Below are 57,671 nucleotides of genomic sequence, written 5' to 3'. Positions count from 1 at the left end.
AGTCACGTTAGCATAGTCGTCATCGCCATTGGCCTGGCGTCTGTCGATAGGTGTACTGCAAGCCGTTACGGCGGCGACCAGTAAGATTGGGGTTACTTGCTTTAGCATTTAATTATTGAACCTCTATTCTGGCATTTTTCATCGCTTCTAGCAACAGACCATGATATTCATCAGAAAGTTCCGTTAACGGCAAGCGAATATGTCCTTGGCTAATCAACCCCATACGATGAGCGGCCCATTTAACCGGAATGGGATTGGCTTCGCAAAACAGTGCTTTGAACAGATCTTTCATCGGTGCTTCTGCCTGCAGAGCAGCGTCAACATCACCTTTTAGCGCAGCATCACACATTAACTTAAACTGCTTAGGCACTATGTTGTTAGCTACCGAAATAACCCCATTACCACCTAAGGTTAGAAATTCCCGCGCCGTAGCATCATCACCGCTGTAAAGCATAAAGTCGTCACCACACAGCTGACGCAGCTTAGCGACACGACTCAGATCGCCGGTGGCTTCCTTAACACCAATGATATTGGGCACTTCAACCAACTGAGCTACGGTTTCTGGCAGCATATCGACTGCCGTACGTCCGGGCACATTGTAAAGAATTTGCGGAATATCAGTAGACGCCGCTACCGCACGATAATGAGCGATAAGCCCCTTAGGCGTGGGTTTGTTGTAGTAAGGCGTTACACCTAACATGGCCGCAACCCCAAGGTTGGCTTGGGCCTTGGTCAGTTCGATCGCTTCTGCGGTTGCATTGGCACCGTTACCGCCGATAACGGGTACCCTTCCTGCGGCAAATTTAACCGTGTGGGCAACCACCTCTATATGTTCTGAAATAGGTAAAGTGGCAGACTCGCCAGTCGTACCAACGGCAACAATGGCGTCAGTACCTTGCTCAATATGGTATTCAACCAGCTTCTCGAGACTGGCGTAATCGACAGAGCCATCACTATTCATGGGAGTGATTAAGGCTACGATGCTTCCGTTTATCATGTGATTTCCCCAAGGATTCAGGACTGGCTATGGTACTGATGCTAACAGGTAAAAACAAGCATAAGTATCCCAAGATCATTGAGAATGATAACAGCAGACGCTGTAGGTCAATTGTTTGACTCTTTATCACGACAGGGATCTCAAAACTGATAACATGTGTTAGCATAACCCTCCTTAAAAACGACGAATTATTCAATCGGCGTTTATTTGTACAATGAGTTACCAATCAACGGGGGAGTTTCATGTCCAATCATCTGGTCGTTACCGCACTGGGTTCAGATCGTCCTGGTATCGTCAGTAAATTTGCCAGACTCGCAAGCGAATGTGACTGCGATATTGTCGATAGCCGAATGGCTCTCTTTGGTGGCGAGTTTACACTGATCATGATGATTTCGGGCGCCTGGGCATCGATCACTAAGATGGAAGCCAGCTTGCCAGCCCTGAGTGTAGAACTCGGCCTGCTGACTGTTATGAAGCGTTGTTCACAACACACGCCGCCTAACTATATCTCTCGTCTCGAAGTCACCTTCAACGGTAAAGACCAACGTGGCACCATGAATCGAATCACCCAGTTCCTAGCGGATCGTTCGCTCGATCTTGCCGCAGTTCGCTCCCACGCCGAAGAAACGCCAGATGGCGAGCCTGTGCAGAATGTGTTCCTCACTATCAATGTGCCAGAAAAGGTCGATATCGAAAAACTCGAACAAAATATCGCCTCTCTCGCCGAAGAGATGAACCTAAGCTGCCATATCGAACGTATGCAGGGTATCGAAACACAACCTAAGGATGATCTATGAAGACCTTAATGAAAGGCGATGTCGCGCCAAACTTTACCTTGCACAATCAAAATGATCAGGCCATCAGTTTAACAGATGCCCTTAAACAGGGACCTGTGCTTGTCTATTTTTATCCCAAGGCACTCACCCCTGGCTGCACCGTTCAGGCCTGTGGCCTGCGAGATACCAAGCCTGAGCTAGACAACCTTAAGGTCACCGTATTTGGGATTAGCCCAGATCCTGTTGCTAAACTTGGCCGTTTCGCTGACAAGCATGAACTTAACTTTAGCCTGCTCAGCGATGAGGATCACGCTGTCGCCGACGCCTTTGGCGTTTGGGGAGAAAAGAAGTTTATGGGTAAAATCTACGATGGAATTCACCGTCTTAGTTTCCTCATCGGACAAGATGGCAAGGTGGCCCATGTATTTGATAAGTTTAAGACCAAAGATCACCATGAAGTGGTGTTGAACTATATTCAACAAAACAGTTAAGCATTGACTTACGAAAATCAAAAAAGCCGGCAATGCCGGCTTTTTTTAGATTAAATTATTTGATGTATGGCCATAATAACGCCGCAGCTATGCCCCACATGGTGAGACAGATAAAACGATCCAAGTAACACCATGCCTTAGGTTGTTTAAATAGCGGACTTAAATATCTCGCCCCTAGGCTCAGACCGAAAAACCACACAAATGACGCCAGCACCGCACCAGCTCCAAACAGTTGCCTATCCTCTTGCTCAAACTGAGTACTGATACTACCCAGCAGCACCACGGTATCTAAATAGAGATGAGGATTAAGCAAGCTTATACCGAGCGTCGTTAAAATCGCCGCCCTCAGAGTATCCGCTCCTTGCGTTGCCTCCGTATCCAGTCCCTGGGCATGAAACGAAGATCGTAAAGCCCGGGCTCCATAAGCCAGTAAGAAAATGGCGCCGCCAATGCTAGCGATATCCTTAATTAACGGAAATGCCAGGATAAGGTGGCCCAGACCCGCAACCCCGGCGGTGATCATCACCGCATCAATAAAAGAACACAGGGCTGCAATAGGCAGCGAATGCGACTGTTTTAACCCTTGTTTCAACACAAAGGCATTTTGTGCCCCCACGGCGATAATTAAGCTGCCGCCAACGCCAATCCCCTGAATAAAGGCTTGCACTTTTTACACTCCATCAATCTGTCACTGTTCAATGGCGGCAAGCATAGCCAGTCTGGATAAATAAACACAGCTAATAATTTTAATGTATCATTAGCACCGCTTATTATACCTATTGAGATCATTTATGCTGGATTATGCTCATTTAAAAGCCCTGAGTGTGGTGATCACTGAAGGGGGATTCGAACGCGCCGCCAAGGTACTCTTCATTACCCAATCTGCGGTATCACAACGAATCAAGGCTCTGGAAGAGCGTGTGGGACAAACCTTGCTGATCCGCAGTAATCCGGTACAGGCAACTCCCATGGGTAAACGTCTGCTGCGCCACTATGCTCAGGTGAGTCTGCTTGAGAGTGAACTTAGCGCCGAGATAGATGCCGACGATCCTTCGCTGCCCACAGTGGTTAAGATAGCCGTAAATGCCGATAGCCTGGCCACCTGGTTTCTACCCGCCATTGCCGAACTGTTTAAGCGCCACCGTTAGTTGTTAGAGTTGATCGTCGACGACGAATCCTATACCCATCACTTGCTTAAAAGCGGTGAAGCCGTAGGCTGTGTCACCACTACAGAGGCACCGCTAGCGGGCTGCTCCAGCGAATACCTGGGACAAATGGAGTATCAATGTGTTGCCACCCAAGCGTTTATCCAGCGTTACTTTGCCGATGGCGTGACCCCACAGAGTCTGCGACAGGCACCGGCGGTGGTGTTTTCCACTAAAGACAAGTTACATGAGAAGTTTCTCGGCGAATTTTTCGCCATCGAGCCAGAGCAGTGGCGCGAACATCAAATTCCCTCATCTGAAAGTTTTCTTGAGGCCATCATACAAGGCATGGGTTATGGTTTGGTCGGCCACCTGCAGGCTGAGCCTTTGCTAAAAAGCGGGGCTCTGCAAGTCATAGCGCCAAATTGCGCCATGAGCGTGCCCCTTTTCTGGCAGCACTGGAACATCAAGGCCAAACAAACCACGCTCGTCTATCGCGCCTTAGCGGCTACCGCTAAACAAGCCTTAAAGTAAAAGGGAACCTAAGATACAAAAAGGGAGCCAACAGGCTCCCTCTTAGGTCTAGTCAATCGGCGATTAACTGGCTGTCTGCTCAGTATTCTGGTCACCTTTATCGACCTTAGGCCAGGCATTGACCACAGCCTTTACCAGGGAGGCGAGCGGAATCGCAAAGAAGACGCCCCATACCCCCCAAAGACCACCAAATATCAATACCGCAGCGATAATAAACACAGGGTGCAGATCCACCGCATCGGAGAAGAGGATAGGCACTAAGAGGTTGCCATCAAGCGCCTGAATGATGCCATACCCCAACATCAGGTAACCAAACTCAGGACTCAAGCCCCACTGAAAAAAGGCCACCAGCGCAATAGGCAAAGTCACCAAGGTCGCGCCCACATAAGGGATGAGTACAGAAAATCCCGTTAACACACCAAGTAGGGCTGCATAACGCAGGTCCATCACCGCAAAGAAGATATAACTGGCCGCGCCGATGATCACTATCTCAATCACTTTGCCGCGAATATAGTTAAAGATCTGCTGATTCATCTCTACCCATACCTTACGAGCCAATTGACGATTGGAAGGAATAAAGCGCTTACTGCCTTTTATCAGCTCATCTTTATCTTTTAAGAAGAAAAACACCAATAACGGCACTAGAATCGCGTACACCATGAGCACTAACAAAGACGCCGAGTAGCCGAGGAGTTGTTTGCCCAGATCAAAAATATGTTGGGTATCAAGCAGCTTTTTAATCTCACCAACCGAGGCATCGAGCTGTTCTACACTTAAAAACTGTGGGTAGCGCTCGACAAAACCTTTGAGTGTAATAAAACCTTTATCCAACATGGTGGGCAGGTCTGTCACCAAGGCGACCCCCTGCTTCCAGATACTAGGCACCAGCCCGAAGGTAACAAGCAACATCACTCCCACAAACAGCACCAATACCAAAGAGGCTCCCGTCGTGCGGTTTATTCCTATTCTCACCATTTGTGCCACGGGCCACTCAAGCAAAAACGCCAGCACTAATGCCACTAGCAGCGGCGCCAATAAGCCCCCCGCAAAATAGATGGTCAAGGCGATCCCTAGCAAAATAAGTACTAAGGTCACTGCCTGGGGATCGCTAAATCGCTCTTTATACCAATTGGTAATTATCGAAAACATCTACACTTCCTAATTAGAAACCACTGCAAACAGAGCTTTATCTAGCCTCTGTTGCTAAATGACGCCATAAAAAACGGTTTAACTTACATTCATGCCTATCATCCAAATGAGATTAGGCGCCTTTCTTGATAGATAACACTAAAGCTTGTGCATCATTTTGTATCTCGGCAAATTGCCACTGGGCCTTCACCAGATACCTGGGCACATCTTGCCGTGAGCCTGCATCAGCTAAGGAAACCTTGAGTTCACCTTCATCTGGCAACTGTTTCAACGCCATCTTTAGCTTAACTAAGGCTAAGGGACATCGGTAGTGGGTTAAGTCAATAAAAGTCATAATGATCTTGCTAAAGGCAAACTCGCGCTATTATCCTAAGTCTCCAGTGAAACCACAAGCTAACAATATCGACATGCTGTACTGACTCGCTAGTGTCAGATTTTGCCAGCAAGCTGAACTAATTAGTGGCTTTGGGCTCCAATAATCAAAGTAAGTTACATATTAACCGCTAAGGATAAGTTTGAGTAAAGTAAACAAAGCAAAATCCCTGGTTGCCGGTGCACTGTCAATGGCACTGTTTTTTAACCCGCCCTTAGGTTTTGCCAACAATGACCTCCCAGATCTTGGCACGGCAGCGGTTAATACCTTCAGTTTGGAAAAAGAGAGCAGTTATGGTGACGCTTATATGCGGGTGATCCGCTCCTCGGCGCCCATGCTAAACGATCCTGTATTAAATCAATATCTCACCGAACTGGGTAACAGACTGGTGGCTCACGCCACAGGGGTGAAGACCCCCTTCTATTTTTTCATGCTGCGTAATGATGAGATCAACGCCTTCGCCTTCTTCGGTGGACATGTTGGCGTACATACGGGACTATTTCTCAATGCAGACAACGAAAGCCAACTAGCGTCGGTGTTAGGACACGAAATCACCCACGTTACTCAAAGGCACTTAGCGCGATCGATAGAGGCGCAGCAGAAGAGTTCACCCGCCACCATTGCGGGTTTATTAGGGGCGATACTGCTCACTATCGCCGCACCTCAAGTCGGTATGGCCGCCATGGCCACCACTCAAGCCTTGGCAACACAAGCGCAAATTAACTATACCCGTCTGCATGAAAAAGAAGCCGACCGCATCGGCATGCAGATCTTGGTAGATGCCGGTTTCGATCCTAACGGTGCGTCAGATTTCTTTGCCAAACTCGCTACCCGATACCGCTTTACCACTAAACCGCCTCAAATGTTATTGACTCACCCTCTCCCCGAGTCTCGTATCGCCGAAGCCAGAAACCGTGCCGCACAGTATCCCCACAGATATATCGCCGATAATCTGGACTTCCAACTCGCCAAGGCCCGTATTCAGGTGCGCTTCTCCAGCTACAGTGAAGAGGCCGCACTTGCCTTGTTTAAGGGGCAATTGAGGAAGAACAGCTATCAGTTTAGAGAGGCGGCGCAATATGGCCTCGCCCTCGCCTTACTTCGATCCGATAAGGCCGAGGAGTCTGAGAAGATCATTGATGAGCTTCTGACGAACGACCCTCACAATCTTTTCTATATCGATACCAAGACAGATCTGCTACTTGAAAGGGAGCAGCACCAGCAAGCGATTGATCTATTAACTCAGGAACGCAAGTTAAAACCCACTTCGCAGGTGATTAATATCAACCTGGCCAATGCACTGATTGAAGCGAATCAAGCTCGCAAGGCTATCCCCTTGCTGGAGGATATGATCTTCCTCGACAAACAAAATCAGTTGCCACTGCTACTGCTCAGTGATGCTTATAAGCAAACGGGTAATCGCGCCATGGAACATTTTGTTAAAGCCGAGTCTATGGCCTTGGCCGCCGACTACGACGGCGCGATCGATCAACTCAACTTTGCCTATCGTTTATCTGAGCAAAAGCCGCTGCAACTGGCAAAAATTGAGGCGAGAATTCGCCAATTTAAACAGTCCAAGAAGGCACTTGATCTACTTTAGCCCAGGAGGGTGAGCCAACTCCCTGTGACTCGGCTCACCTTTTCAAGTAGAATATCGGCAAATTTCTCTAACGGACCGAACAGTCATGACGCAAGTAAGCATTATTCATAACCCTCGTTGTTCAAAAAGCCGTCAAACCCTGGCACTACTCGAAGAACAGGGCTGCGACATCCAAGTCATCGAATACCTAAAAACCCCACTGACTAAGGTTGAGATCCGCAGCATCTTGGATAAGTTAGCGATCTCCCCACGGGAATTGATGCGTACCAAGGAAGAGGAATACAAAGCTCAAAACCTGGCGACAGTCGAAGAGGACGAGGCGCTTATCCAAGCCATGGTCGATACCCCTAAGCTGATTGAACGTCCTATCGTACTGGCCAATGACAAAGCAGCCATCGGCAGACCGCCTGAAAGCGTGCTGGCGATCCTATAGGTGCCACCTGATATGAGTTCAAAGACACTGTTTCAGATCAGCCGCGCCGCTTATGTTGCACTGCTTTTACTTATGATCGCTTGGTTTGGCAACCAGGGCCTCACCGGACAATACTCCTTAATCTTTAGTCTACTGTGGATCTTGCCACTGTTGGCACCGCTTAAGGGGATCTTAACCGGCAAGCCATATACCTATGCCTGGGCCAGCTTTATCATCTGTCTCTACATGCTGCATGGCTTAACCTTGCTCTATGTCACTGAGACCGCCCGTTTGTTTGCTGTGGTAGAGGTGCTGCTCCTGAGCTTGCTGATGGTCACTCTGCCCTTCTACGCCCGTATTCGTGGCCGCGAGTTAGGCTTGGGCCTTAAGAAACGTCAAAAATAGCAGATAGCGAATAAGACAGTAATACAGACAGCAAAAAGGCACCTTAGGGTGCCTTTCTTATGCCTGATGAACAGCAGCTTTTTACTGCTGCAGTTATAACCTAAGCATCTCTTTAACAAAGGGGATGGTTAACTTACGCTGATGAACTAAAGAGGCTTTATCCAAGCGGTCGAGTACATCAAACAGGGTGCGTAGATCTCTGGCTAAGCGGTTCAGCAAAAAGCGCCCCACATCTTCTGGTAACTGCAGGCCTCTCATCGCGGCACGCCTTTGCAAGGCAGCCAATTTCTCTTCATCGGCCATAGGTTGCAGTTGATAGGTGAGCCCCCACTGCATGCGCGATACCAGATCTGGCAAGGCAAAACCGCTCTCACTAGCTGAGGCGCTGGCGCTGACCACTAGGGCGCAACTCTTCTGCTCTGCGACTCGGTTATACAAATCAAATAGGGCTTCTTCCCACAGCGGATGGCCGGCAATGGCATCGATATCGTCAATACAGACAAGATCCACCTGCTCCAAGCCTTCTAAAAGCTCAGTAGAGATACTGGCATGTATCCCCAACGGCAGATAGAAACTGTTGCGATTAAGCTCATTGGCTCTGGCACAGGTAGCATGCATTAAATGGGTGCGGCCCGACTTAACCGGTCCCCAGAGGTATACCGCATTATTGGCGCTCCCTTCGGCACACCCCCGCAGGCTCTGGATTAGCTCGTCATTACCTGCCGCCGGATAATAACTGTTAAAGGTTTCATCGTCGGGCAGATAAACAGGTAAAGATAGCTGTAACGGTGAATGGGGTGACACGTATTCTCAATCTCGATGTAATTAGTACTATGCATGGGCAAGCAAACAATGGCCGCCCAGCTTACATTAACGGCCTTGCCAGATATACTCCTGAGGCGGAGTCTGTGACGATGATAACGGATCTAACATTGGCTCAGCATTCAACTTATCCTGGCTATGGATCCTTGGCTCGAGGCTAATGAGACGATATAGATCTTCCTCACTACCAAAAAGTTGCAATGAAAACTCCGCGGTGATCCCTTGCAAACGAGTCAGGGAAACAGACTTCACAGCACTGAGCTGGCGCAGATAGCTTTCAATATCCAGCAACTGTTGGCGGTCAGTAATGTCGATAAAGGTCACCTGTGTAGTGTTAGCCTCACCGCTATCGGCAATGGCATAACGCTCAACATAATACTGGCTAATGGCCTCAAAGATAGCGCTTAACGCGGCATCGACATCCACCACTTGAGCCGTTTGAGTGACCAATGGATTGAACAGAGGCTGTTCGCTACTGGCCGGATATAAGGTTAAGTTATAACTGAACTGACCGTCTGGAGTGCTATCAAGAGAGACCATCGCAAAATAATCGCTGTGATAACGCTGACTGGCCTTAGCGACCTGATCGGCAAACATGCCTCTGACATCATTTACACTAATGGCCATTGAATCGTCCAGATCCATAATAGGCAGCATCATAGGTAAACCTCGAGCCTGAGAAAAATCAGCTATCGAGGCGCGGTTTTCTGACAGGGAGGAGTCATTTAACAGTTCACGCTGACCGTCATTTTCTTGTGCCAACCAAAGCAAGGTCAATGGACGCTGCTTACCCCATACTGGAAGCTGGGCTTGCCTTAACAGATTGATGATCTTGGTATGATCAAACGATGCCTGCAGATATTGCTGGCCTTCCCGTTCTTGATAACCAAATTGACGTATATAGGCGGTAGGCTCGGCAATAGCTTGTTGAACCAGGGGGGCGTCGAGGGCCTCTCTATTACCGGTATTCTTCAATACCACATCTTGCATCGCCTGTTTTAAGGCTTGATTTTTCTCTTGCTGGCTGCGATCGGCAACCTTAACCGCACTCTTGTCGAGCTCGGCCACTTCAACCGCAGACGCCTTCAGACTCGATGCACACACAAGGGCAAAGATCACGACAGAAATAAGACTCTTAAACATCCGTATCTATTCTATTGACGAACACAATGGCGGGAGTGTAACACATAAGCCTAAGCCATGCCTGTGTTCGATAAGGGTCAAAAAGGCTTTTTTTGTCTCTTTGGCAAAGGCTCGCCGCAGAATGTGATCAAGATATGTGCAAACATCTTAGCAAAACGATAACATTGAACGGTTTAGCCTAAAAAGAGAATAACAATGAAACGTTTAGCAATTCCCCTACAGGGCGCACAAATGCTATTTGTCGCCTTTGGCGCACTGGTATTGATGCCGCTTCTTACCGGACTCGACACCAATGTTGCCCTGTTTACCGCAGGTATAGGTACTCTGCTATTTCAACTGGTCACAAAGCGTCAAATCCCCATCTTCCTTGCCTCCTCGTTCGCCTTTATCGCTCCTATCCTCTACGGCGCACAAACCTGGGGGATTCCAGCCACTATGGGCGGATTAATGGCGGCAGGCTGTGTCTATTTGATATTAGCCAGTCTGGTGAAATTAAGAGGTGACAGCTTTATTAAGCGCCTGTTGCCCCCTGTAGTTGTAGGCCCGGTGATCATAGTTATCGGTCTGGGTCTGGCCCCCGTAGCCGTTAACATGGCCTTAGGAAAGAGTGGTGACGGCTCGCTGGTTTTGGTGGATCCAGAACATGCCCTAATCATCTCTTTAGCATCACTGCTGACCACCATCGCCGTGGCAATCTTTGCTAAAGGCATAGTCAAACTCATGCCAATTTTAGCTGGAATCATAGTCGGCTACGGCCTAAGCCTCTTCTTCGGAGTGGTGGACTTCTCTCCAGTTGCCCAGGCAAGTTGGTTGGCCATGCCTAACTTTGTTGCCCCCGAATTTAACTGGCACGCGATCGCCTTCATGATCCCGGTCGCTATTGCTCCAGCGGTAGAGCACATCGGCGATATTCTGGCCATATCTAACGTGACAGGCAAAGACTACATGAAAAAGCCCGGTCTGCACCGTACCCTAAGCGGTGACGGCATTGCGACTATCGCTGCATCAGCCTTAGGTGGACCGCCAAACACCACCTACTCTGAAGTGACTGGCGCCGTTACCCTAACGAAATCCTTTAATCCTGTGATCATGACCTGGACCGCCATTACCGCCATCTTACTGGCCTTTATTGGTAAGCTTGGTGCCCTGATGCAAACCATTCCTGTTCCTGTGATGGGTGGGATTATGTGTTTGCTGTTTGGTTCAATCGCCGCAGTTGGTCTGAACTCCTTGATCAAAAATCATGTTGATCTCAGCGAGCCAAGAAACCTTTGCATCGTTGGTGTCACTCTGGTCTTTGGCATTGGTGGCATGGCATTTGGTATTGGTTCATTCAGCCTCACAGGTATCAGCCTTTGCGGGATTGTGGCCATTACCATGAACCTCCTGCTTCCTCAGAGTAAGCCACAACAAGAAGTTGCCTAACCTTTTGCTTTAGACACAAAAAAGCCCTTCTTAGGAAGGGCTTTTATCTATCGCTTGGTTAGGCCTGAGGCTGATTAAGCTTCGCCTTCTTCGCTCGCGTATTTCGCGGCGGTATCGGCGATCAAGGTTTGTAACTCACCCTTTTGATACATTTCAGTCAGGATATCACAACCGCCAATCAGCTCGCCTTCCACCCACAGCTGTGGGAAAGTTGGCCAGTTAGCATACTTAGGCAGCTCTGCACGGATATCTGGATGCTGCAAAATATCAACATAGGCAAATTGTGCACCGCAGTTGATCATGATCTGCGCCACTTGTGAAGAAAATCCGCAGCTAGGTAGCTTAGGAGAACCTTTCATGTAGAGGATGATAGGATTTTCAGCGATTTGCTGTTTGATTTTTTCTACAGTTTCGTTTGTGTCCATCTTCTTTCCTAAATTTTGCAGCAAAGCTACGTCAACAAATTTAGCCTATTGTACGCTAGGTTCTATCATAACAAAAACCTACTTTTTTCAGGGATATTGGTTAAGTTAGATTACCGATTGAATTAATCTAAAAAATCAACCAAACAATGATTCACATCACAATTTTATCAGGTAGAATGTGCCCTTGTGAGCAAACCTAAAAAGACAATTGAATGTCAATGGAGAAAAAACATGGCTTTTGAATTACCAGCACTGCCTTATGCGAAGAACGCACTCGAGCCCCATATTTCCCAAGAAACCATCGAGTACCACTATGGTAAGCATCACAACACCTATGTAGTGAAACTAAATGGTCTTGTTGAAGGCACTGAACTTGCCGAGAAGAGCCTAGAAGAGATCATCAAGACTTCTACTGGCGGCATCTTCAACAATGCAGCTCAAATCTGGAACCACACTTTCTACTGGAACTGTCTGTCACCTAATGGCGGCGGCGCAGCCACTGGCGATATCGCTGCTGCAATCGATGCCGCTTTCGGTTCATTCGATGCATTCAAGGCTCAGTTCACTGACGCAGCTGTTAATAACTTCGGTAGCGCTTGGACTTGGTTAGTTAAGAAGGCTGACGGTAGCGTTGCAATCGTGAACACCAGTAATGCTGCAACGCCTCTGACAGAAGAAGGCGTTACACCTCTGCTGACTGTAGACGTATGGGAACATGCCTACTACATCGATTACCGTAACGTTCGTCCAGACTACATGGCAGCGTTCTGGAACCTGGTTAACTGGGATTTCGTAAACAGCAACTTCGCTAGTTAATCCTCATTAACTACCTTAATTAAGGAGCCTTAGGCTCCTTTTTTTATGGGATTTTATCTATCGGTCTAACCCGGTTTCACTAAAGCTCCCTCAAGCACTCTTCATGCCTTATGACTAAGCCTTGTTATCTAAAGCAATCCACTGTCACCTGCTCACTACAGTTGCAACAATTGCATTTGCAACGATTTGTCATTGTTTTTATTGTACTTTTTTGATACCCAGATCTCATATTGCGACTATTATAAGTAGTAGGTCACTGATTTTCAGTTGTCCCTAAAGACATATCGTTGGCTTTTCAGGGGGTGGAACATGGGCATTTTCGAGCATTACCAACAGCGCTATGAAAAAAAACTAGACGAAGAGTATTCACTGCAAGAGTTTCTGTCTATCTGTAAAGAAGACAGGATCGCTTACGCCTCGGCTGCCGAGCGCTTATTAACCGCGATCGGCGATCCTGAGGTAGTAGACACATCCAAAGATCCGGTATTAAGCCGCATCTTCTCTAATCGGCTAATCTCCCGCTACCCTGCCTTTAAAGATTTCTATGGCATGGAAGACTCTATCGAGCAGATAGTCGCCTACCTCAAGCATTCTGCTCAGGGGTTGGAAGAGTCCAAACAGATCCTCTACCTGCTTGGGCCAGTAGGTGGTGGTAAATCCTCTTTGGCTGAGAAGCTAAAGTTCCTGATGCAAAAGGTGCCCATCTATGTCCTCAGTGCCAACGGTCAACGTAGCCCAGTCAATGACCATCCATTTTGCCTGTTCAATCCCGAGGAAGATGGCGAGTTACTTAAGAGCGAATATAATATTCCTGAGCGTTACCTGAAGACCATCATGTCCCCTTGGGCAGTTAAACGTCTGCATGAGTTTGGCGGAGACATCTCCAAATTCAAGGTGGTTAAAGTCTTCCCTGCCATTCTGGATCAGATAGGTATCGCCAAGACAGAGCCTGGTGATGAAAACAATCAGGATATCTCCTCCTTGGTCGGTAAAGTCGATATTCGCCAACTAGAACACTTCGCCCAGCATGATGCTGACGCCTACTCCTATTCTGGCGCCCTGTGCCGCGCGAACCAAGGTTTGATGGAGTTTGTTGAGATGTTTAAGGCGCCCATTAAGGTGCTACACCCGCTACTTACGGCCACCCAAGAAGGTAACTATAACGGTACCGAAGGTTTATCCGCCCTCCCCTTTAACGGCATTATTTTGGCTCACTCCAACGAGTCGGAATGGACCACATTTAGAAACAACAAGACTAACGAAGCCTTCCTTGATCGTGTCTATATCGTCAAGGTGCCATACTGCCTCAGGGTCTCTGAAGAGATCCAGATCTATGAGAAACTGCTAACCAACTCTGAGTTATCCCAGGCGCCCTGTGCCCCTTACACCTTAGAAACACTGGCACAGTTCAGTGTGTTGTCGCGCATCAAGGCACCAGAAAACTCATCGATTTACTCTAAGATGCGCGTCTATGATGGCGAGAGCCTCAAAGATACCGATCCTAAGGCGAAATCCTATCAGGAGTATCGAGATTACGCCGGTGTCGACGAGGGAATGCAGGGGCTGTCCACCCGATTTGCCTTTAAGATCCTCTCTAAAGTGTTTAACTTCGATCACAGTGAAATCGCCGCTAACCCTGTGCATCTCTTCTATGTGTTGGAACGGCAGATTGAGCAAGAGCAGTTCCCGCCGGAAACTGCCGAGCGCTATTTGGAGTTTCTCAAAGGTTATCTAACACCTAAATATATTGAATTTATCGGTAAGGAGATCCAAACCGCCTACTTAGAATCTTACTCTGAATATGGTCAGAATATTTTCGACCGCTATGTCACCTATGCCGACTTCTGGATCCAAGATCAGGAGTACCGAGATCCTGAAACCGGCCAACTGTTCGACCGCGCGGCCCTAAATGCCGAGCTGGAAAAGATCGAGAAGCCTGCCGGGATCAGCAACCCTAAAGACTTCAGAAATGAGATAGTCAATTTCGTGCTGCGGGCGAGAGCTAACAATGAAGGGTCCAACCCACTTTGGACCAGCTATGAGAAGCTGCGCACCGTCATCGAGAAGAAGATGTTCTCTAATACCGAAGATCTTCTCCCTGTCATCTCCTTCAATACCAAGACATCTACAGATGATCAGCGTAAACACGATGACTTCGTTAACCGTATGATGGAGAAAGGCTACACCAAGAAACAGGTAAGACTCTTGTCTGAGTGGTATCTACGGGTTCGTAAATCATCTTGATCACCCGTAAACGGGGAGCTTGCTCCCCGCTAGTCTTGGGAGGTGCGCATGGCTAATTTTATAGACAGAAGATTGAATACTAAGGGAAAGAGTACAGTCAATCGTCAACGATTCATTAACCGATATAAGCAGCAGATCAAAAAGGCCGTCAGCGATGCCGTTACTCGCCGCAGTGTCACCGACATAGATAAAGGCGAGAAGATCAGCATTCCGACCAAGGACATTAGCGAACCTTCGTTCCATCAAGGCCAAGGGGGGATGCGTGAACGCGTGCATCCTGGAAACGATCAATTCTCCCGTGGTGATAAAGTGGAACGCCCTCCCCAAGGTGGTGGGCAAGGCAGCGGTCAGGGAGATGCTTCAGATTCTGGTGAAGGTCAGGACGATTTCGTATTTCAAATCTCGAAAGATGAATATTTGGAACTGCTTTTTGAAGATCTTGAACTGCCAAATCTGCAACGCAATCGACTCAATAAACTAGTGGAGTATCAAACCTATCGCGCGGGTTTTACCAATGATGGGGTTCCAGCAAACATCAATATAGTGCGCTCGCTACGCTCGTCATTGGCTCGACGTATCGCCATGTCCTCGTCGAAAAAAGCCCTGCTGGCTGAGTTGAAAGCCGAACTTGAATTACTGGAGCAAACACCGGGATCCCAGGCAGAGAAGATCATCGCGCTGAAAGAGCAAATAGCAGAACTTGAAGCCAAGATCGCCAAGGTGCCCTTTATCGATACCTTTGACCTACGTTACAACAATTTTGCCAAGCGCGAGGTTCCCTCAAGCCAGGCAGTCATGTTCTGCCTCATGGATGTTTCAGGCTCCATGGATCAAGCCACCAAAGATATGGCTAAACGCTTCTATATCTTGCTCTATCTGTTTCTTACCCGTACCTATAAAAATTTGGAGGTGGTCTATATCAGACATCATACCCAAGCCAAAGAAGTAGACGAGCACGAGTTTTTCTACTCTCAGGAAACCGGCGGCACCATAGTCTCCAGCGCGCTAAAACTCATGCATGAGATCCAGCAAGAGCGTTACCCTGAAAGCGAATGGAACATCTATGCGGCTCAGGCATCAGACGGCGACAATTGGGCGGACGACTCACCAACCTGCCGACAACTGCTAGACAAGAAGTTACTGCCCGTGGTGCGCTATTTTAGCTATATAGAGATCACTAATCGCGCCCATCAAACCTTATGGCGCGAATATGAAGGACTACAAAAGACTCACGATAATATTGCAGTTCAACACATCAAACAGGCAGAAGACATTTACCCTGTATTTAGAGAACTGTTTAAGAAACAAGCTGTTTAGGGGGCCTTATGAGTTCAAAAAAGCGCACAGTATTAGATGACGGTCCAGATTGGACGTTCGAATTGCTGGAATCTTACCTCACCGAAATTGAACGCGTGGCGGCCCACTATCGACTCGATACCTATAAAAATCAAATCGAGGTGATCACCGCAGAACAGATGATGGACGCCTATGCAGGCATAGGTATGCCTATCGGCTATACCCATTGGTCTTTCGGAAAGAAATTCATCGAAACTGAACAGGGGTACAAACGCGGCCAAATGGGGTTAGCCTACGAAATAGTCATTAATTCCGATCCCTGTATCGCCTACCTAATGGAAGAAAACACCATCACAATGCAGGCGCTGGTCATGGCTCACGCCAGTTTCGGTCACAACAGCTTTTTTAAGAACAACTACCTATTTAAAACCTGGACTGACGCCGGCTCCATCATAGATTATCTGGTCTTTGCCAAGAACTATGTCAGGGAGTGTGAAGAAAGATACGGCGCCGAACAGGTGGAAATCATTCTCGACTCCTGCCATGCCTTGATGAGTTATGGCGTCGACCGCTATAAGCGTCCGAGCGAGATATCCCTGAAGGAAGAGAAGGTTCGCCAAAAAGAGCGTGAAGCCTATCTTCAAAGTCAGGTCAACGATCTCTGGCGCACTATCCCGCTGTCACCTGATGTCAAAAAGCAGAAGGATGTGCCCAACTTTCCAGCCGAACCTCAGGAAAATATTCTTTATTTTATCGAGAAGAATGCACCGTTACTCGAACCCTGGCAACGGGAGATCGTCCGTATCGTACGTAAGATGGGACAATATTTCTATCCCCAGAAACAGACTCAGGTAATGAATGAGGGATGGGCGACCTTCTGGCACTACACCATACTCAATCACCTCTACGATGATGGCCTGGTCACCGACAGGTTTATGATAGAGTTTTTAAAAAACCACACTAACGTGATTGCACAACCCAGCTATAACAGTCCCTACTACTCAGGCATCAACCCCTACGCCTTGGGCTTCAATATGTTTGTCGACATACGTCGTATCTGTGAATCACCAACCGAAGAGGATAAGCGTTGGTTTCCGGAGATCGCCGGCAGCAACTGGCTAGACACGCTTCACTTTGCCATGGAAAACTTTAAAGATGAGAGCTTTATTAGCCAGTACCTGTCACCCAACATCATACGTCAGTTCAAGTTTTTCAGTATCTTAGACGATGACAAGAAAAACTACCTCAGTATCTCGGCGATACATGATGATATCGGCTATCAAGAGATACGTCAGGCACTGTCGCAACAGTATAATTTATCGAACATCGAACCTAATATACAGGTGCAAAGCGTAGCTATTTCCGGCGATCGCTCCTTAGTCTTAAGGTATATTCCAATCAATCGTATCCCGCTACATGAGAGCAGTCATGAGGTCGTAAAACACCTACACAGGTTATGGGGCTTTAATGTCACCTTGGAAGAGATCAATGAACTAGGGGAGCCCATTGTTATCGCGAGCTGTCCCGTAAAGCCAAAACAGACCGAATAGACTTGCTGCAGACATAAAAAAAGCGCCTCTCGGGCGCTTTTTTTAATTTCAAATACGCGATTAAGCGTAAACGAAATCTACGTGCTCAATCATAGGCTTGAACGCGTGACGTTGCATAGCTTGAACACGAACTTTAACTTCTTTACCGTCTAGAACGATAGTGATGTCGCTGTTGTAAAAATCATCATTCGCTTGAATGTTGATGATTGAACGGTGTTCGAATTCAATAGAAACGGCTTCTTTGCCCGCACCATAAATAACAGCAGGAACTTTACCAGCATGACGTAGGCGGCGGCTCGAACCTTTCCCTATTTCAGTACGGGTTTGTGCGGTAATTGTGTAAGACATAATTTACTCACTTAATAAATAGTAATATAGGTGGTCACCGTTTTCGACCAACAGTGACCTCATTTAAAGCGAGCGAATACTAGCACAGTGCATCGGCTTTAACAAACATAAGTTGTTTAGCCTCTCCTTTTGACTACCAGGTCCGCACTGGGCCTGTATCGACATGAACGAAACCAGAGCTTGGATAATAGCCGACACCGCCAAGTTTCAGAGAAACCGCTGCATCACGTAAATCCTTAAGGTTCACGTCAGGCAATGCAATATCCATCGCCATTCCCTTCATGTGATAACTCTTCTTCGCCACACCTGAGCTTTTGTTGGCCAACATCTGATTGGTCCTAGGCGAGCGATAGCCAGAGATCACATGAAAGTCCTCATCGACCTGCAATGTTTGCTTTAACGAAAACAACAGGTCAAACAGGCGCTTATCCATCGGCGCTGCTTCATTTTGACGATGATCGCGCAATAAATGATTAAAATCACTTAAGGTATTTGTTTGATAATCACCATCGATCCAATAGCTTCCCTGCCCCCGCTCTCCAGTATGCCGGTTATAAAACCCTAATGACCTCACACCTTGAGTCGAACGACTCGCTCGTGCTTTAGACGGCACCATAGAAAACATTGCTACACCACCCAGGCCTAATAACAACTGCCTACGTGCAGGACAAACTATCGTCACATTAACACCACCGATTACTTTTTGAACAAAACAGCGGACAAATTACCCGTTATTGCCAAGGAGATCAAGTATTAGTTTTTGCTGTAGGCCAGATAAACACTGGGTTAGCGGCTATTTTGAGGCTTGTAGATCGAGGCTAAAATTCTGATTCTTTTTATATATATCTTCTCTAAATTGGGCGATGTTGTTTCCATCAACCCAAGAGGTCCAATAGACAAGGTGGATAGGCAAACCCGAGTCAAAAGCAAACCACTGTGTCTTTTCGCGCTCTATCTGCATCCGTACCCAGGTCTGTTTATCTCGCACTAAATGAGACGCCATCCAGTTGGCCAGTTGCTCAACCTTCTCTACCCTGATACAACCCGATGACAGCGCCCTATCGCTGCGGGCGAACAGATCCTTGTCTGACGTATCGTGGAGATAAACACTGTACTCATTGGGAAAGAAAAACTTATAACGTCCAAGGGTATTCCCTACACCTGGCTTTTGCACCAAGCGATAGGGAAACTTACCTTTGGCAATATCCGCCCATTCATCATCGGACTTGGTAACCCGATCCCCCTGATAGTCAAACACCTCAAAATTTCGACTGGTGATATAGCTGCCATCTTCACGCACCTTAGGTAAAAGATCATGGGTTAACAGCCTTCGCGGAACCCGCCAACTGGGGTTGAGCACCAAGTTTTTTATCTCACCGCTGATAATAGGCGTTTGACGATAAGGTTTGCCGACAATCACCTTAGAGCGCAAGGCCACTCTGTTGTCATCAACCAGTAGCATCTCGTAGGCGGGTATATTGATCAGCAGATAACGGTCGCCAAGATTGGCCAGAAATTCGGCGCGACGAATAAAATTATACGCCAACAGCTGCGCGCGCGCCTTAGGGTCGCGATTTAGCCATCTCAAGGTTGCCGGGCCTATGATGCCATCTTGCTTTAGGCCATGGCGCGCCTGAAACCTCAGTACCGCCTCTTCGAGTAATGCATCATAAAAGTACGAACCAGTCTCCCCTTGAGGATAGTCGCCTAACGCCTGCAAACGGCCTCTAATCTCACTAATCGCTCCATGAGTGTCTCCGGGCTTTAACCAACCTTGAGGGGAGATCATCCCCCAGGGCTGATGCTGAGCCAACCATAAGAGATAGCGCACTCGATTACTTAACATCAAATAGTCAGGAACTTGAGGCTCACTGGCGATAACCGCCGCATAGGGATCATTTTGTGTCAGTGGCAGAATGCCTGTAGCAATGCCTTGTTGATGCCAGAACTGAGAGACAGCTTCGGCAATGGAATAAATACGTGCAGGAGATAATGGCTGCTCATCACTTAGCTGTTGACGATAAGCTGAAAACTGGCTTTTACCACTCGCCAAAGTGATCACCTCAAGCTGATTGAGCAGTGATTCATTGGCCGCGGCAAGGCGCTCATCGGCAAAAGCTTGAGGTGGCAAACCTAATAAAAGCAAGATGCAAAGCAGTCTAACAACCATAATGACCTCCTTGGGTAATTATGGCTCATAGATTTAACGCCAACCTAGCCGACTAAAGACGGATTTTTTATAAGCTAATACCCGATCCAAACAAATCGGGCACTCATAACTGTATTTTTGAGATGCTGGTTAACTGAGAGTCGAGCGTGTTATTAAGGTTTTTCCCGTGCCAGGGTAATATCTTAGCTGCCAATTCTCACTACCTTTAGCCCGGTTGTCACGAATATAATTAAAGTAGCAATAGGTGTTACTCTCATCGATCTTTCCGCCTGAATACCAGTAAACAATATCGTTACTGCCGCCAAAAGCTGCATCACCATGTAAAGCTAACTGGTATTCGTTATTATCGAGTAAGCCTTGCCAAAGTTGACGGCAAAAATCCCCTTGCAACTGTGTTCCATTGTTTCCACCGGTCTGAGTTGCCTGCCCTAAAGGATAGCCTGTCGTGGTCGAGTCTAGAGTGCCGTCCCCAAAACAGGCCAGATCCAATACATGACCACTGGCCCCCGAAGCGGCCCAACAGCTGTGATAAAGAGATACACCGGAAGTAAAGGCGGCAAACGCTCCCTTAGCTGCACTATCATGAGCATCCTGGCTGACCGAAATAAATCTAGGCACAGCAACCACAGCAAGAATCGCCAAAATGACAATTACCACCACTAATTCAACCAGAGTAAACCCACTTACTTTACGCATCTCGCTTATGATCCTTATTAAGCTGACTCAGATAACTATTGTATAGCTTTGTTGTAAAAAGCCGATCGGTTAAAGTTATAAAATGAGATAGAACATTGATTTTTATAGAATAAGAACAAACAAAAAGGCCTCAACATAGGTTGAGGCCTTTTTGTCATCAATTGATGGTACCCGAGGCCGGACTTGAACCGGCACGCTGTTACCAGCGAGGGATTTTAAATCCCTTGTGTCTACCAATTCCACCACTCGGGCAAAGTGTGTTTTATCGCAAAGTTGCATTAAAACATAAAGTGGAGGCGCGACCCGGAGTCGAACCGAGATCGACGGATTTGCAATCCGCAGCATAGCCATTCTGCCATCGCGCCTTAGGCTAAGATTGGAGCGACATATCGGGTTCGAACCGATGACCTATACCTTGGCAAGGTATCGCTCTACCAACTGAGCTAATGTCGCCTATTCATCTTATTTCGCGTCAGTGTCTTACAACTTGTTTCCCCTGACTGCGGATTGGCATTCTACCGATTTACCCTCAAGTGTCAACGCTCTATTTCACCTTAATTTGTCGTTTGCACACTTAGTGATCGCATTGCATTTTAATTGTGCGATTCGTCGGTAAGATCAGACCAAGCCGCCATGATATAACTCACCATCGACCAGAAGGTTAACACGGCCGCGACATAAAACAGTGCAAATGCCAAATAAGTCAAAAAGGGATTGGGCTGCCAAATAAGCCCTATGATAGCTATCATCTGGGCTGCCGTCTTATATTTACCGATCCAGGAGACGGCAACGGCGCCCCTTTTTCCTATTTCAGCCATCCATTCCCTTAGCGCAGAAATCACTATCTCACGACCAATCATGAACAGCGCAGGCAAGGTTAACCAGATACTCTGATATTCAGCCACGAGCAGCACCAGCGCCGTGGTCACCATGATCTTATCGGCTACAGGATCGAGGAAGGCCCCAAAACGGGTCGATTGCTTTAATTTTCGAGCCGCATAGCCATCTAATGCATCAGTCACAGCAGCCAACCAAAACACCAAAGCGGCCGCAAGGGGTGACCAAGAATAAGGCACATAAAAAAGCACTACGAAAACAGGTAGTAATATTAATCTAAAAAACGTGAGAGCTATCGGTACATTAAACGGCATGTGAAAACCAATTATCTAAAAGCAGCGCCAATCTTGCCTTAATTTTCTCACCCTCGCAACGCATCATGTATTGTTTGTGCCATTTCTAGGCTAATGCCCGGCACTTTTGACAATTGCGCTACGCTGGCCCCTTTAACTTGCTGTAATCCCCCCAGGTATTGCAACAAGGCCTTGCGACGTTTTGGTCCAACACCGGGTATGGCTTCAAGTGTCGATGTATTACGCGTCTTTTGGCGTTTATTGCGATGACCCGTTATCGCAAACCTATGTGATTCGTCGCGAATATGTTGGATAAGATGCAGCGCCCCTGAATCTGCTGGCAGGTGGAAGGCTATCTCATTTTCGCCATAGATGAGCGTCTCAAGTCCTGGTTTACGTCCCTCCCCCTTGGCGACACCTATCAGCGTGGGAGCTACGTCCAAGTGCGCAAACTTCTCATTAACGACTTTCTGAGCGATCCTGAGCTGACCCATACCGCCGTCAATAAACAAAATATCAGGGATCTTGCCATCGGCCTCAATCTTATCGAAACGGCGACTGATCGCTTGCTTCATTGCAGCGTAATCATCCCCTGGGGTGATCCCAGAAATATTATAGCGACGATACTCACCTTTGCTTGGCCCTTCTCGATTAAATACCACACAAGAGGCCACGGTACTCTCGCCCATGGTATGACTAATATCGAAACACTCCATGCGACTAATAGCCTGAGTCTGCTCAAGCGCCTCTTCTAGCAACAAGAAACGCTCTTCCACGGTATTTTGATGAGACAGGCGGGTTTCCACTGCATTCTTGGCATTGGCATCGGCAATGCGCAAAAAGCTGGCACGCTCGCTGCGCACCTTGGTCTTGATCAGCAGTCGCCTGTTTGAGGCCTGCTCGATCGCCTGCTCAAGTTCATGGATATCCTCAAACTCGTGACTGACAATTATCTCTTTTGGCAGGGTTCTCTGGCTATCCAGATTAAGGTAAAACTGCAACATAAAGGCGCGTAGCACTTCACTCACTTCAGTTTCATCAGGTACTGCCGGGTAATAGCTGCGACTACCGAAGATCTTGCCGTTCCGAATAAACAGCAGATGAAAACAGGCGATACCCGAGGCGTAATAGGCACCAATGACATCCATATCCCCCGAATCGTTTGACACCTCCTGCTGCTCGGCCACGCGGCGCAGTGCACTTATCTGATCGCGAAAACGGGCCGCCTCTTCATAGTGCAGCGCTTGCGCCGCCTGCTCCATCTTGGCCACTAAAGTCGCTATTACCTGTTGATCCTTACCGCGAAGAAATAGCATTGCCAACTTAACCTGCTCGGCATAATCTTCATCGCTAATCTTGCCCACACAGGGCGCGCTGCAGCGGGCTATCTGATATTGCAGGCAAGGACGCGAACGCGCTTTATAGTAAAGATCGTCACACTGACGAATAGGAAATAGCTTCTGCATCAGATGCAGGCTCTCTCTTACTGCACCGCCATTCGGATAGGGGCCGAAATAGAGTCCCTTCTCCCGCTGAGGCCCACGATGATAGGCCAGACGAGGATGGCGGTGACCACTTAAGAAGATATAGGGGTAAGACTTATCATCACGCAGCAGCACATTGTATCTGGGCATATACTGCTTGATGTAATCGTTTTCCAGGATCAGTGCATCGGTTTCACTGGGCGTCAGGGTCACATCGATATTGGCAATATGGGACACCAATGCCTGGGTCTTCACATTAGGCAAATTACGCCTGAAATAGGAACTCAGCCGCTTCTTAAGATCTTTTGCTTTACCCACATAGATAACGACGCCTTGAGCGTCATACATGCGATAGACGCCGGCTGAAGAGGAAACGGTTTTTAGAAATTGGGACGCATTAAAAGTATCTGTCACATCAAGGCCATAACACAGGGGTTAACACACTAAAATTGGCCTGTATCTAACATCTTGTAGCGAATGGCCAGTCGGGTTAGTTCCACATCGCCACTGATCCCCAACTTAGCAAACAAACGATAGCGATAGCTATTGACTGTCTTGGGACTCAAGTTGAGTTGCTCAGAGATATCACTCACCCGCTCGCCGCTGGTGATCATCATCATGATCTGCAGTTCGCGTTCAGATAACGACTTAAACGGATTTTCTTCCGACTGATTAAACTGACTCAGCGCCATCTGCTGAGCGATCTCTGGAGATAGATAACGTTGCCCGTGAGCCACCTGACGAATGGCCTGGATCACCTCGGGCGGTGTGGCTCCCTTGGTCAGATAACCAGACGCCCCCGCTTGCATTACCTTGGTTGGAAAAGGATCTTCGGTATGTATGGTCAAGACGATGATTTTAGCATGGGACTGATAGCGTAAGATTTTGCGCGTCGCCTCGAGGCCCCCAATACCCGGCATATTCATGTCCATCAGGATCACGTCAGCCTCATTGTTTCGACACCACTGCACCGCAGACTCGCCATCCCCTGCTTCGCCGACAACCTTGATCCCGCGCTCATCTTCTAAGATGCGGCGGATTCCTGTTCTTACTAACTCATGGTCATCAACTAAATATACAGAAATCAACTTCAATCTACCCTGTCAGCGAATACCTAACCTACATGAATGGCGCGTAGGAACACTCTGTAATTTAGCCCAAATGGGGTAAAGAAGAAAGCGGAAAATAAATTCAACTAAGCATATGAATTATAAGTGAACTATTTTTACTCGCTTTCTCACTAATGGGAACATTCGACTATTTAACTTCCCATAGTCATCAGCGCTCATACTTAAGAATGAGCGAATAAAAGTAAAAAAGGATGCCTTGCATCCTTTTTATAGCTTGTGTTGCGCTTAGCCTAGGGATTCAGGCACACAGACCCACCCCTGCATCAAGACTCGGGCGCTGCGACTCATGCTCACCTTTTCTACCTGCCAACGGCCAGCTTGTTCTATGGCCTTGGCACCCAACTTAAGCGTCCCAGAAGGATGGCCGAAACGCACGCTTTCGCGCTCGCCGCCACCCGCTGCCAGATTCACTAAAGTGCCGGGAATAGCTGCTGCCGTGCCAATGGCCACCGCGGCGGTTCCCATCATGGCATGATGCAGTTTGCCCATGGACAGGGCGCGCACATGCAGGTCTATCTCATCGGCCGCGATCTGCTTACCGCTAGAGGAGATATAGCCCTTAGCTGGTGCCACGAAGGCTATTTTTGGCGTGTGCTGGCGTGTTACCGCCTCATCGAGCGACTGGATCAGCCCCATTTGCAAGGCGCCGTGGGCACGAATGGTTTCAAAACGCTCAAGCGCGGCTGCATCACCATTGATCGCCTCTTGAAGTTCTGTGCCTTCGTAACCTAGCTGCTCCGCCTTTAAAAAAATGGTCGGTATCCCAGCATTGATAAAAGTGGCATCAAATACTGGCTCTCCTGGCACAACTAAGGTATCGACCAGATTGCCTGTAGGGAACATATCGCCCTCGCCATCGGCGGGATCGACAAACTCCACCAACACTTCTGCCGCAGGAAACGTAACGCCATCGAGCTCAAAATCGCCCAGTTCCTGAACCTCGCCATCCACCATAGGCACATGGGCAATGATGGTCTTGTGAATGTTTGCCTGCCAGATACGTACTACTGCGATACCGTTATTAGGCACTTTGGCACTATCCACTAAGCCCTGAGTGATCGCGAAGGCGCCAACCGCCGCGGTCAGGTTACCGCAGTTACCGCTCCAGTCGACAAAAGGCTTATCTATCGCCACCTGACCAAAAAGGTAATCGACGTCATGATCACTACGATCACTCTTAGCAAGGATCACTGTCTTACTGGTGCTCGATGTCGCACCTCCCATGCCGTCCGTGTGCTTACCATAAGGATCTGGACTGCCGATCACGCGAAGCAGTAAGGCGTCACGGGCCGGTCCGGGTTCCTGGGCATTTTTAGGCAGATCCTTTAACGCGAAAAAGACACCCTTGCTGGTGCCGCCGCGCATATAGGTAGCCGGAATTTTCATCTGTTTCATTGGGTTATCCTTTAAAAAGCGGGTAAGACGCTCTTGCCCTACCCGCCATTAACTGCCCTAAGCGTTCGCTTCGAGGAAGTCCTGCGCGAAGCGCTGCAACACGCCGCCCGCCTGATAGACCAACACCTCATCGGCAGTGTCTAGGCGACAAGTGACAGGCACTTCGATACGCTCACCGTTTTGACGGGTGATCACTAAGGTGAGATCGGCCCTCGGCGTCGGCTCGCCTAATACATCGAAAGTTTCGCTACCGTCGATGCCGTAAGTGTGACGGTTTTCACCGGCCTTAAACTCCAGCGGTAGCACGCCCATGCCAACGAGGTTGGTGCGATGAATGCGCTCGAAACCTTCGGCAACAATCGCCTCAACACCTGCCAGTCTTACGCCTTTGGCTGCCCAGTCGCGAGAAGAACCCTGACCATAGTCGGCGCCAGCAATGATGATCAGTGGCTGCTTACGATCCATATAGGTCTCGATGGCTTCCCACATACGCATCACCTCACCTTCTGGCTCGAGGCGGGTCAATGAGCCTTGCTTGACCTCACCATCCACCAGCGCCATCTCGTTGAGCAACTTAGGGTTAGCAAAGGTCGCGCGCTGGGCCGTCAAATGATCGCCCCTGTGAGTCGCATAAGAGTTAAAGTCCACCTCGGGCAGCCCCATCTTCGCCAGGTATTCACCAGCGGCGCTGCTGGCCAGAATAGCGTTTGAAGGCGACAGATGATCTGTGGTGATGTTATCCCCAAGAACCGCCAACGGACGCATGCCTTTAAGGGTACGTTCACCTGCCAAGGCGCCTTCCCAATAAGGGGGACGACGAATATAGGTGCTCTGTGGACGCCAGTCATACAGTGGGCTAACCTGCTCGCCATAGTCCACCGCCAGGTCGAACATAGGGGTATAGATATCCCTAAACTGCTGAGGCTTCACGCTCGCCTTCACGATAGCATCGATCTCTTCGTCACTTGGCCAGATATCCTTAAGACGGATAGGCTCACCCTTGTCATCATGGCCTAAGATATCTTTTTCGATATCAAACCTAATGGTACCGGCGATAGCATAGGCCACTACAAGTGGTGGCGAGGCCAAAAACGCCTGCTTAGCGTAAGGATGAATACGGCCATCGAAATTACGGTTGCCCGAAAGTACCGCCGTAGCGTATAGGTCTCGGTCGATCACCTCTTGTTGGATCACAGGATCCAGAGCGCCGCTCATACCATTACAGGTGGTGCAGGCAAAACCGACGATACCAAAGCCCAGCTGTTCCAATTCAGGCAGGAGTTCGGCATCTTTAAGATAAAGCTCTGCCACCTTGGAGCCTGGCGCAAAAGAGGTTTTCACCCAAGGCTTACGCATTAAGCCAAGCTCATTGGCCTTCTTGGCTAAGAGGCCCGCTGCAATCACGTTTCTTGGGTTACTGGTATTAGTACAGCTGGTGATGGCGGCGATGATCACCGCGCCATCTGGCATCAGCTTCTCATCTTGCTCGACCACACCGGCAATGCCTTGACTGGCCAGCTCACTGGTGGCCACCCGGCGGTGCGGGTTAGACGGCCCGGCGATGTTACGCACAACGCTTGAGAGATCGAAGGTCAGCACACGCTCATACTCAGCGTCTTTCAGGCTATCGGCCCACAGCCCCGTCGTCTTGGCGTAATTTTCCACCAGTTTAACCTGCTCGCTGTCACGGCCTGTGATGGTGAGATAGTCTATGGTTTGCTGATCGATATAGAACATACCGGCCGAAGCGCCAAATTCTGGCGTCATGTTGGAGATGGTGGCGCGATCCCCAAGAGTCAGATCCGCGGCGCCTTCACCAAAGAATTCGAGATAAGCCGAAACCACCTTCTCTTTGCGTAAAAACTCTGTCAGTGCCAGCACGATATCTGTCGCCGTAATGCCGCTTTGACGCTTACCGGTCAGCTCCACGCCGACGATATCGGGTAGACGCATGTAAGAAGGACGCCCGAGCATGACGTTTTCGGCTTCCAGACCGCCAACACCAATGGCGATAACGCCCAGCGCATCCACATGCGGCGTATGGCTGTCAGTCCCCACCAGAGTATCTGGAAATGCCACGCCATCACGAGCCTGGATCACAGGCGACATTTTCTCCAGATTGATCTGGTGCATGATGCCATTGCCGGGCTGGATCACATCGACGTTTTTAAAGGCGGTCTTGGTCCAGTTGATAAAATGGAATCTATCTTCGTTACGGCGATCTTCAATGGCACGGTTTTTCTCGAAGGCATCTTTTTCAAAGCCCGCATGCTCCACCGCCAACGAGTGATCCACAATTAACTGAGTCGGCACCACAGGGTTCACCTTGGCAGGATCGCCCCCCTTCTCGGCGATGGCATCACGCAGACCAGCCAGATCCACTAAGGCAGTCTGACCGAGAATGTCGTGGCATACCACACGCGCCGGATACCAGGGAAAGTCGAGATCGCGCTTGCGTTCAATCAGCTGACTCAAAGCATCGTTAAGTAATTCGGGTTCGCAGCGCCTGACTAGGTTTTCTGCCAGCACCTTGGCGGTATAAGGCAGTTTGTCATAGGCACCTGTGCTCAAGGCTTCGACGGCGCTGCGGGTATCAAAATAATCAAGAGAGCTGCCGGGAAGCGGTTTACGGTGTAAAGAGTTCATAGGGTTATCCACGGTGTTATGAATTAAAGCAACCAAACCAAAAACAGCCCCTGAGCCTTAAAGACAGAGGGGCTGATATCTAGGCTTATCTTTCGCTAATAGGAACCACTTTACGTGGCTCAGAACCTATATAGTCCGCGCTTGGTCTGATGATGCGGTTGTTCGCACGCTGCTCCATCACGTGAGCCGCCCAGCCTGTAAGGCGTGAGCAGACAAAGATAGGGGTAAACAGCTTAGTTGGGATCCCCATGAAGTGATAAGCCGATGCATGGAAGAAGTCGGCGTTACAAAATAGCTTCTTGGTGTCCCACATGTACTCTTCACAGGCCACAGAGATATCGTAAAGCGAGGTATCACCAAACTCTTTAGCCAGCTTTTCTGACCAGGCCTTAATAATCACGTTACGCGGATCGGACTCGCGATAGATGGCGTGGCCAAAGCCCATGATCTTCTCTTTACGCTCCAGCATGCCCGCCATCTGCACCTTGGCATCTTCTGGCGAACTGAACTTTTGGATCATCTCCATCGCCGCCTCGTTAGCGCCGCCGTGCAGTGGGCCGCGAAGCGAACCGATAGCGCCGGTAATGCAAGAGAACATATCTGACAGGGTTGAAGCACAAACGCGTGCAGTGAAGGTTGACGCGTTAAATTCATGCTCAGCATAAAGGATCAAGGACACATCCATAACGCGGCGATGTTGATCCGATGGCGTCTTACCATTAAGCAATTTCAGGAAATGACCGCCTAATGAATCTTCATCGGTGACGCAGTCGATCTCAACACCGTCATGACTGTAGCGATACCAGTAACACATGATTGCCGGAAACGCCGCCAGCAGACGATTAGCTGCCTTATGCTGTTGACTAAAATCAGTTTCTGGCTCTAGGTTACCCAGGAAAGAGCAGCCGGTACGCATCACATCCATAGGGTGGGCATCGGCTGGGATACGTTGTAATACCTCTTTAAGTAACTGAGGCAGGTCACGCATCGACATCAGCTCACTCTTGTAGGCATCCAGCTGAGCCGCGGTTGGCAGTTCGCCATTAAATAGCAGGTATGCGACCTCTTCGAAGGTGGCGTTATCAGCCAGATCAGATACATCGTAACCACAATAGGTTAAGCCTGAGCCTGATTTACCCACTGTACATAATGCTGTTTCGCCCGCACTCTGTCCGCGTAGTCCGGCGCCGCCTAATTTCTTATCTACCATAACGTCTTCCTATTATATTTTTGTCTATCCCTAGTACTGCATCATCTAGGTTGTAGGGTGAATGTGCTGTCTAGGATGCCCCTTTACCGAGGCACCTGGCTGTATTACTTATTCTTACCTTCGGCAAACAGGCTATCGAGCTTCTGCTCATACTCGTGATAACCAAGATAATCGTATAGCTCCATGCGGGTCTGCATGGTATCGAGTACCGCTTTCTGATCGCCATCGCGCAAGATAGTTTGATAAACGTTCTCAGCCGCCTTATTCATGGCTCTGAAGGCACTTAGTGGGTAAAGCACCATGGCTGCGCCCCATTGACCAAGTTGCTCACGATTCCACAGCTCGGTTTGACCAAATTCGGTGATGTTGGCCAGAATTGGCACATCTAACGCCTCGGCAAAGGCGCGGTAATGCTCTTCAGTCTTTACCGCCTCTGCGAAGATACTGTCGGCGCCGGCAGCCACATAGGCCTTGGCACGTTCGATAGCCGCTTCCAATCCTTCCTGAGCGAAGGCATCGGTGCGGGCCATGATGAAGAAATCAGGATCCGTTCGCGCATCCACTGCCGCCTTGATACGATCCACCATCTCATCTACTGAAACGATCTCTTTGTTGGGGCGATGACCACAGCGCTTTTGAGCAACCTGATCTTCCATATGTACGGCTGCGGCACCGGCTTTTTCCATATCTTTGATGGTCTTGGCAATATTAAATGCCCCACCCCAACCAGTATCGATATCAACAAGTAATGGGAGATCACACGCCGAGGTGATGCGCTGCACATCCACGATCACATCGTTTAATGAGGTCATGCCCAGATCCGGCAGACCATAAGAGGCATTTGCCACGCCGCCGCCAGAGAGGTAGATCGCCTTGTGACCGATCTGCTTGGCCATCATGGCCGTGTAGGCATTAATAGTACCGACGATTTGCAACGGCTTATTGTCGACCAATGCCTGACGGAATTTCTTTCCTGCGCTCATGCTCGCTTCCTCTTATGACTGGATGGGTGAAAGTTTGTTTCGAATATTATTTCGTGAATAGGTGATATGCCTGCGCATCAAGATCTCGGCTAGCTCTTCGTCTCGATTGGCGATCGCCTGGACGATATGCCTATGCTCATCATAGGCTGTGGTGACCCTAGGCCCCGCCATGCCAAGCTGTACGCGGTACATACGCACAAGATGATAGATACCCTCGAACAGCATAGAGATAAGGTGCTTATTCTTGCTGCCGAGTATGATGCGATAATGAAAATCCACATCACCGGCTTCCTGATAATAGGACTCCCCCTGTTTGACGTCGTCAAAATGACTTCTGAGCAGGGCTTCCAGCTCAGCAATCTCTTCATCACTCATGTTTTTGGCCGCCAGACGTGCCGCCATGCCTTCGAGGGATTCGCGGATCTCATACAGGGCCATTAAGCCCTCTTCGCTCAGTGCCACGACTCTGGCACCGACATTGGCGCGCCGTTCGACGATATGACATGACTCGAGACGATTAATCGCTTCGCGGATCACGGCTCGGCTCACACCATAAGTTGTCGACAATTCAGTCTCACTGAGTTTTGACCCGGATGCGATCACCCCTTCGACAATATCCTGCCTAAGTTGGTAGAAGGTTTTATCTGCCGTGGTGACCGGCGTTTGGCTGTATCGCGTCATGAATTATGTGATCGTCATCAAACATTTGGTTGTCGACAATATAGCCATGAAATAGGATTTTCTCAAGCCAAAACCCGATAATTGTCGACAAAAAGACTGAATTGTCGACTAAAGTCTTAAGTGGCCCACCTTAAAAAAGTCTATCTTTATGCCTCAAATCCTCGCCCCCTCTCAGCGGAAACTAACGAGTTGAACCCGACTAAGCGCACAAACACCTTGATAGGGCCATAAAGCAAGTAGGACGTACTCAGCAAACGAGTAAACAGCGGCCCGCCACCAAGATTGTCGACAAACTGGCTTGAATAAGCCAAAAACAGCGAAACTTAGAGAGAGGCTGAGCGAAACTGTGCTAACATCAGGCCATGTTTACATAATTCGCCCCAATTAATGATCGCACACTCAATCGACATTGCCGCTTTATCGCCTCAATTTCAGTTACCTCAGGTAGACCAGCTTAACGCCAATCCACACAGCCGATTACTGGGTCAGGAACGCACCCTGGATGCGTTTAACCTGCTTGCTAATACACAGGGGCAACACATGTACCTTGCCGATCACAGCGGCATAGATAGAGAGCAGCTACTCAAGGCCTTAGTTGACCATCAGGGATACAGACCGGCTCACTACCTAAACCGCCTGGCACCAGACGCTAAGTTGCAGTGGCAAACACAAGCCGGCGAAGACTGCGTCTGTGTTGCCAACACTCCCTATCGCTATCTGAGTGGCGCCATAAAGCGTCGCGATCTTATCGGCCACCTCGACGCCCATGATCCCAGTGTCTACCATCCGGGCGCCCTAGCCGACTGCGATTACCTGTTTATCTGCGCCGAATCTCTCTGGAAACGTGAGGGCCTGTGGGAACTTGTTATGGAGGCAGCCCATAAGGGTGAATATCAACTGCATTCTCGCTGGTCTTCAATTCCGCTGCACAGCAAGATAATCTTAGTGGGCAGCAGCACGCTTTATAGCATCAGTTATTTAGAAGAGCGTAACTTTCCCGCCGCCTTTCCCCTGCTGGGTGAGCTAGTAGATGAAATTTCATTGGCAGAGTTTAGTGAGCAAGATTATGGCAACTGGCTGGTCACTATCGCTGCCGCCAACCAGCTCACCTTAGATCAGTCTGCCCTGCAGCCACTGTTTACCCATAGTGCACGTCTAGCCGAACATCAACGCCACCTGAGCCTCGAAACCATAGGCATTAGTCAGCTGATGGTACAAGCCAGCCTTTATGGCAAGAGCTCTCAACTGAGCGGCGACAGCATCGAGATGGCACTGGCTCGCCACAAGGCGAGGCACAATGCCTCACAGAGTCTGTCGGCGCAGAGCTTCGACGATAACTTCATTAACCTGCCCACCCAAGGCGCCATGATTGGCCAGATCAATGGCCTGACCGTGCTGGACGCCGCCGAGTACACCTATGGCGAACCGGCGCGAATCACTGCATCGGTACATTATGGTGACGGTGAAGTCGCCGATATCGAGCGTAAGTCAGAACTGGGCGGAAACATACACGCAAAGGGTTTGATGATCCTCTCCTCTTGTTTGTATCGCATATTCGGTAAAGATGCCCCGCTGCACCTCAATGCTAATATTGTTTTCGAACAGTCATATCAGGAGATCGATGGTGACAGCGCGTCACTGGCCGAATATTGCGCGCTAATGTCTGCCATCGCCGAGCACCCCATAGAACAAGGCATTGCCGCCACAGGCGCCATAGATCAATTTGGCCAAGTGCAGGCCATCGGCGGTGTAAATGAAAAAATTGAGGGCTTTTTTGACCTGTGTCAGCGACGCGGCCTGACGGGCACCCAAGGGGTTATCATCCCAAGCTCAAACGTACAGCAGTTAAACCTGGCTGCCCAGGTCATTAAAGCCGTTGAAGATAAAGCGTTCCACCTGTACCAGGTAGAACATATCGATCAGGCCGTGGCCATCCTAATGAACAAACCTGCCGGCAGCCGTGATGAAAATGGTCAGTTTCCTGAAGAAAGCCTCTATGGCATGGTCCAGGCGCGATTGGAAGGCTTGGCGGGCTATCCCGATGAGGAACGCTCATTTTTTGCCAACTTGCTCGATAAATTGAAACTTTCTAGCTGATCGGAGTTGTTTGGCGTACACGTGTTCGCTAACCTTGGCGACTCAAATTGCTAGAGTGAAGTTAACAATGAATAAAGCTAACAGTTTCAGTAAAGAAGAATTAGTCGCCTGTGGACACGGTAACCTATTTGGCGCCAACTCGCCTCGTCTGCCTATCGACAACATGTTGATGATAGATCGCATCACTAAAATTAACGATAACGGCGGTGAGTTTGGTAAAGGTGAAATTGTTGCTGAGCTAGATATCGATCCGTCACTTTGGTTCTTTGGCTGCCACTTCGAAACCGATCCTGTTATGCCAGGTTGCCTGGGCCTAGACGCCATGTGGCAGTTGGTTGGCTTCTTCCTTGGCTGGGAAGGTGCGGAAGGTAAAGGTCGTGCACTGGGTGTTGGTGAAGTGAAATTTACCGGTCAGGTACTGCCAGATGCCAAGAAAGTCACCTACAAGTTGACTATCAAGCGCAAGGTCTATCGCAAATTAGTGATGGGCATCGCTGATGCCGTGATGGAAGTAGATGGCCGCGAGATCTATTCGGCGACAGATCTAAAGGTGGGTATCTTCACCGACACATCAAGTTTCTAAACGTTTTACCTGTTCCAGATATGAAAATGCCCTCTTAACAGAGGGCAAATATCTAAATCACTTGTTAAATAATCCGCTAAGTCGGCCATCGACACCTTCGCGCCATCCTCCGAGCCAGTGTGATTTAGAGTCCAATGTAGAATAAGGACAGTTATCCTTAGAGCGGCCACCTATCCCGGCCTGGAATCCCTTTGAAAAAGCTCTATCTAGACGATCTCGTTTTTGTCTTTTCATGCAAGCATCCTCTGTTCTTAAATCCTAAAGGCCGAAGCCTCATTGATAGAAATAGAACTTTTTCAGCACGAGATCAATCAAAAATTTCGCTTTACGCCTGGTTATTTTTTAAACTCATGAGATCATTATTTAAAAAAAATCGGGGCAAAAACCCCGACTTTTATTTCGATATGTTCTAACGAGCATTAGCCTCTAAAACGACGCCTTAGCCAAACCAGTGGAAGCACAAATAACCAAGCGAAACTTGCCGCACCTTGGCGTGTATAGTTACCATCACTTGAATTGTCATCCTCTACCACTTCACAAGCACTGCCTGAAGTGGTTGGCTTAAGTACTACCATACGTGGCAGAAAAGCCGTCACAGGCTGACCATTAGCATTAAGCAAGAATAAAGGCTTACCATTCTCACCTATCACCAGATTACCTTCAATATCAAACTGATAAGAAGGCTTACGAATAAATGCCGTGCCGACTATGGTGCCATCATCGTTAATGCTGCTCGCCTCAACGATACGAATTTCACTGTCATAAAAGAGCACATCGCCGTTGCCATCGACCACTTCAACCTTATTGCGGGCCCATTTACCTTCTCCGTCCTGTACATAGCCTTTTGACTCACAGACCAAGAGATCGTCGATAACATTGAATTCATCACTGTTCTTGTCATACAAGAAGGCGCCTTTCATGCGTGGCTTTTCCTTCTCACTGGTGACTTCAACAAAACCGACAACCTGATCTTTATTGTTGATATCCCTTGGACGAGAGCTGCGATCGGACATCACAGGGTAAAAATCATTCGGGGTTACAAAAGTGGGGTCCGCGGCATTGGTGTCTAAGTAGAAGAACTTGTCGCGCTGATAACCTTCTATATAACGACGATAGCTACCCACTAAGATACCATTATCATTGATATCATAGGCCACAGAGGAGAGCTGATCATTGGTCATCTTCACCCAGTGGTACTGGTATTGACCTTCGTTGTCCTTGGCCCAATAGGCCGCATCGAACGCCAACTTATCTTTGTCATTGTTACGATAGACGTGAGAACGACCAGCGACAACACCTTGACTGTTTATCCCTAAACCCTGAGCAGTAAACACACTGTCGGAAGTCGATTCAAGTCCCAGAGGCAGCTCGGTTGGGGTCACATCTGTGCCATCAAATTGCCACACAAAGGCGCGTGTCTGATAGAGAATACGGCGGACATTGTTACGATCTGGGTATTGTTCGTTTTGTACACACACATCTATAGGGAACTTGTCGCCTGTAATACAGTTATCGACACGAGTCTTACTGCTCTTGGCCAGATCAGTAGTGGCATAACCTGTCACCAGGTTACTGTCGTTAATCGCCGCGGCCACCGAGACGCCGCCCACGACAACATCGGTATCATCTTTGGTGTATACAGTGTAAGGCGGCACCAAAGAGATATCTGTACCATCGGCTGCCTTTAAGAAACCACGTTCCTCAAACTCGCGGTAGTACCAATATTCCTGATCTTGATTGTTGTCGTTACGCTCACCGGTAAATTCGGTTTTTTGCTCCGGTGCCGTATAGGTACCCACCTTGATACCATTGTTGTTAATGCCGTAGTAATAGGCATTGACTGAGTTAATGGTTTCAGGTTGCTCTTCATTAGTATCTTTAGGGTGCGTGGTCCCAAAAACGGAATCGAAGGTGGGAAGCCAGCTACCTGCTGCGCCGTTACCGTCAGCAGTAAAGGTAAAGTTGTTGGCTAAAATAGGGAGATTGATTGAGTAAGAGACTAACTGCTCAGGCGGAATCCCGTCTTCGATATCAATAGGGCCGTCCGAGTCTTCGTCGACTTCGAGCTTTTTCTTACCCTTAGAGATCCCAACCAGCTGATCTTGCTGATTCACAAACATACCATAACCATTAATGGTCGACTCTAAGGTGCCATTTAAGTCATAGTCTTCAATATTCTGAATCTCATAGACAGGTGCTGCGTGAGCCGTTTGCAACGCTGTGATCACCCCGGCAGCGACTAACGATAAGGCTCTATCAAACTTCAACTTCATTTATTTTTCCTATTATTCTATCGTCTATTTGAGGGCTTCAAGCTCTTCCCAACGTTCGAAACAAACTTCTAATTCCTGCTCAAGTGACGCCAACTCACTTAAACGACTGTTCACCACCTCTTGCGCCTGCGAATAGAAATCGGGCTCATTGATGACAGTCTGTAAGGCTTCTATGTCGGCTTCGAGTTGCTCCATCTTAGCCGGCAAGGCATCCAGTTCTCTTTGCAATTTATAAGACAGCTTCTTCTCAGCCTTGGCGGCGGCCTTAGTCTCGCGCTTGACTGGCTCGGCAACCTTGGGTTGGACAGCGTCCTTGGCAACTGGTTCCTCAGAATAAAATTTTGCCCCTTGCGAAACAGCATCTTGGTAACCGCCGACGTACTCGCTCCAACCGCCATTACCAGTAAACCACCAGGAACTGGTGACTGTGTTATCGATAAAGGCACGATCGTGACTGACTAACAGCAAGGTCCCCTGATAATCGGTCAGTAGCGACTCTAGCAACTCTAAGGTCTCAATATCAAGATCGTTTGTCGGTTCATCGAGAATGATCAAGTTGGCGGGTCTTAGCAAGAGACGAGCTAAAAGCAGTCGGTTTTTCTCACCACCCGAAAGTGCCTTGACTGGCGTACGGGCACGCATAGGCGAAAACAGGAAATCTTGCAGATAACTAAGAATGTGTCTGTCCTGACCGTTAATGGTCACGGTTTTCTTACCTTCGCCGACGTTGTCTTCGACAGTTTTCTCTGGATCAAGTGCCTCTCGATACTGATCGAAATAGGCAACTTCCAACTTGGTGCCAACCTTAACTTCTCCTGATTGGGCCTCAAGTTGGCCAATCAACAACTTGATAAGCGTCGATTTTCCGCAACCATTAGGACCGATAAGCGCAATTCGATCGCCTCGCATCACAGAGGTGGTAAAGTTCTTGACCAGATTTTTATCAGGCAGGTTGTAGTTAAGATCTTTGATATCAAACACCAACTTGCCCGAGCGCTCGGTATCGGCGACGGCCATCTTAGCCCCGCCCTGACGGTTAATACGCGCCATGCGTTCCATACGTAGCGCCTTAAGTGCCCGCACGCGTCCTTCATTACGTGTTCGACGCGCCTTAATCCCTTGACGGATCCAGGTTTCCTCTTCGGCAAGTTTCTTGTCGAACTGAGCGTTTTTCTCCTCCTCAACCCTGAGCCATTCAGCCTTGCCATCAAGATAGGTCTGATAGTCGCCGGGCCAAGAGGTGACCACGCCGCGATCAAGATCCACGATACGGGTCGCCATGCGCTGAATAAACCCACGGTCGTGACTGATAAACACAATCGCGCCACGATAGCTGAGCAAAAACTCTTCGAGCCATTCGATGGTATCGATATCCAAATGGTTAGTCGGCTCATCGAGCAGCAGCAGATCGGGCTCGCTCACCAAGGCTCTCGCCAAGGCAACCTTACGTTGCCAACCACCCGATAGGCTGTTTAGGCTGGCATCGGCGTCCAGGCCGAGCATCTCACAGGTCTGATTAATGCGGGTATCTAGCTGCCAGCCGTTCAGGTGGTCGAGATCAGACTGAAGACGTTCCATCTGTTTGAGCATACGCTCCATCTCATCAGCACTGGCGCTAGCGACGTCATGGGAGAGTTGATGATAGCGCTCAAGCTTTTCGCCGACCTCTTGCAGACCGGCCGAAATATAGGCGTATACCGTCCCCTGCTCTGCCTTAGGTGGATCTTGCTGTAAACGGCTGACCTTAACATCTGTTGCGATATTAAATTCGCCATCATCAAGCAGCACTTCACCACCAATGACCTTCATCAAGCTAGATTTACCTGCGCCATTTCGTCCTACAATACACACTCGCTCGCCAGCTTCTATGGTGAAATCGGCATTTTGTAATAAGGGGGTGTAGCCATAGGCCAATGAGCCGTTATTTATACGAACCAGACTCAATTTATACTCCTGTAAACTGTTGCAGCTGCTCTCGATCGAAAGGCCAATCGAGCTCTGAGCCATCTTCTTGGTTGCGCAGCACCGGGATACGAACGCCGTAACGCTCGGCTAAAACGTCATCATCACAAATATCCTGCAAGGCATAGTCGATATCTAAAGTGGCGATGATCGCCTGAGCCTGCTCACACAGGTGGCAGGCCTCGGTATGAAATAAGGTATAGGCACTCACTTTAGGCATGGGTGATCAACCAAGTATTATGAATATGGGGATTGCGTTTGTAATCCAGCGGTAGCGTCTGCTTATCCAGGTTGCTTACCGTAACCCCAAGGGCACACAAGGCGTCGATTTCCATCTTGAACTTACGCTTGTTGTTCGAAAACAGTATCTCTCCGCCCGGACGCAGCAGCTTCACCAAGGCGCTCAGCAGCTTGACATGATCCCGCTGTACATCGAAGGAGTCTTCCATCCGCTTAGAGTTTGAGAAGGTCGGCGGATCGATAAAGATAAGATCGTACTGCTGCTGGCAATCATCTATCCACTGCAGGCAGTCGCCTTGAATAAACTGATATTGCTTGCCTTTAAGGCCATTTAATTCGAAGTTGTCTTGCGCCCAATTAAGATAGGTATTAGACATATCCACGGTGGTCACCGACTTAGCGCCGCCCAGCGCGGCATGCACAGAGGCACTGCCTGTGTAGGCAAATAAGTTCAGTACGTCACGGTCTTTGGCTTTCTCGCCCACGAGTTTACGGGTTAGCCTGTGATCCAGGAACAAACCTGTATCCAAATAATCTTTCAAGTTCAGCTTAAACTTGGCGCCATATTCGGTAGTGACTAGCTCAAGCTTGGTGGCATCCAGTTTTTGGTACTGATTGGTTCCCTTTTGACGCTCGCGGGTCTTTAGAATGATCTTGTCTGGGTCGACGCCTATCGCCTGTGGCAGCACCAAGAGGACATCGGTTAGACGCCTTTTCGTCACCGCCTCTGGAATCGTCTTAGGCGCCGAATACTCCTGAATCACCACATGATCCAGATAAATATCCACGGCGACATTATACTCAGGGATGTCCGCATCATAGAGACGATAGCTGTCTATGCCCTCTCGCTGAGCCCATTTGCTAAGCTGTTTATGGTTTTTCTTAATCCGGTTAGCAAACGCGCTGGCCACCTCGCTTACCTCACCGCCTTGGCTCAATACCTGACCAGGGTCGATGCGTCGAGTGCTATTGGCGTGCAGCGTATAAAGGTTAAAAGCACATTCGAGCGCGCCATTATACATCTTCATCTGCTTGTCAGCTTTGAGCTTAAGGGCTGATAACAGCTCGATATCGCTATTGAGTACTGCCACCTGCCAACCACCGAATTCGGCCTTTAGCTTGTCACCCAACTGATAGTAGAGCTGCAAAAGCGAGGTGACATTCCCAAGGCGTTCACCATAAGGAGGGTTAGTGATTAGATAGCCCTGCTCCACAGGTGGGGTGACATTAAGCGCATTGGACACCGAAAACTCAATAAGCTCAGCCACACCGGCATTTTGGGCATTACGTTTAGCCAGTGCCACCAGGCGCGAATCGATATCCGAGCCATAAAATTTAAGGTCACAGCGCTTCACACCCATAGAGGCGCGAGCCTTGGCTTCACTAAGCAGTTCCTGCCACACGCCATCTTGATGGCGCAACCAGTGGTCGAAACCAAAACGACGACGCTGCAGCGCCGGTGCGATATCACAGGCCATCATTGCCGCTTCAATCAAGATAGTACCGCTGCCACAAAAGGGGTCGAGCAGATCTTTAGGAGCTTGCTGCCAACCACTACGAACTAACATATTTGCAGCCAGATTTTCCTTGAGGGGCGCCTCACCTGTTGTCGCGCGATAACCACGTTGATGCAACGCAGGGCCAGAGAAGTTAACCCCTAAGGTGATTTGACCCCGGCGAAAATGGGCGTCTATCTTGAAGTCTGCATCGACACGAGCCACATCTGGTCGCGGGCAACCATCGTCACGAAAACGGTCAACTACCGCATCTTTAACCTTTAGCGCGCCAAATTGTGAGTTTTTAATAAAACCACCGACACCATGAAAATCTATGCTAAAGCTGCTCTTATTAGAAAAATGTGTTTGCCAGTCTATGCAATAAGCCGCGTTATAAAGCTGCTCAGGTGTTTCGCACGGGCCTTTGTAGATCACTAAGATGATACGGCTGGCCAGGCGTGACCAAAGCGTAATGCGGTAAGCTAATTCCAGCGACGCTGAAAAATAAACGCCGGCAACACTTTCTTTTATTTCCGTAGCGCCAAGTTCTGCCAACTCAAGGGACAACGCGTATTCATAGCCTCTTGGGGCTGCAGCAAAAAAATTTAACATGGATAGATAGACACACTTCAAAAATCAATCCGTCATTATACCTTGTCCACAGATTAAATGATAAAAAGTTCTGTCAGATGAGTGCCTAAAATTTCGCTGCGTGATCAATAAGCCCGCACTCTGTTGGATAAATAAACGCTTAACACCAAATCCTCGATTGTTACTTGCATTGCTCGTCTCATATCGATATAGTTCGCCCCGTTTTGACGCAGAGAGCACTGACTTAACCCAGGTAACATGAGTTAACTTAGCATCAAGTTCGAAAGTCAAAGTGTGTTAGAGAGGATAATATCGCTCTAAATACGGACGCGGGATGGAGCAGTTTGGTAGCTCGTCGGGCTCATAACCCGAAGGTCGTCGGTTCAAATCCGGCTCCCGCAACCAATTTCTTTTGTAGCAAGAATCAAAACAACTACAGCGTTTCTTACGGACGCGGGATGGAGCAGTTTGGTAGCTCGTCGGGCTCATAACCCGAAGGTCGTCGGTTCAAATCCGGCTCCCGCAACCAATTTCTAATGAAATAACTTTTCTAAACACTCCCTTGTTTAAATGCCTTTCACAACAACCTAAAGTAAAATGCTTGGCTGCCCTACACCAATCGGGCCGTTTCAAAATTTTCTGCATGCTCAAAAACCAATATCCGGTTAAAAAATAATCTATAGCCGTTAACTGTTTTCTCGCGCTTTAATTTACCTTAGCGAGCAGGCCCTTCTATAAAGGCCTTCTATAAAGAATATGGGGGTTGTCGATTTTATAAGCATTAAGCGAGCAAAACGTGAGAGGTAGATTTAATCTATAGATCGGAAAAATGATTTACGAGCAATCACTGTAATAAAATAAATTGATCAAAAAACAGACATAAAAATAGGGAGCATCTGCTCCCTAAATAAATCTTGAAATTTTTTAAGCTGCCGCGATCTGACGATTGACTTTTAATGGATGCAATCTATCATTCATCACTTTAATGCAGTCAAACTGGCGCATCGTCTTACTGTCACTCAACTGCAGCTGGGGTGATAACAGCATAACCAGGGAGGCCTGAATATTCGATTCGACCACTAAAACCTGTACCACTTCCCCTTGGCATTTCAACTGAAAAACCTTGCCAAGCTCACTGTAAACACACACCGCCGATGTATCAAAAAACCATGACTTAGGCATCTGTGGCTTTAACAAATAATGAGCCGCTGTTGCGTTCAACGCCAACTGAACCCTCACCGCATCGGCAATATTTAAAGACTTTCCAATACGCTCAATAAATTCGATATAGAACTTGGCATGTTCTACACTAAATTCCGTCGTTGCCAAGGCATCTGGAATAAGTGCTTTCGTTTGATAGGGAGTCAGAAATTCCATATCCGAACCTAACGAAACGCTTAATACCCCATACGAATCGTTATATATCCATTGCCAATCCCTTTGTGGCATTAATAACATAACGTGTACCTATATACCTTAATACAGCTCGATAATAGATTATATTTCACCCAATATCAAAAAAAATTTTACAAATATGATATAGATAACAACATGTTATATTGATCTAACGCGATCTAAATAAGATCGCGCGATCGTTTTGAGATCTAAATAAGATCTTATTTATTTTTTACGCGATATGCGTCGACGATCTCTTTAATTAATTCTGGGCCGCGATAAATAAAACCAGAATAAATTTGTACCATAGTCGCTCCTGCATCCAATTTATCAAATGCATCCTCCGCACTATTAATACCACCAACACCAATAATAGGTACTTGGCCATTAAGACAAACCGCTAACTGTTTGATCACTTTAGTTGATAATGAATTCAATGGCTTACCGCTCAAACCACCGGCTTCATTAGAATTAACCAAACCACTAACACCATCACGTGTCAGGGTCGTGTTGGTGGCAATGGCACCATCAAACTCATTACGGATCAAAGATTCAGCAATCTTTTCAATTTCTTCAGGTTGCAGATCCGGGGCAATTTTTAATGCGATCGGCACATACTTACCATGCTGCTCGGCAAGATCCTTTTGCTTGGCTTTTAATGATCCAAGGAGATCATCAAGCAGGTCTCCATACTGTAAACTGCGCAGGCCAGGAGTGTTAGGCGAGGAGATATTCACGGCAATATAGGCCGCATAGGGATACACCTTGTCCATACAGATAAGGTAATCTTCCTTGCCCTGCTCTACCGGCGTGTCCTTATTTTTACCTATATTCACCCCAACCATGGCGCCAGACTTAGCCGCTTTTAGATTGGCCACCAAGTTATCAACACCTTTGTTGTTAAAACCCATACGGTTAATGATCGCCTTAGCCGGCTTCAAACGAAACAAACGTGGCAAGTCATTCCCAGGTTGAGGTCTCGGTGTAACAGTACCAACCTCTATATGTCCAAAGCCCATCGCATGGAACGCATCGATACATTCACCATCTTTATCCATGCCGGCAGCAAGTCCGACAGGATTTGGAAACGTAAGCCCCATAAACTCTACCGGCGCAGCTTGCAGCTTCTGCGCGTAAAAGCAGTTTAACGGCGAATTCGCAGTTGATTTCAGACTACCTATAGCTAAGTTGTGCGCCTTCTCTGGGTCCATCTGAAACATCACTTTCTGTGCGATTTTGTAAAACATGCATTCTCCTAGACCGAAAAAAGCCCCGGCATTTGCCAGGGCTGATGACTATATTTTAGTTTTATGATTAACCTTCACAATGAAGGATCAACAGATTTAGCTCACGTAGGGCGACTGAGAACTTAGCAAACTCATGAGTCTGCGAGGTCTTAAAGTCTGCAAGCATGTGGAACCATCTTTCCAATAAGCCCTGATTGGATTCGACCCACTGTTCAATAATGGCATCAGCGTCACAAACCGATGTGCAAGTACGTAACACCGCTGAACTCAGTGAACGTTGCTGCCAATCAAGCTCTTCCCTAAATGCCGCTCGCGCCAACGCTTGCCAATGGTTCGCCACTGGTTGTGCGCTGATCTGCTCAAGGAACCAGTGCAGGTCGATGCGCGCGCCAAGTTTATAGTAAGTCTCGGCAACTAAGGCTACCGGCTTATCTTCCAACTCAGCAATTTGCGAGATATCCAAGGCAGAGAACAGCGTACTCATATTAACGACATCAGTCGCTACCTGCTCTGGCACACCCTCTCTCACTAGGGCAGCGATCTCGGCGCGTATACCGTTGACTTCATCTTCCACCATATATTGGTGGACATTTTGACGAAGCTCTTGGAATACAGGGCTGAAGAAGGCCACTACCTGTTCAATCGTCTGGTTACGATTACGATGACGTAAGAACCAACGACATGCGCGGCGTAGATTACGACGCAATTGGTGTAGCATCTCACCCTGAACAACCGCAGGGACCACACCATTTAGCGCCGTGATCGATTTAGTTAATTCAGCTAAACCAAATACTTCACGTGCCATAGTGTAGCAGATCGCTGCTTCAGCGACTGAGGCACCAGTCTCATCTTTCATACGCTGTACGAAATTTAATCCCATATCGTTGACCAACTCGTTGGCCAACGAAGTCGCGATAATTTCAGCTCGCAGCGGATGAGTCACCATACGGTCGCTATACTTCTCTTGTAGCTGACGCGGGAAATACTCAATCAACAGCTGACTCAAGAATGTATCGTCAGTAATTTCCGGTGTCAGCAACTGCTCTTTCAATACCATCTTGGCGTAAGCCACTAATACCGACAGTTCAGGACGAGTCAGTGCCTTGCCATTAGCTAAGCGCTCTGCCAGCTCATCATCAGTTGGCAGGAACTCTAAGGCTCTGTCGAGCTTGTCTTCTTTTTCCAAGTAATGGATGAAGCGGATCTGCTCTTTCAACTGCTCGGCTCCGCGCACCTGAGTCACAGAGATGGTACGGGTCTGATCCTTACAGTCTTGCAGTACGATGCGGCTGACTTCGTCAGTCATCTCAACCAACAGACGATTACGCTGTTTCACCGTCATCTCACCTTCGGCCACCATAGCGTTTAGCAAGATCTTGATGTTAACTTCGTTGTCCGAACAGTCCACACCACCCACGTTATCCACGAAGTCGGTGTTCATACGGCCGCCGTTTGCAGCATATTCGATACGACCAAGCTGAGTACAACCTAAGTTACCCCCCTCGCCTATGATGCGAGCCTGAACTTCTTTACCGTTAACACGCAGCGCGTCGTTGGCACGGTCGCCTACTTCAGCATGAGTTTCGCTGGTAGCCTTAATATAAGTACCGATACCACCGTTCCAGATCAGATCCACCTTCATCTTCAGCAGCTCTTTAAGCAGCTCGTTAGGTGTCATAGATGCTTTCTTAGTATCCAGCATCTTCTTCATCTCTGGTGTCAGTGTGATTGACTTGGCCGAGCGCAGGAAGATGCCACCACCCTTTGAGATAAGGTCTTTGTTGTAATCTTCCCAGCTAGAACGCGGCATTTCGAACAGACGTGCACGCTCTTTGTAGCTGATCGCCGCGTCCGGATTAGGGTCGATGAAGATATGCATATGGTTGAAGGCTGTCACCAGACGGGTGTGCTCAGAGAGCAGCATACCGTTACCAAATACGTCACCGGCCATGTCACCAATCGCCAAACAGGTGAAATCAGTTGTCTGGCAGTCGATACCAATTTCGCGGAAGTGGCGTTTAACCGATTCCCATGCACCACGTGCCGTGATACCCATCTTCTTATGATCGTAACCGTTGCTACCACCAGATGCGAAGGCGTCACCTAACCAGAAGCCATACTCTTCAGAGATAGCGTTAGCGATATCTGAGAAGGTCGCGGTGCCTTTATCGGCCGCCACAACCAAATATGGATCGTCTTCATCATGACGTACCACATTAATAGGAGGAACGATTTCACCTTCGACAATATTGTCAGAGATATCCAGCAGTCCGCGGATAAACAGGCGGTAACATTCTTGACCTTCGGTAAAGAAGGCATCGCGTCCACCGTCTGTTGGCAGTTGCTTACAAACGAAGCCACCCTTGGCACCTACAGGGACGATTACTGTGTTCTTCACCTGCTGGGCTTTCACCAGACCCAACACTTCAGTACGGAAATCTTCACGACGATCTGACCAGCGCAGACCACCACGAGCCACCTTACCACCACGAAGGTGAACCCCCTCTACTCTTGGAGAGTATACAAAGATCTCAAACTTCGGCAGCGGACGTGGCATTTCTGGGATCTCTTCAGGCGAGAACTTAAATGACACGTAAGGCTTGTTACTACCATCTGGCAGCACCTGATAGAAGTTGGTACGCAGCGTTGCATTGATCAGATCCAGGTAACGACGAATGATACGGTCGTCATCCAGGCTAGACACATCTTCCAGACGCATATCAATCTGCTCAACAAACTTAGCTAAAGTACGAGTCTTAAGCTTAGGGTTGAACTTACGGATAAACATCTTCACCAGAAGATCGGCTATCTGCGGGTAGCAACTGAAGGTCTCTTCGATATACGCCTGACTAAAGGTCGCATCGATTTGACGCATATATTTTGCGTAGGCACGTAGCACTGAAACTTCACGGCCCGATAAGCCAGTAGCCAGAACCAGACGGTTAAAGCCGTCATCTTCAAGCTCTTTACGCCAAACCTGTGATAATGCTGTCTGGAATCTATCCTGGCTATCGGCCAAATTATCGACCGCAGCACCTTGTACCGTCATCAAGAAGTCCAAGATCCAGAAAGTTGCACCATCTGCGGTGATCACTTCATAAGGACGCTCATTGATCACACGTAGGCCGAAATTTTCCAGCATAGGCAATACGTCAGATAGATGGATCGGCTCATCTTTATGGAACAGCTTTAGACGGACTTTGTTGTCTTTTAATGCCGTTTCCTGTGGCTGATAGAAGAGCATGCCCAGTTTATGGTCATCGTCAAGCGCCTCTAAGTGCTCGACATCAACCACGGCTGAGCTAGGCAACACATCTTCTTTATAGCTACGGGGGAACGCATTAACATAACGCTTCACCAAACGGTTACCCGACTCTTCGCCTTGGGCAGTGATCAGCGCTGTGTTTAACTTATCTTCCCATGAACGCGCAGCTTCAATTAGATTGTTTTCGATGGCAGCCACATCTACATCCGTAATATTATTTTCAACTTTGACTATGTAATGAGTACGCGCGAGCGTTGACTCAGAAAAATAAGTCGTAAATTCAACATCTTCTTTAGTATTGAAGTGTCGAGCCAAGATACGCTGAGTATCTTCACGCAGCTTAGTGTTGTATCTGTCCTTAGACACATACACCAGGCAAGAGAGAAAACGGCCAAAGCCATCTTTACGAACAAATAGCTTAAGCTTGTCGCGATCTTGCATCTCAAGCACGCCGCGGGCCATGTTAGCCAGTTCAGTTTCGCGCGCCTGAACAATCTCGTCTCTTGGCAAGGTTTCGAGAATATGCATCAAAGCCTTGTAGTCATGAGAGTGTGGCGTCAGGCCAGAGTCGTCGAGCACACGCTGGATCTTCTCTGCCAGCAGCGGGATCTCACGTGGGCTGCGGTTGTAAAGATTAGAGGCGTACAGACCGATGAATCTATCTTCACCTATCACATTGCCTTGCTCGTCAAATCGCTTAATACCGATATAATCAACATATGCAGGACGGTGAACACGGCTCTTCTCTGTGCTCTTGGTCAGAATAAGTAAGCTGCTATCCAGCGCTTCCTTACGAGCAGAATCAGACAAGCTAGAAAGCATCAAGCCTTTAGTATTCTTAGGTTTTCCCGGTACATTCATCAAGCCAAGACTGGTCTCGTTTGCCGGTACCAGTTCAAGATCACCTTCCACCTTATGCAGGTCGTAACGACGATAGCCCAACAAGGTAAAGTGATGATTGTTAAGGTAAGTTAAGAAGTTAATCGCTTCATCTAACTCACGCTTCTCACCAGGAAAAGGACGGTCTGGCAGCTCGGCAATGGTCTCGGTCAACTTGTTAGACATAGCCTGCCAATCGTTAACCGAAGCGGCGACATCACCCAGAACAGACTGAATCTCTTTCTCAAGGCTCTTGATATCAGCGTCGCTGCTGAGTCTATCGATCTCAATCAGGAACACAGCCACTCTATCGTTATGCTCGTCCTTATCGTCGTTATAGCTGACACTAGTGATGTCGCCTTGCTCACGCTTCACGGTCAAAGGCGTATGCAGCATCATATGGGTAGTGATCCCCATACGGTTTAGCGCCATCCCCACAGAGTCAACCAAGAAAGGCATATCAGGTTGAATCACCTCGATAATCGAGTGGGATGATTTCCAACCATGCTTAGATTGACTCGGATTAAACACGCGAATATGGGTCTCGCCAACAGGCGTTTTGTTCGCGGCATTCCAGAGACTGAGTACGGCGCCGTAAAGATCACTGTCATTGCGGTGTTGCAAGTCATCTTTCGACATATGGGCATAAATACAAGTTGCGAACTGTTCAACTTGTTTGGCTTGTGTATTGGGAACTTTGGAGTGAATGAGGCTGACTACGTTCTCAAGTAGTACTGAAGGCATTGCATCTTTCAAGGCCATGTTGCTGTTTCCTTTAGGGTCTATGGCAGCGTTTTTGTAATTTTATGGATGCTTGAGCATATGACAGGCCAAATCTAATTATGTGACCTAAGTCATAGCGCGAAGTTTATTACTAAATGTGCCAATTTTCGAGAACTATTTTAGTGGTAGATCCTCATCCCTTGGGGTTTTGCGGCCATATGGAAGCTCATGATGAAAAAACAATCGTAAAGTAAGCGTAACTATGCAAAAAAAGAGAGAGCCAATGCTCTCTCTTTCAGTCCACTATCGCGGCTTACGCCAAAAAACAGCGCCGATCGCCGGTAAAATAATTATTGCGCCTAACATATTCACTAAAAACATGAAAGTTAACAGGATCCCCATGTCCATTTGGAACTTTAGCGCAGAAAAGAACCAGGTACTTACGCCTATGGCTAAGGTCAGGCCGGTAAAGATCACCGCACTGCCCCGCTCGACTAAGGCCTGGTGATAGGCCGTCTGTACTGGCATACCGTCTCTGAGTTTCACCGCCATGGTCGACAAGATATAGATGCCGTAATCGACACCTATCCCCACGCCGAGGGCAATGACAGGTAAGGTACTAACCGCCAAGCCGATGTCGAGTTGAGTCATCAGCGCCTGGGCCAGTGTGGACACCACATAGAGCGGCAGGATCACGGCAATAGTCGCTCTAATCGACCTAAAGCTGATTAGGCAGAGCACAAACACTGCGCCATAAACATAGAGCATCATCGGCATCTGGGCCTCGGCAACCGCCTCGTTGGTGGCGGCCATCACCCCCACAGGCCCCGATGCCAGCTTAAACTTAAGCTTGTCGTTGTCCATCTTGGCTGACAGGGTTTTAACCTTATCGATCACCGTCTCTATGGTTTCTGCCTTGTGATCTTTAAGAAACAGATACACAGGCATCACAGAGCAGTTCCCGTCGAGCAAGCCCGAAGTGGTTGGGATCTGCCCTACCGCCTGAACCAGACTCGCAGTCGTGCGCGGTAACACCTGCCACTTGGGATTACCTTCGTTAAAGCCGGCGTTAACCCGCTTAGCAACAGACGCCAGGCTCGCAGTAGACTCCACACCAGGGGTATTAGCCACTAACCACTCAAACTCATCTATCTGTGTCAGCACATCATGGTAGGTACAGGCCTCAGGGAAGGCTTCGACAATCACAGTCATCACATCTGTGGTGATAGAGAAGTGATCGGTAATATAGAAAGTGTCCTGATTGTAGCGACTGTCAAAATGTAGCGCCGGCGCCCCACCTTGCAGATCGCCTATCTTCATCTTGTTCGCTTGCTGCAATCCGACGCCATACAACACCACAGTGGCGACGAGTACTACGGCTGCATACTTAGGGGTGGCAAAATAAGAGAGTTTACGCCAAAGCTCATCGACACGGCTATTTTCCTTGGGTGGCAGCGCCTTCACTTCGGTATATGAGATTAGCAGTGGCAGAAGCACCAGGTTGGTCAGAATGATCACAGCCACACCCAAGGAGGCCGAAATTGCCAGCTCGCGGATGATACCGATATCAATCGCCAGCAGGGTCATAAAACCAACGGTATCAGAGAGCAGCGCAATACCGCCTGGGATCAGCAGACTTCTAAAAGCGAGCGCCGCCGCGGCTTTGGTGATCTCGCCTTCACCAACACGGCGTCTGACCGCGTTGATCATCTGCACCCCATGACTCACCCCGATGGCAAACACCAAGAAAGGGATCAGTATCGACATGGGATCTAGGCCAAAACCCACCACAGTGAGCAAACCTAGCTGCCAAACTACGGCCACCAAACTACATACTAGAGGCAGCAGGGTCAGTTTTACGGATTGTGAGAACAGATAAACCATCACGGCGGTCACTAAGATGGCAATCGCGAAGAAGAGCACGACGCCCTTGGCGCCTTCGGCAACATCGCCGGCCATCTTTGCAAAGCCGATAATATGAACCTTTATCTGATCATTTTCATATTGACCTCGCAGCTCATTTTCAAGCTGACTGGCAAAGGCCAAGGTATCGAGGGGCTCACCGGTTTGCGGGTCAAAATCCATCAATTGAGCCGTTACCATGGCTGCCGAGTAATCTTCCGCAATGAGGCGCCCCACGATACCGGCCTTCTCAATATTACTGCGGACCACCTCTAGCCCGGCGGGCGTTGTGGAAAAATCAGCCGGAATCACCGGGCCACCGGCAAACCCATCTTCCACCACCTCGGTAAAACGGGTAGAGGGTGAATAGAGAGACTTTACCTGAGCACGATCGACCCCAGGAATGAAGAACAGCTGATCATGGACCTGCTTAAGGGTATTGAAAAAATTGGGATTAAATATGTTACCGCTGGTGTCCTCTACCGCCACCATGATGCTGTTAGCGCCGCCGAACTGCTTCTGATGCTTCAGATAAGTCTGCATATAGCTATGATTAAGCGGAATATTCTTAACAAAAGCCGCATCCATCTTCAGATGACTGGCTTGAAACCCGAGAAACAGAGTTGCCAGCAAAAAGGCGAATATTACATAGGCCCGTTGCCGAAACAGGAAGGACTCTAATCCATTAACTAATTTATCTAACATGCCTGGGCCTTATTATTCTTGTTGTAATGCAACGAAGCCTTTTGTACCAGCAAGCCAAAGCTTGCCTGTGGTATCCTTACCAATTGACACTAGGTTTTCCCCTTGGCGCTGTGCCACCAACTCGACGCTATCATCGGCGGTAACATCAATGACCACACCACCGTTGCCCACGAGCCTGACTTTATCGTCACTGAGCACTATGCCGCCATTGAGGGTAGAGTTAGTGGTGAGCGCTATTTCCTGCCACTGCTCAAGATCCCCATCGCTCTTAAACAGATTCCCCCTGAGCCCGAGCACATAGATCCCCTGCTTAGCCACTAACACATTAAAAAGTGACCCTTCATATGGGAAATCAATACGTTGCCAGCTCAGACCATGGTCTTGTGAAACAGCAGCTAATCCGAGCTCGCCCACCATCAAAAGACGGTTATCGGCTAAGCGTACAACGCGATTAAAATGCGGCAATAAAGTACTACGCTCTTGAAGATAAAGGCTTTCATCCTCCGCTTTTAGCTCCTCTAGATAAGCCTGATCTTCTTCATATAACAGCTCAGTATGAAACTCCTGCTGCCACTGCTTACCACCATCGAGAGTACGATAGAACAGGCCATAGGCGCCAATGGCAATCCCCTGCTGCGCATCAAAGAACAGCACATCTAAGAAAGGCTTTTCTATTTCAGCAGAGCTCATCTGTTTTGCCCAAGTCTTGCCGCCATCTTGAGTATGCAAAATGGTCGCATCATGCCCCACTGCCCAGCCAAGCTCAGGCGTTAGCAGCGTCGCCTTGGTTAACAGTGCACGGGTTGGTGAACTAACCTGCTGCCATTGATCGGTAAAATGAAATAGATGACCACGATCGCCAACGGCAATCACCGTCTCTCCCTGCTTGGCAATATCCAATACCAGAGAGTGAGTGGCCAAGGGTTGTTTATCTGAGCCAACCACTTCTTCCGAGCTATAAGCAGGAAACGCGGAGGCAATAAACAGAGAAGATAACGCGACAAGCCGAAGCATGCTAAACCACATACAAACTTCCTTTCGTGAAATGAGGGGCCTGTTGGCCCCTCTCCCCTAATTCTTTATAGAATTAGTCCATAACGCATAAGTGCTTAACGAATACCAGCACGTCTCAATGCCGCAGGCGTAAAGTTGGCTTCACTCAGCTGGGCATCAAAGTTATACATACGTCCTTCGTTATCGAGGCCCATTGCCAGATAACGACGTGACTGTAGATCATGGATCACTTCAAGCGTGGTCCAGTGTGTTGGTACTTCATAGTAGTTAATCGCATGGGCGACGGCGACACGATATAACTCGTCGCGGTTGTCATACATATCCGACAAAGACACCTGCCATGAATCTTCATCTAGATAGAAGACACGTGTCTTATAGATATGACGCATACCCTCTTTTAGTTGCGCCTTGACCACCCAAACACGGTGTTTCTCCCAACGAACATGCTCTGGATTGATATGACCAGGCTGCAGGATCTGCTCATATTTTAGCTTGTCTGAATGGAGCTTATAGTCGTTGTAGGGAATGTAGATCTCTTTCTTACCCATTAACTCCCAGTTGTAACGAACTGGCGAGCCGTTGAACATATCGAAATCATCTGTGGTGCGCAGACCATCAGACACTGTGCCCGGGGTATCGAAAGCGACATTTGGCGCCTTACGTACGCGGCGCTGCCCTGTGTTATAGGTCCATGCCTGACGTGGCAAGGCTTCCTGATCCATGGTCTCTTTAACCAAGAGCGCGGTACCTGCTAGACGAGCAGGCTGTGTCACGACCTGCTTAAAGTAAAACAGGGTATTAGACTCTTTCAATTTATCCAGTGTCATCTCTGGGCGAGAATACTCAAAACGTATCTCTTCGGCGGTTTCGACCAAGGTGTAGCTACCCGATGCCGTTGGCGCTGCCTGGCTACGGGCAGTCTCAACGTCTACGCCACGAAAACGCAGTACGTGGTTCCAAATCGCTTCTAAACCATTTTGTGGAATAGGAAACGGCACACCAATCGAGCCCCCTGAAATCCCGTTACCATCGGCAACCAATTCGGCGCGAGTGGCATTGGCTTTTGTGGCGTCGTACACAAACTGAGGAACAGAAGCGGTGCGGCGCGTCTGATACACATTCATCTTGAAAGTATCAGGATAAAGATCAAATAGCTTTAGCTGACCTTCGGTGAGATGGTCCTTATACTGATCTTTATTGGCATTGGTGATAGTAAACTCAATCTTATCGGCTGCGAAGGGATCGGGATGATGCATACCTTTCTCATAACCCGCCACAGCTTGGGTAATACCGCCATCCCAGGCTGGAATAGAACCGTCGGCGTTACCCGCCTTTTCGCCACCTAGCGGCGTCAGTTCGGTACCGAGTTTTGCCGCCTGCGCCTCTGATACTTTCGCAAAGGCCGTTGGCGCAGTTAAAGCAACGATCACAGCTGCCGACAATAGTGTTAATTTTTTCATTCTTATTGTCCTTGTGAATTAGATTGAATACTTGATGTTAAATGACACGTAATCACGATCTGACATCAGATTCGTGGTGCCAACACCACCGAAGAAAGAGTTATAGGAAACATCGGCTCCCCAACGGCTCTGGTAATCGAAGTTAATGCCGATGGCGACTGACTTCTTACCTTCGGTGAAAAGGAACATAGGATCGGGTGTGATCCCTTTAACATCATGGGAGAAGATGATGCGCGGTGCCATGTTGACCCCGGCAAACAGGTTGTTGTATTCAGCCTTGGCCACAAAACGATAGCCCCAGGCAAAATCGGTCGGGAATGGGTTGGTTTCAGGGCCATTGTGAACAGCCTCTATGATCCCTGGCATATCAGGGTTACCGCCTGAACGTGCCGTCCCCGGTCCATTGAGACGCAGCTCGTCAAACCCAGGCATATCATGGATCCATACGCCACCGACCTCGGCCAACACCACCAGGTTATCAGTGCCCAGAGTCGGACCAAATAGATGAGTAAAGGTCACCTGCGCTTGTGTGGTATCACGCAGAATATAGCCTTCGGCCGCTTCACCCGAGCCGATGCCCTTCACCTGTGAAATACCGTCTAAATCTGGGCGAAGACCCGCGTTGGCTAGCTGCTGTGGCATAGCGGCAAACAGCAATTCTACGTCATCGATCTGCAGTGGCTCATCTTGACGATGGGCAATTTCACCAGCTACCGAGGTGTCGCCAACCAGAGTATTGAAACTAAAGCCGTATAGTTTGATATCTTCCGGGTATTCAATCTGCGCCTTGGAGAAGGTCTCTAACCCCAGCAAGGTTTGACGGTCAACTTCACCACCTGTCGCGCCAATGGCGGCCAGGGTCGCTAAATCTTTACCTATTGCCTCTTGGGTAAAGTTAGCCGCTGTACCGCTGATCAACGGACGTCGACTATGGTAATTCATGTAATAGAAACCAAACTCTGTCTCACCTAGCTCAGGGGCATAGTAACCTAGCTTAATACCATATTGGCCCGAGTCACTGGCGCTGGCCTGATCTTGCATTAGGGTCACCTTGGTTGGGTAAGCCAAGGCAAGTGATCCTAAGGTCGCAGCATCATACTGGCCTGACGCCACCATAGCGGACAGCTGTTGATACTCTTCTATAAGAAAATCTAGATTAATATCTGGGTTGGCGTTAAAGCCAAGCTGAGCGTTTTGCGAGTAACCACCGTAACCGGCGAAATCGTTGGTTGAGAAATAAGAACCAGGTGTTGGAACCCAAACTGGCTGCCAATCATACTGATAAAAGGCTTCAAGGGAGAGCGATTCACTAATACCCAGTGATGCCCAAATCATCCCTTGAGGTCTAAAGGCTTCTTTAAGTTCTGCACCCGGTGCATTAAGAATATTCAGGTCAACTGGATTGATCACACCAATACCATGTGGAATAAGGGTACTTTCACCCCATGACACCACTTGGTTACCGATACGGACGCTAAGTGGATTGGCACCATCGTTAAAGTCGAAATCACCATAGATGAATGCATCCAGCAAGCGCACATCTTTACATTGCACTTCAGAAGCTTCTGAGTCGGCACAAGGATCATATTCCTTGCCGGTTATCGGATCGCTGTAGCCGTAGCTACCATTGTTGGCTTTCTGATCGTAGAAATACATGCCACGAGCAAACAAACCGAAATTCTTATACTTTAACGACAACTCGTGCAGGCCTTTAAAGACCATGGAGGTCACATCGCCCTGTGAGTAGAGCAAGTTACCCAAATCACCATTGCTTGAGTAAGACCCTGGCTGAGCCCAAATCTCAGTCGAAGTGTACTTAGTATTATTAAATGCTGAATAATTAGACCAATCGAAGCGCGGGTGATTAACCTTACCAATCTGGTCATTCCAATCACGTTCTTCTACCCGCCAACTTGCACCGGCACTGAAGGTTGAATCGAATGAACCTTGCACTTCTCCCCAATCGAATGACACGGCTTGTACGCCAGATGTCACCCCAACACTCAACGCCGCAACGATCCCCAAAGCTAGCGCTGACTTGTTAAAGCCATTTTTAACGTTTTTCATTTTTAGCTCTTCTCCGTAACCTGCTGGATTCTTTGTTATAGGAATGATGGCCAACATCTTGTTAGCGTACAGGTAACACCATTGTTACAGCATTTAGGTGGGATGAGCAAGGCGAAAAAACAGAAAATTACCTTGAGATTTGTACACTTAAGCTAAAGGACTTATCTATTTTCAAACGACTGATTTAAATTCTTTCTAACAAGTCATACCAGATGAAAAACGGCTATTGAAAAAACAAGCAGAAACAGGCAATTAAACTTTTACATTGGCAGACAAAATTTTGAGTGGAGCACAATCATTCGTTTGAAGTATATACTCTAAAACTTATAGTGGAGTGAGGGAAACGAACTGTCCGTTATCATCGAGTTCCAGTCGAAAATAACCCTTTATGCCTGACGTGGTTAAAAAAGGCCGAAAATGGCGAGCGTGTATCCAGAGGATCTTCCCTGAAATATCTCTAACCTCAATTTTATCGATACTTCCTTGATAGTAATTGAGAAAATCCTGGTAACTCACCTGAATAGGAAAAGTAAATATCATCATAGTCTTAGTTTAAAAAAAGTGGCGAGATGCAAAGCACCTCGCCCTACTAACTTATGCCAGCGCCTTAGACACCTTCTCGTAAAGGTCCTTCGACAGATCTGGCAAGGCCAATATCTCTTCTAGCGCAGCTCGCATCAACTTCTGACGCTGCTCATCAAACTTCTTAAATTGGATCAATGGCGTAATAATACGCGCAGCAACCTGAGGATTTAAGGTATTGAGTTTAATGATTGCCTCGGTCAAAAATCGATATCCGCTACCATCAGGCTGATGGAACGAGAGCGGATTAGCCGCAGCAAAAGCGCCAATCAAGGAACGTACGCGATTAGGGTTGGAGAAGCTAAAGGCGCTGTGCAGTGTTAACTCACGCAGCGCCGTCACGCGATCCTCACCCGGACAACAGGCATGTAGAGTCAACCACTTGTCCATCACCAATGGCGTATCGGCCCATTTCTGTTGAAAATCAGAAAGTAAACTGTCTCGTAATTGAGACGCTTCCTGATTCAACGCTGCTAGGGCACCTAGGCTGTCGGTCATATTGTTGGCCTGTTCATATTGTCGCTGTGCCAAGACTTGATGAGCATCAGACATCTGCAATAGCAAGGTTAAACAGGCATTCTTTAAGGCTCTGGCACCAGCATCATCCTGGGAGGCCAACTCACGATAGCGCGCCACAAGTTCATCTTCACAACCTGAGGCAATTTCCTCAATCAAAAACTCTCGCGCCGCCGCCAATGCGTCCAGATCAACCTGTCCCACCTGCTCTACCAAGGTATTCAAGCTTGGGAAGTTCAGCACCTCTGCAAGTAACGCCTTGTCCAAGGCTTCATCGAGCAGCAAGCCTTTAACCGCATCGACGAGTCGAGGGTCAACATACATAGACTGCTGCGCCTTAAGATGTTCAACGTTACCCCAAACGGCCTGGCTAAATAAGGCTGCAGAAGCCTCCCATTTAGCCACTTCACTACTCGCATAGCGCATCAAATGAATGAGTTGCTCGACGCTATAATCAAACTTGAGTCTGACTGGCGCTGAGAAGTTTTGCAGTAAAGACGGCACAGGGCGCTCAGCCATCTCACTAAATACCAGCTCTTGCTCTGTCTCTGTGACGCTAAAAACTTGACTGAGTAGCGAACGACCATCGCTAGCGATCAGCTCAAGATCCAACGGAATATGCAAAGGCAGCTTCTCGCTTTGATCAGGCGTTGCCGGAGTATGCTGGCTAACAGTAAGGCGATACGCTTGCTTATCCGCATCATAGGCCTCAAGGATAGTCAGCTCAGGCGTACCGGATTGACTATACCAACGCCTAAACTGGCTCAGATCTACACCGCTGGCGTCTTCCATCGCCGCCACAAAATCATCACAGGTTACCGCCTGTCCATCATGACGCTCGAAATAACACTTCATCCCCGCCTGGAAGCCCTGCTCACCTAATAAGGTGTGCATCATGCGGATCACTTCGGCGCCCTTGTTATACACGGTCACGGTATAAAAGTTGTTCATCTCGATGACGGAGTCTGGACGGATCGCATGGGCCATCGGCCCACTATCTTCGGCGAACTGCTGATTCTTGATCACCTTGATCGCATGAATACGATTAACCGCGCGTGAGCCCATATCGGAACTGAATTCTTGGTCTCTAAAGACAGTCAGCCCCTCTTTCAGGCTCAATTGGAACCAGTCGCGACAAGTCACTCGGTTACCGGTCCAGTTATGGAAATACTCATGCCCTACCACAGACTCAATACCG

46 protein-coding genes, 5 tRNA genes and 1 pseudogene (2 of these 52 cut by a window edge) are annotated in these 57,671 nt (G+C 48.5%); 15 read left to right on the top strand and 37 right to left on the bottom strand.

From position 1 onward, the window contains the following. Positions 1-108: the 5' portion of an outer membrane protein assembly factor BamC gene (bamC, locus tag NY07_RS05670; RefSeq protein ID WP_033538373.1), read on the bottom strand. Its footprint begins 1,014 nt before the window's first position; only the first 108 of its 1,122 coding nucleotides appear in the window; it begins with the start codon at positions 106-108; the stop codon falls past the left edge of the window. Between the two features lie 4 nt (positions 109-112). After that, positions 113-997, bottom strand: a complete 885-nt coding sequence (gene dapA / locus NY07_RS05665) for a 4-hydroxy-tetrahydrodipicolinate synthase (protein ID WP_033538372.1) — start codon at positions 995-997, stop codon at positions 113-115. A gap of 242 nt (positions 998-1,239) precedes the next feature. Between dapA and NY07_RS05660 the strand changes: the two genes are divergently transcribed. Then, entirely contained in the window at positions 1,240-1,794 is a 555-nt protein-coding gene (locus tag NY07_RS05660) for a glycine cleavage system protein R (RefSeq protein WP_033538371.1), read from the top strand. Then, positions 1,791-2,264: a thioredoxin-dependent thiol peroxidase gene (gene bcp / locus NY07_RS05655; protein WP_033538370.1), complete on the top strand. Its 474-nt coding sequence runs from the start codon at positions 1,791-1,793 to the stop codon at positions 2,262-2,264. Before NY07_RS05660 ends, bcp begins: the two co-directional genes overlap by 4 nt. 55 nt (positions 2,265-2,319) lie before the next feature. Here the strand turns inward: bcp and NY07_RS05650 are convergent, their stop codons facing one another. After that, positions 2,320-2,931 carry a LysE/ArgO family amino acid transporter gene (locus NY07_RS05650; protein ID WP_033538369.1) on the bottom strand — a complete coding sequence of 204 codons (612 nt, stop codon included), beginning with the start codon at positions 2,929-2,931 and terminating at the stop codon, positions 2,320-2,322. A gap of 124 nt (positions 2,932-3,055) precedes the next feature. Here NY07_RS05650 and NY07_RS18865 point away from each other — a divergent pair. Beyond that, positions 3,056-3,943, top strand: a pseudogene (locus NY07_RS18865) (LysR family transcriptional regulator ArgP). A 63-nt stretch (positions 3,944-4,006) separates the two neighbouring features. Here the strand turns inward: NY07_RS18865 and NY07_RS05640 are convergent. Continuing rightward, positions 4,007-5,092 (bottom strand): AI-2E family transporter, encoded by a 1,086-nt coding sequence (locus tag NY07_RS05640; protein WP_033538368.1) that lies wholly within the window; start codon positions 5,090-5,092, stop codon positions 4,007-4,009. Between the two features lie 112 nt (positions 5,093-5,204). Continuing rightward, the gene (locus tag NY07_RS05635; RefSeq protein ID WP_033538367.1) at positions 5,205-5,426 is read right to left on the bottom strand and encodes a sulfurtransferase TusA family protein; all 222 of its coding nucleotides are present in this window, start codon (positions 5,424-5,426) and stop codon (positions 5,205-5,207) included. A gap of 229 nt (positions 5,427-5,655) precedes the next feature. On the opposite strand from NY07_RS05635, the gene NY07_RS05630 reads away from it, so the two are divergent. The 3 genes from NY07_RS05630 to NY07_RS05620 all read left to right on the top strand — a co-directional run bounded on the left by NY07_RS05630 (position 5,656) and on the right by NY07_RS05620 (position 7,882). Continuing rightward, positions 5,656-7,065, top strand: coding sequence for a M48 family metalloprotease (locus NY07_RS05630; RefSeq protein WP_181404216.1), 1,410 nt, complete (start codon positions 5,656-5,658; stop codon positions 7,063-7,065). 85 nt (positions 7,066-7,150) lie between these two features. Further along, positions 7,151-7,498 carry an arsenate reductase (glutaredoxin) gene (gene arsC, locus NY07_RS05625; RefSeq protein WP_033538365.1) on the top strand — a complete coding sequence of 116 codons (348 nt, stop codon included), beginning with the start codon at positions 7,151-7,153 and terminating at the stop codon, positions 7,496-7,498. Between the two features lie 12 nt (positions 7,499-7,510). Continuing rightward, positions 7,511-7,882, top strand: coding sequence for a DUF2069 domain-containing protein (locus NY07_RS05620; protein WP_033538364.1), 372 nt, complete (start codon positions 7,511-7,513; stop codon positions 7,880-7,882). Between the two features lie 93 nt (positions 7,883-7,975). On the opposite strand, the gene hda is transcribed toward NY07_RS05620, so the two are convergent. Continuing rightward, entirely contained in the window at positions 7,976-8,686 is a 711-nt protein-coding gene (gene hda / locus NY07_RS05615) for a DnaA inactivator Hda (RefSeq protein ID WP_033538363.1), read from the bottom strand. 66 nt (positions 8,687-8,752) lie between these two features. Then, complete coding sequence (locus tag NY07_RS05610; protein ID WP_033538362.1) at positions 8,753-9,847, bottom strand: DUF2066 domain-containing protein; 1,095 nt, start codon at positions 9,845-9,847, stop codon at positions 8,753-8,755. Positions 9,848-10,042: 195 nt separating this feature from the next. On the opposite strand from NY07_RS05610, the gene NY07_RS05605 reads away from it, so the two are divergent. Next, on the top strand, positions 10,043-11,272 hold the full coding sequence (locus NY07_RS05605; protein ID WP_033538361.1) for a uracil-xanthine permease family protein: 1,230 nt from the start codon (positions 10,043-10,045) through the stop codon (positions 11,270-11,272). 74 nt (positions 11,273-11,346) lie between these two features. On the opposite strand, the gene NY07_RS05600 is transcribed toward NY07_RS05605, so the two are convergent. Then, positions 11,347-11,697, bottom strand: coding sequence for a Grx4 family monothiol glutaredoxin (locus NY07_RS05600; protein ID WP_033538360.1), 351 nt, complete (start codon positions 11,695-11,697; stop codon positions 11,347-11,349). Between the two features lie 231 nt (positions 11,698-11,928). Here NY07_RS05600 and sodB point away from each other — a divergent pair, with 231 nt between their 5' ends. The 4 genes from sodB (at position 11,929) to NY07_RS05580 (ending at position 17,603) form a co-directional block, all read left to right on the top strand. Further along, a complete protein-coding gene (gene sodB / locus NY07_RS05595) occupies positions 11,929-12,513 on the top strand; it encodes a superoxide dismutase [Fe] (RefSeq protein WP_033538359.1) in 585 nt (194 codons plus the stop codon). A 309-nt stretch (positions 12,514-12,822) separates the two neighbouring features. Continuing rightward, a complete protein-coding gene (locus tag NY07_RS05590; protein ID WP_033538358.1) occupies positions 12,823-14,757 on the top strand; it encodes a PrkA family serine protein kinase in 1,935 nt (644 codons plus the stop codon). Positions 14,758-14,805: 48 nt separating this feature from the next. Continuing rightward, on the top strand, positions 14,806-16,074 hold the full coding sequence (locus tag NY07_RS05585) for a YeaH/YhbH family protein (protein WP_033538357.1): 1,269 nt from the start codon (positions 14,806-14,808) through the stop codon (positions 16,072-16,074). A gap of 8 nt (positions 16,075-16,082) precedes the next feature. Then, on the top strand, positions 16,083-17,603 hold the full coding sequence (locus tag NY07_RS05580; protein WP_033538356.1) for a SpoVR family protein: 1,521 nt from the start codon (positions 16,083-16,085) through the stop codon (positions 17,601-17,603). Between the two features lie 60 nt (positions 17,604-17,663). Here the strand turns inward: NY07_RS05580 and rplY are convergent, their stop codons facing one another. The 15 genes from rplY to NY07_RS05505 all read right to left on the bottom strand — a co-directional run bounded on the left by rplY (position 17,664) and on the right by NY07_RS05505 (position 31,476). Next, a complete protein-coding gene (gene rplY, locus NY07_RS05575; RefSeq protein ID WP_033538355.1) occupies positions 17,664-17,951 on the bottom strand; it encodes a 50S ribosomal protein L25 in 288 nt (95 codons plus the stop codon). 133 nt (positions 17,952-18,084) lie between these two features. Beyond that, complete coding sequence (locus NY07_RS05570; RefSeq protein WP_033538354.1) at positions 18,085-18,633, bottom strand: DUF882 domain-containing protein; 549 nt, start codon at positions 18,631-18,633, stop codon at positions 18,085-18,087. Between the two features lie 111 nt (positions 18,634-18,744). After that, complete coding sequence (locus NY07_RS05565) at positions 18,745-20,121, bottom strand: L,D-transpeptidase family protein (RefSeq protein ID WP_033538353.1); 1,377 nt, start codon at positions 20,119-20,121, stop codon at positions 18,745-18,747. A gap of 129 nt (positions 20,122-20,250) precedes the next feature. Next, a complete protein-coding gene (locus NY07_RS05560; RefSeq protein ID WP_081953777.1) occupies positions 20,251-20,817 on the bottom strand; it encodes a prepilin-type N-terminal cleavage/methylation domain-containing protein in 567 nt (188 codons plus the stop codon). A 165-nt stretch (positions 20,818-20,982) separates the two neighbouring features. Beyond that, positions 20,983-21,069 (bottom strand) — tRNA-Leu (locus tag NY07_RS05555). 39 nt (positions 21,070-21,108) lie between these two features. Beyond that, positions 21,109-21,182, bottom strand: a tRNA-Cys gene (locus NY07_RS05550). Positions 21,183-21,194: 12 nt separating this feature from the next. Further along, positions 21,195-21,270: transfer RNA gene (locus NY07_RS05545), tRNA-Gly, on the bottom strand. A 140-nt stretch (positions 21,271-21,410) separates the two neighbouring features. Further along, positions 21,411-21,968: a CDP-diacylglycerol--glycerol-3-phosphate 3-phosphatidyltransferase gene (gene pgsA / locus NY07_RS05540; RefSeq protein WP_033538351.1), complete on the bottom strand. Its 558-nt coding sequence runs from the start codon at positions 21,966-21,968 to the stop codon at positions 21,411-21,413. A gap of 47 nt (positions 21,969-22,015) precedes the next feature. Then, on the bottom strand, positions 22,016-23,845 hold the full coding sequence (gene uvrC, locus NY07_RS05535) for an excinuclease ABC subunit UvrC (RefSeq protein ID WP_033538350.1): 1,830 nt from the start codon (positions 23,843-23,845) through the stop codon (positions 22,016-22,018). A gap of 29 nt (positions 23,846-23,874) precedes the next feature. After that, positions 23,875-24,519, bottom strand: coding sequence for a UvrY/SirA/GacA family response regulator transcription factor (uvrY, locus tag NY07_RS05530; RefSeq protein ID WP_033538448.1), 645 nt, complete (start codon positions 24,517-24,519; stop codon positions 23,875-23,877). A gap of 267 nt (positions 24,520-24,786) precedes the next feature. Further along, on the bottom strand, positions 24,787-25,956 hold the full coding sequence (gene prpF, locus NY07_RS05525) for a 2-methylaconitate cis-trans isomerase PrpF (protein ID WP_033538349.1): 1,170 nt from the start codon (positions 25,954-25,956) through the stop codon (positions 24,787-24,789). A gap of 57 nt (positions 25,957-26,013) precedes the next feature. Next, the gene (acnD, locus tag NY07_RS05520) at positions 26,014-28,602 is read right to left on the bottom strand and encodes a Fe/S-dependent 2-methylisocitrate dehydratase AcnD (protein ID WP_033538348.1); all 2,589 of its coding nucleotides are present in this window, start codon (positions 28,600-28,602) and stop codon (positions 26,014-26,016) included. Positions 28,603-28,687: 85 nt separating this feature from the next. Further along, positions 28,688-29,812: a bifunctional 2-methylcitrate synthase/citrate synthase gene (prpC, locus tag NY07_RS05515; RefSeq protein WP_033538347.1), complete on the bottom strand. Its 1,125-nt coding sequence runs from the start codon at positions 29,810-29,812 to the stop codon at positions 28,688-28,690. 104 nt (positions 29,813-29,916) lie between these two features. Then, positions 29,917-30,795, bottom strand: a complete 879-nt coding sequence (gene prpB / locus NY07_RS05510; protein WP_033538346.1) for a methylisocitrate lyase — start codon at positions 30,793-30,795, stop codon at positions 29,917-29,919. Between the two features lie 12 nt (positions 30,796-30,807). Further along, positions 30,808-31,476, bottom strand: a complete 669-nt coding sequence (locus NY07_RS05505; RefSeq protein WP_033538345.1) for a GntR family transcriptional regulator — start codon at positions 31,474-31,476, stop codon at positions 30,808-30,810. Positions 31,477-31,863: 387 nt separating this feature from the next. Between NY07_RS05505 and NY07_RS05500 the strand changes: the two genes are divergently transcribed. Together NY07_RS05500 and fabA are read left to right on the top strand one after the other, a co-directional pair. Beyond that, on the top strand, positions 31,864-33,573 hold the full coding sequence (locus NY07_RS05500) for a S16 family serine protease (protein WP_033538344.1): 1,710 nt from the start codon (positions 31,864-31,866) through the stop codon (positions 33,571-33,573). 67 nt (positions 33,574-33,640) lie between these two features. After that, positions 33,641-34,156, top strand: coding sequence for a bifunctional 3-hydroxydecanoyl-ACP dehydratase/trans-2-decenoyl-ACP isomerase (gene fabA / locus NY07_RS05495; protein WP_033538343.1), 516 nt, complete (start codon positions 33,641-33,643; stop codon positions 34,154-34,156). Positions 34,157-34,213: 57 nt separating this feature from the next. On the opposite strand, the gene rmf is transcribed toward fabA, so the two are convergent. The 5 genes from rmf to rlmKL form a co-directional block, all read right to left on the bottom strand. Next, complete coding sequence (gene rmf, locus NY07_RS19145; RefSeq protein WP_011865614.1) at positions 34,214-34,390, bottom strand: ribosome modulation factor; 177 nt, start codon at positions 34,388-34,390, stop codon at positions 34,214-34,216. A 185-nt stretch (positions 34,391-34,575) separates the two neighbouring features. After that, complete coding sequence (locus NY07_RS05490; protein WP_033538342.1) at positions 34,576-36,429, bottom strand: DUF3466 family protein; 1,854 nt, start codon at positions 36,427-36,429, stop codon at positions 34,576-34,578. A gap of 24 nt (positions 36,430-36,453) precedes the next feature. Further along, complete coding sequence (locus NY07_RS05485) at positions 36,454-38,373, bottom strand: ABC transporter ATP-binding protein (RefSeq protein ID WP_033538341.1); 1,920 nt, start codon at positions 38,371-38,373, stop codon at positions 36,454-36,456. 1 nt (position 38,374) lies between these two features. After that, positions 38,375-38,611: a glutaredoxin family protein gene (locus NY07_RS05480; protein WP_033538340.1), complete on the bottom strand. Its 237-nt coding sequence runs from the start codon at positions 38,609-38,611 to the stop codon at positions 38,375-38,377. Continuing rightward, positions 38,604-40,739, bottom strand: a complete 2,136-nt coding sequence (rlmKL, locus tag NY07_RS05475; RefSeq protein ID WP_033538339.1) for a bifunctional 23S rRNA (guanine(2069)-N(7))-methyltransferase RlmK/23S rRNA (guanine(2445)-N(2))-methyltransferase RlmL — start codon at positions 40,737-40,739, stop codon at positions 38,604-38,606. Before rlmKL ends, NY07_RS05480 begins: the two co-directional genes overlap by 8 nt. 307 nt (positions 40,740-41,046) lie before the next feature. On the opposite strand from rlmKL, the gene NY07_RS05470 reads away from it, so the two are divergent. Together NY07_RS05470 and NY07_RS05465 are read left to right on the top strand one after the other, a co-directional pair. Next, a tRNA-Met gene (locus tag NY07_RS05470) sits at positions 41,047-41,123 on the top strand. Between the two features lie 47 nt (positions 41,124-41,170). Next, positions 41,171-41,247: transfer RNA gene (locus NY07_RS05465), tRNA-Met, on the top strand. Positions 41,248-41,642: 395 nt separating this feature from the next. Here the strand turns inward: NY07_RS05465 and NY07_RS05460 are convergent. The 9 genes from NY07_RS05460 to pepN all read right to left on the bottom strand — a co-directional run. Beyond that, entirely contained in the window at positions 41,643-42,176 is a 534-nt protein-coding gene (locus NY07_RS05460; protein WP_033538338.1) for a cell division protein ZapC, read from the bottom strand. Positions 42,177-42,334: 158 nt separating this feature from the next. Continuing rightward, complete coding sequence (gene pyrD / locus NY07_RS05455; protein WP_033538337.1) at positions 42,335-43,360, bottom strand: quinone-dependent dihydroorotate dehydrogenase; 1,026 nt, start codon at positions 43,358-43,360, stop codon at positions 42,335-42,337. Positions 43,361-43,427: 67 nt separating this feature from the next. Further along, on the bottom strand, positions 43,428-48,266 hold the full coding sequence (locus tag NY07_RS05450; protein WP_033538336.1) for an NAD-glutamate dehydrogenase: 4,839 nt from the start codon (positions 48,264-48,266) through the stop codon (positions 43,428-43,430). A gap of 264 nt (positions 48,267-48,530) precedes the next feature. After that, entirely contained in the window at positions 48,531-50,834 is a 2,304-nt protein-coding gene (locus tag NY07_RS05445; protein WP_033538335.1) for an efflux RND transporter permease subunit, read from the bottom strand. 12 nt (positions 50,835-50,846) lie between these two features. After that, the gene (locus NY07_RS05440; protein ID WP_033538334.1) at positions 50,847-51,860 is read right to left on the bottom strand and encodes a WD40/YVTN/BNR-like repeat-containing protein; all 1,014 of its coding nucleotides are present in this window, start codon (positions 51,858-51,860) and stop codon (positions 50,847-50,849) included. Positions 51,861-51,943: 83 nt separating this feature from the next. Beyond that, a complete protein-coding gene (locus NY07_RS05435) occupies positions 51,944-53,308 on the bottom strand; it encodes a DUF1329 domain-containing protein (RefSeq protein WP_033538333.1) in 1,365 nt (454 codons plus the stop codon). A gap of 18 nt (positions 53,309-53,326) precedes the next feature. Beyond that, complete coding sequence (locus tag NY07_RS05430) at positions 53,327-55,375, bottom strand: DUF1302 domain-containing protein (RefSeq protein ID WP_033538332.1); 2,049 nt, start codon at positions 55,373-55,375, stop codon at positions 53,327-53,329. 324 nt (positions 55,376-55,699) lie between these two features. Further along, positions 55,700-55,915: a DUF2835 domain-containing protein gene (locus tag NY07_RS05425; RefSeq protein ID WP_033538331.1), complete on the bottom strand. Its 216-nt coding sequence runs from the start codon at positions 55,913-55,915 to the stop codon at positions 55,700-55,702. A 54-nt stretch (positions 55,916-55,969) separates the two neighbouring features. Further along, on the bottom strand, positions 55,970-57,671 hold the 3' portion of the coding sequence (gene pepN, locus NY07_RS05420; protein ID WP_033538330.1) for an aminopeptidase N. It continues 860 nt past the right edge of the window; the window shows 1,702 of its 2,562 coding nt (coding positions 861-2,562); its start codon lies beyond the right edge, outside the window; the stop codon is at positions 55,970-55,972.

It is taken from the genome of Shewanella sp. ECSMB14101 (genome assembly GCF_000773485.1).
GTDB lineage: Bacteria > Pseudomonadota > Gammaproteobacteria > Enterobacterales > Shewanellaceae > Shewanella > Shewanella marisflavi.
The sequence above is the reverse complement of the archived record's forward strand: the minus strand, read 5'-3'. Positions and strand labels throughout refer to the sequence as shown.

Bases quoted from the DNA above. Each gene is read 5' to 3' on its own strand.
- pgsA (WP_033538351.1), bottom strand. From the start codon at position 21,968: ATGCCGTTTAATGTACCGATAGCTCTCACGTTTTTTAGATTAATATTA.
- bcp (WP_033538370.1), top strand. From the start codon at position 1,791: ATGAAGACCTTAATGAAAGGCGATGTCGCGCCAAACTTTACCTTGCAC.
- NY07_RS05580 (WP_033538356.1), top strand. From the start codon at position 16,083: ATGAGTTCAAAAAAGCGCACAGTATTAGATGACGGTCCAGATTGGACG.
- NY07_RS05640 (WP_033538368.1), bottom strand. From the start codon at position 5,092: ATGTTTTCGATAATTACCAATTGGTATAAAGAGCGATTTAGCGATCCC.
- NY07_RS05660 (WP_033538371.1), top strand. From the start codon at position 1,240: ATGTCCAATCATCTGGTCGTTACCGCACTGGGTTCAGATCGTCCTGGT.
- NY07_RS05630 (WP_181404216.1), top strand. From the start codon at position 5,656: ATGGCACTGTTTTTTAACCCGCCCTTAGGTTTTGCCAACAATGACCTC.
- acnD (WP_033538348.1), bottom strand. From the start codon at position 28,602: ATGAACTCTTTACACCGTAAACCGCTTCCCGGCAGCTCTCTTGATTAT.
- arsC (WP_033538365.1), top strand. From the start codon at position 7,151: ATGACGCAAGTAAGCATTATTCATAACCCTCGTTGTTCAAAAAGCCGT.
- NY07_RS05490 (WP_033538342.1), bottom strand. From the start codon at position 36,429: ATGAAGTTGAAGTTTGATAGAGCCTTATCGTTAGTCGCTGCCGGGGTG.
- NY07_RS05450 (WP_033538336.1), bottom strand. From the start codon at position 48,266: ATGGCCTTGAAAGATGCAATGCCTTCAGTACTACTTGAGAACGTAGTC.
- pyrD (WP_033538337.1), bottom strand. From the start codon at position 43,360: ATGTTTTACAAAATCGCACAGAAAGTGATGTTTCAGATGGACCCAGAG.
- NY07_RS05505 (WP_033538345.1), bottom strand. From the start codon at position 31,476: ATGACGCGATACAGCCAAACGCCGGTCACCACGGCAGATAAAACCTTC.
- NY07_RS05590 (WP_033538358.1), top strand. From the start codon at position 12,823: ATGGGCATTTTCGAGCATTACCAACAGCGCTATGAAAAAAAACTAGAC.
- fabA (WP_033538343.1), top strand. From the start codon at position 33,641: ATGAATAAAGCTAACAGTTTCAGTAAAGAAGAATTAGTCGCCTGTGGA.
- NY07_RS05500 (WP_033538344.1), top strand. From the start codon at position 31,864: ATGATCGCACACTCAATCGACATTGCCGCTTTATCGCCTCAATTTCAG.
- NY07_RS05605 (WP_033538361.1), top strand. From the start codon at position 10,043: ATGAAACGTTTAGCAATTCCCCTACAGGGCGCACAAATGCTATTTGTC.
- NY07_RS05460 (WP_033538338.1), bottom strand. From the start codon at position 42,176: ATGTTATTAATGCCACAAAGGGATTGGCAATGGATATATAACGATTCG.
- prpB (WP_033538346.1), bottom strand. From the start codon at position 30,795: ATGAGCGCAGGAAAGAAATTCCGTCAGGCATTGGTCGACAATAAGCCG.
- NY07_RS05565 (WP_033538353.1), bottom strand. From the start codon at position 20,121: ATGGTTGTTAGACTGCTTTGCATCTTGCTTTTATTAGGTTTGCCACCT.
- NY07_RS05610 (WP_033538362.1), bottom strand. From the start codon at position 9,847: ATGTTTAAGAGTCTTATTTCTGTCGTGATCTTTGCCCTTGTGTGTGCA.
- dapA (WP_033538372.1), bottom strand. From the start codon at position 997: ATGATAAACGGAAGCATCGTAGCCTTAATCACTCCCATGAATAGTGAT.
- NY07_RS05600 (WP_033538360.1), bottom strand. From the start codon at position 11,697: ATGGACACAAACGAAACTGTAGAAAAAATCAAACAGCAAATCGCTGAA.
- rlmKL (WP_033538339.1), bottom strand. From the start codon at position 40,739: ATGTTAAATTTTTTTGCTGCAGCCCCAAGAGGCTATGAATACGCGTTG.
- prpC (WP_033538347.1), bottom strand. From the start codon at position 29,812: ATGGTAGATAAGAAATTAGGCGGCGCCGGACTACGCGGACAGAGTGCG.
- NY07_RS05620 (WP_033538364.1), top strand. From the start codon at position 7,511: ATGAGTTCAAAGACACTGTTTCAGATCAGCCGCGCCGCTTATGTTGCA.
- NY07_RS05585 (WP_033538357.1), top strand. From the start codon at position 14,806: ATGGCTAATTTTATAGACAGAAGATTGAATACTAAGGGAAAGAGTACA.
- NY07_RS05440 (WP_033538334.1), bottom strand. From the start codon at position 51,860: ATGTGGTTTAGCATGCTTCGGCTTGTCGCGTTATCTTCTCTGTTTATT.
- NY07_RS05445 (WP_033538335.1), bottom strand. From the start codon at position 50,834: ATGTTAGATAAATTAGTTAATGGATTAGAGTCCTTCCTGTTTCGGCAA.
- NY07_RS05435 (WP_033538333.1), bottom strand. From the start codon at position 53,308: ATGAAAAAATTAACACTATTGTCGGCAGCTGTGATCGTTGCTTTAACT.
- prpF (WP_033538349.1), bottom strand. From the start codon at position 25,956: ATGAAACAGATGAAAATTCCGGCTACCTATATGCGCGGCGGCACCAGC.
- NY07_RS05425 (WP_033538331.1), bottom strand. From the start codon at position 55,915: ATGATATTTACTTTTCCTATTCAGGTGAGTTACCAGGATTTTCTCAAT.
- rplY (WP_033538355.1), bottom strand. From the start codon at position 17,951: ATGTCTTACACAATTACCGCACAAACCCGTACTGAAATAGGGAAAGGT.
- rmf (WP_011865614.1), bottom strand. From the start codon at position 34,390: ATGAAAAGACAAAAACGAGATCGTCTAGATAGAGCTTTTTCAAAGGGA.
- sodB (WP_033538359.1), top strand. From the start codon at position 11,929: ATGGCTTTTGAATTACCAGCACTGCCTTATGCGAAGAACGCACTCGAG.
- NY07_RS05635 (WP_033538367.1), bottom strand. From the start codon at position 5,426: ATGACTTTTATTGACTTAACCCACTACCGATGTCCCTTAGCCTTAGTT.
- NY07_RS05430 (WP_033538332.1), bottom strand. From the start codon at position 55,375: ATGAAAAACGTTAAAAATGGCTTTAACAAGTCAGCGCTAGCTTTGGGG.
- NY07_RS05560 (WP_081953777.1), bottom strand. From the start codon at position 20,817: ATGCGTAAAGTAAGTGGGTTTACTCTGGTTGAATTAGTGGTGGTAATT.
- NY07_RS05480 (WP_033538340.1), bottom strand. From the start codon at position 38,611: ATGCCTAAAGTGAGTGCCTATACCTTATTTCATACCGAGGCCTGCCAC.